Annotated in this window: 48 protein-coding genes (2 of these 48 cut by a window edge); 31 read left to right on the top strand and 17 right to left on the bottom strand. The window is 57.5% G+C overall.

What is annotated here, in order from left to right; all coding sequences use genetic code 11:
• Nucleotides 1-1047: part of an FG-GAP-like repeat-containing protein coding region (locus tag G536_RS29915; protein ID WP_157530956.1), annotated on the bottom strand (this coding region is incomplete at its 3' end). 2624 nt of the annotated region lie to the left of the window's left edge; the window shows 1047 of its 3671 annotated nt.
• A 433-nt stretch (nt 1048-1480) separates the two neighbouring features.
• On the opposite strand from G536_RS29915, the gene G536_RS0125435 reads away from it, so the two are divergent.
• Both G536_RS0125435 and G536_RS0125430 read left to right on the top strand, forming a co-directional pair.
• On the top strand, nt 1481-1669 hold the full coding sequence (locus G536_RS0125435; protein WP_022826435.1) for a hypothetical protein: 189 nt from the start codon (nt 1481-1483) through the stop codon (nt 1667-1669).
• Nucleotides 1670-2475: 806 nt separating this feature from the next.
• Entirely contained in the window at nt 2476-4785 is a 2310-nt protein-coding gene (locus G536_RS0125430) for a histidine kinase dimerization/phosphoacceptor domain -containing protein (RefSeq protein ID WP_022826434.1), read from the top strand.
• A 19-nt stretch (nt 4786-4804) separates the two neighbouring features.
• Here G536_RS0125430 and G536_RS0125425 read toward each other — a convergent pair whose 3' ends face one another.
• Nucleotides 4805-7312 carry a sigma 54-interacting transcriptional regulator gene (locus G536_RS0125425; protein WP_022826433.1) on the bottom strand — a complete coding sequence of 836 codons (2508 nt, stop codon included), beginning with the start codon at nt 7310-7312 and terminating at the stop codon, nt 4805-4807.
• Between the two features lie 330 nt (nt 7313-7642).
• Here G536_RS0125425 and G536_RS0125420 point away from each other — a divergent pair, with 330 nt between their 5' ends.
• The 6 genes from G536_RS0125420 (at nt 7643) to G536_RS0125395 (ending at nt 11906) form a co-directional block, all read left to right on the top strand.
• The gene (locus G536_RS0125420) at nt 7643-8242 is read left to right on the top strand and encodes a Crp/Fnr family transcriptional regulator (RefSeq protein WP_022826432.1); all 600 of its coding nucleotides are present in this window, start codon (nt 7643-7645) and stop codon (nt 8240-8242) included.
• Nucleotides 8243-8285: 43 nt separating this feature from the next.
• Nucleotides 8286-8894 (top strand): Crp/Fnr family transcriptional regulator, encoded by a 609-nt coding sequence (locus G536_RS29910; RefSeq protein WP_022826431.1) that lies wholly within the window; start codon nt 8286-8288, stop codon nt 8892-8894.
• 90 nt (nt 8895-8984) lie between these two features.
• A complete protein-coding gene (locus G536_RS29905) occupies nt 8985-9902 on the top strand; it encodes a pirin family protein (RefSeq protein WP_022826430.1) in 918 nt (305 codons plus the stop codon).
• Nucleotides 9899-10216 (top strand): GNAT family N-acetyltransferase, encoded by a 318-nt coding sequence (locus G536_RS0125405; protein ID WP_022826429.1) that lies wholly within the window; start codon nt 9899-9901, stop codon nt 10214-10216. The genes G536_RS29905 and G536_RS0125405 overlap by 4 nt, the downstream gene beginning before the upstream one ends.
• A 51-nt stretch (nt 10217-10267) precedes the next feature.
• A complete protein-coding gene (locus G536_RS0125400; protein ID WP_022826428.1) occupies nt 10268-10867 on the top strand; it encodes an NADPH-dependent F420 reductase in 600 nt (199 codons plus the stop codon).
• Between the two features lie 67 nt (nt 10868-10934).
• Nucleotides 10935-11906 (top strand): alpha/beta hydrolase, encoded by a 972-nt coding sequence (locus G536_RS0125395; protein ID WP_022826427.1) that lies wholly within the window; start codon nt 10935-10937, stop codon nt 11904-11906.
• 202 nt (nt 11907-12108) lie between these two features.
• Here the strand turns inward: G536_RS0125395 and G536_RS0125390 are convergent, their stop codons facing one another.
• Nucleotides 12109-12972, bottom strand: a complete 864-nt coding sequence (locus G536_RS0125390) for an SDR family oxidoreductase (protein ID WP_022826426.1) — start codon at nt 12970-12972, stop codon at nt 12109-12111.
• Nucleotides 12973-13172: 200 nt separating this feature from the next.
• Here G536_RS0125390 and G536_RS0125385 point away from each other — a divergent pair, with 200 nt between their 5' ends.
• The gene (locus G536_RS0125385; RefSeq protein ID WP_022826425.1) at nt 13173-13589 is read left to right on the top strand and encodes a winged helix-turn-helix transcriptional regulator; all 417 of its coding nucleotides are present in this window, start codon (nt 13173-13175) and stop codon (nt 13587-13589) included.
• A gap of 99 nt (nt 13590-13688) precedes the next feature.
• On the opposite strand, the gene G536_RS0125380 is transcribed toward G536_RS0125385, so the two are convergent.
• The 4 genes from G536_RS0125380 to G536_RS32635 form a co-directional block, all read right to left on the bottom strand.
• Entirely contained in the window at nt 13689-14429 is a 741-nt protein-coding gene (locus G536_RS0125380) for an SDR family oxidoreductase (protein ID WP_022826424.1), read from the bottom strand.
• A 71-nt stretch (nt 14430-14500) separates the two neighbouring features.
• Nucleotides 14501-15139, bottom strand: coding sequence for an NADPH-dependent F420 reductase (locus tag G536_RS0125375; protein WP_425402146.1), 639 nt, complete (start codon nt 15137-15139; stop codon nt 14501-14503).
• Between the two features lie 92 nt (nt 15140-15231).
• Nucleotides 15232-15501 (bottom strand): cyclic nucleotide-binding domain-containing protein, encoded by a 270-nt coding sequence (locus G536_RS32640; protein WP_211223363.1) that lies wholly within the window; start codon nt 15499-15501, stop codon nt 15232-15234.
• Between the two features lie 9 nt (nt 15502-15510).
• Nucleotides 15511-15822: a Crp/Fnr family transcriptional regulator gene (locus G536_RS32635; protein WP_211223362.1), complete on the bottom strand. Its 312-nt coding sequence runs from the start codon at nt 15820-15822 to the stop codon at nt 15511-15513.
• 344 nt (nt 15823-16166) lie between these two features.
• Here G536_RS32635 and G536_RS0125360 point away from each other — a divergent pair, with 344 nt between their 5' ends.
• On the top strand, nt 16167-16439 hold the full coding sequence (locus tag G536_RS0125360; protein WP_022826421.1) for a UBP-type zinc finger domain-containing protein: 273 nt from the start codon (nt 16167-16169) through the stop codon (nt 16437-16439).
• Between the two features lie 64 nt (nt 16440-16503).
• Here the strand turns inward: G536_RS0125360 and G536_RS0125355 are convergent, their stop codons facing one another.
• Together G536_RS0125355 and G536_RS0125350 are read right to left on the bottom strand one after the other, a co-directional pair.
• On the bottom strand, nt 16504-16902 hold the full coding sequence (locus tag G536_RS0125355; protein WP_157530955.1) for an SRPBCC family protein: 399 nt from the start codon (nt 16900-16902) through the stop codon (nt 16504-16506).
• A 143-nt stretch (nt 16903-17045) separates the two neighbouring features.
• Nucleotides 17046-18071: an Atu2307/SP_0267 family LLM class monooxygenase gene (locus G536_RS0125350; RefSeq protein ID WP_022826419.1), complete on the bottom strand. Its 1026-nt coding sequence runs from the start codon at nt 18069-18071 to the stop codon at nt 17046-17048.
• A gap of 399 nt (nt 18072-18470) precedes the next feature.
• Between G536_RS0125350 and G536_RS0125345 the strand changes: the two genes are divergently transcribed.
• The 15 genes from G536_RS0125345 to G536_RS0125250 all read left to right on the top strand — a co-directional run bounded on the left by G536_RS0125345 (nt 18471) and on the right by G536_RS0125250 (nt 39133).
• On the top strand, nt 18471-18713 hold the full coding sequence (locus G536_RS0125345; protein ID WP_022826418.1) for a hypothetical protein: 243 nt from the start codon (nt 18471-18473) through the stop codon (nt 18711-18713).
• 412 nt (nt 18714-19125) lie between these two features.
• Nucleotides 19126-19500, top strand: coding sequence for a hypothetical protein (locus G536_RS31260; protein ID WP_071837836.1), 375 nt, complete (start codon nt 19126-19128; stop codon nt 19498-19500).
• A 380-nt stretch (nt 19501-19880) separates the two neighbouring features.
• Nucleotides 19881-20324, top strand: coding sequence for a hypothetical protein (locus tag G536_RS0125330; protein ID WP_022826415.1), 444 nt, complete (start codon nt 19881-19883; stop codon nt 20322-20324).
• Nucleotides 20325-20327: 3 nt separating this feature from the next.
• Complete coding sequence (locus G536_RS0125325) at nt 20328-20588, top strand: thioredoxin domain-containing protein (protein ID WP_022826414.1); 261 nt, start codon at nt 20328-20330, stop codon at nt 20586-20588.
• A 132-nt stretch (nt 20589-20720) separates the two neighbouring features.
• Nucleotides 20721-21095, top strand: coding sequence for a hypothetical protein (locus G536_RS31255; RefSeq protein ID WP_157530953.1), 375 nt, complete (start codon nt 20721-20723; stop codon nt 21093-21095).
• A gap of 135 nt (nt 21096-21230) precedes the next feature.
• On the top strand, nt 21231-23597 hold the full coding sequence (locus G536_RS0125315; protein ID WP_022826412.1) for a TonB-dependent receptor: 2367 nt from the start codon (nt 21231-21233) through the stop codon (nt 23595-23597).
• A 61-nt stretch (nt 23598-23658) separates the two neighbouring features.
• Nucleotides 23659-25221 (top strand): PepSY domain-containing protein, encoded by a 1563-nt coding sequence (locus tag G536_RS0125310; protein WP_051167097.1) that lies wholly within the window; start codon nt 23659-23661, stop codon nt 25219-25221.
• 67 nt (nt 25222-25288) lie between these two features.
• On the top strand, nt 25289-25651 hold the full coding sequence (locus tag G536_RS32445) for a hypothetical protein (protein WP_022826410.1): 363 nt from the start codon (nt 25289-25291) through the stop codon (nt 25649-25651).
• A gap of 179 nt (nt 25652-25830) precedes the next feature.
• Nucleotides 25831-28770: a glycosyl hydrolase 115 family protein gene (locus tag G536_RS29885; protein ID WP_211223361.1), complete on the top strand. Its 2940-nt coding sequence runs from the start codon at nt 25831-25833 to the stop codon at nt 28768-28770.
• A 294-nt stretch (nt 28771-29064) separates the two neighbouring features.
• Nucleotides 29065-30711: an alpha-L-fucosidase gene (locus G536_RS0125295; protein ID WP_026880582.1), complete on the top strand. Its 1647-nt coding sequence runs from the start codon at nt 29065-29067 to the stop codon at nt 30709-30711.
• A gap of 103 nt (nt 30712-30814) precedes the next feature.
• Nucleotides 30815-33454 (top strand): glycoside hydrolase family 31 protein, encoded by a 2640-nt coding sequence (locus G536_RS29880; protein ID WP_022826407.1) that lies wholly within the window; start codon nt 30815-30817, stop codon nt 33452-33454.
• 1093 nt (nt 33455-34547) lie between these two features.
• Complete coding sequence (locus tag G536_RS0125275; protein ID WP_157530952.1) at nt 34548-35324, top strand: ParA family protein; 777 nt, start codon at nt 34548-34550, stop codon at nt 35322-35324.
• Complete coding sequence (locus G536_RS0125270; RefSeq protein ID WP_022826403.1) at nt 35321-35644, top strand: hypothetical protein; 324 nt, start codon at nt 35321-35323, stop codon at nt 35642-35644. Before G536_RS0125275 ends, G536_RS0125270 begins: the two co-directional genes overlap by 4 nt.
• Nucleotides 35645-36413: 769 nt before the next feature.
• Nucleotides 36414-37454 carry a replication initiation protein gene (locus G536_RS0125255; protein WP_022826400.1) on the top strand — a complete coding sequence of 347 codons (1041 nt, stop codon included), beginning with the start codon at nt 36414-36416 and terminating at the stop codon, nt 37452-37454.
• Between the two features lie 629 nt (nt 37455-38083).
• Nucleotides 38084-39133, top strand: a complete 1050-nt coding sequence (locus G536_RS0125250; RefSeq protein WP_022826399.1) for a tyrosine-type recombinase/integrase — start codon at nt 38084-38086, stop codon at nt 39131-39133.
• A 119-nt stretch (nt 39134-39252) separates the two neighbouring features.
• Here the strand turns inward: G536_RS0125250 and G536_RS32440 are convergent, their stop codons facing one another.
• Both G536_RS32440 and G536_RS0125240 read right to left on the bottom strand, forming a co-directional pair.
• Nucleotides 39253-39444, bottom strand: coding sequence for a hypothetical protein (locus tag G536_RS32440; protein WP_157530951.1), 192 nt, complete (start codon nt 39442-39444; stop codon nt 39253-39255).
• A 493-nt stretch (nt 39445-39937) separates the two neighbouring features.
• Entirely contained in the window at nt 39938-40555 is a 618-nt protein-coding gene (locus G536_RS0125240; protein WP_022826397.1) for a TetR/AcrR family transcriptional regulator, read from the bottom strand.
• 136 nt (nt 40556-40691) lie between these two features.
• On the opposite strand from G536_RS0125240, the gene G536_RS0125235 reads away from it, so the two are divergent.
• On the top strand, nt 40692-41699 hold the full coding sequence (locus tag G536_RS0125235) for a hypothetical protein (protein WP_022826396.1): 1008 nt from the start codon (nt 40692-40694) through the stop codon (nt 41697-41699).
• A 195-nt stretch (nt 41700-41894) separates the two neighbouring features.
• Here G536_RS0125235 and G536_RS0125225 read toward each other — a convergent pair whose 3' ends face one another.
• Nucleotides 41895-42563: an NAD(P)H-dependent oxidoreductase gene (locus G536_RS0125225; RefSeq protein WP_022826394.1), complete on the bottom strand. Its 669-nt coding sequence runs from the start codon at nt 42561-42563 to the stop codon at nt 41895-41897.
• A gap of 93 nt (nt 42564-42656) precedes the next feature.
• Here G536_RS0125225 and G536_RS0125220 point away from each other — a divergent pair, with 93 nt between their 5' ends.
• Entirely contained in the window at nt 42657-43028 is a 372-nt protein-coding gene (locus tag G536_RS0125220; RefSeq protein WP_022826393.1) for a winged helix-turn-helix transcriptional regulator, read from the top strand.
• A gap of 51 nt (nt 43029-43079) precedes the next feature.
• Here the strand turns inward: G536_RS0125220 and G536_RS0125215 are convergent, their stop codons facing one another.
• Nucleotides 43080-43946 (bottom strand): helix-turn-helix domain-containing protein, encoded by an 867-nt coding sequence (locus G536_RS0125215; RefSeq protein WP_022826392.1) that lies wholly within the window; start codon nt 43944-43946, stop codon nt 43080-43082.
• Nucleotides 43947-44083: 137 nt separating this feature from the next.
• On the opposite strand from G536_RS0125215, the gene G536_RS0125210 reads away from it, so the two are divergent.
• Both G536_RS0125210 and G536_RS29875 read left to right on the top strand, forming a co-directional pair.
• Nucleotides 44084-45151 (top strand): SDR family oxidoreductase, encoded by a 1068-nt coding sequence (locus tag G536_RS0125210; protein ID WP_022826391.1) that lies wholly within the window; start codon nt 44084-44086, stop codon nt 45149-45151.
• A 188-nt stretch (nt 45152-45339) separates the two neighbouring features.
• Nucleotides 45340-45690: a hypothetical protein gene (locus G536_RS29875; RefSeq protein ID WP_022826390.1), complete on the top strand. Its 351-nt coding sequence runs from the start codon at nt 45340-45342 to the stop codon at nt 45688-45690.
• A 401-nt stretch (nt 45691-46091) separates the two neighbouring features.
• Here G536_RS29875 and G536_RS0125200 read toward each other — a convergent pair whose 3' ends face one another.
• The 4 genes from G536_RS0125200 to G536_RS29870 form a co-directional block, all read right to left on the bottom strand.
• On the bottom strand, nt 46092-47402 hold the full coding sequence (locus G536_RS0125200; protein ID WP_051167096.1) for a glycoside hydrolase family 43 protein: 1311 nt from the start codon (nt 47400-47402) through the stop codon (nt 46092-46094).
• Nucleotides 47403-47661: 259 nt separating this feature from the next.
• Nucleotides 47662-50028 carry a glycoside hydrolase family 127 protein gene (locus tag G536_RS0125195; RefSeq protein WP_022826388.1) on the bottom strand — a complete coding sequence of 789 codons (2367 nt, stop codon included), beginning with the start codon at nt 50026-50028 and terminating at the stop codon, nt 47662-47664.
• A gap of 267 nt (nt 50029-50295) precedes the next feature.
• On the bottom strand, nt 50296-51924 hold the full coding sequence (locus tag G536_RS0125190; RefSeq protein ID WP_022826387.1) for a RagB/SusD family nutrient uptake outer membrane protein: 1629 nt from the start codon (nt 51922-51924) through the stop codon (nt 50296-50298).
• An 18-nt stretch (nt 51925-51942) separates the two neighbouring features.
• On the bottom strand, nt 51943-54957 hold the full coding sequence (locus tag G536_RS29870; protein ID WP_084708891.1) for a SusC/RagA family TonB-linked outer membrane protein: 3015 nt from the start codon (nt 54955-54957) through the stop codon (nt 51943-51945).
• A 534-nt stretch (nt 54958-55491) separates the two neighbouring features.
• On the opposite strand from G536_RS29870, the gene G536_RS0125180 reads away from it, so the two are divergent.
• Both G536_RS0125180 and G536_RS0125175 read left to right on the top strand, forming a co-directional pair.
• On the top strand, nt 55492-56526 hold the full coding sequence (locus G536_RS0125180) for a LacI family DNA-binding transcriptional regulator (protein WP_026880578.1): 1035 nt from the start codon (nt 55492-55494) through the stop codon (nt 56524-56526).
• A gap of 107 nt (nt 56527-56633) precedes the next feature.
• Nucleotides 56634-57671, top strand: the 5' portion of a protein-coding gene (locus G536_RS0125175) for a glycoside hydrolase family 127 protein (RefSeq protein WP_022826384.1). 1371 nt of this gene lie beyond the right edge of the window; only the first 1038 of its 2409 coding nucleotides appear in the window; it begins with the start codon at nt 56634-56636; its stop codon lies off the right edge, out of view.

Here is a 57671-nt window from a genome sequence, read left to right as displayed (position 1 = left end):
ATCTCCCATGCGGACACTGACCGTACTGATTGAGCCGAACATAACTGTACCGGTCAGTAAATCTAAATTACCATCCCCGTTCACATCAGCCACCGCAATGTGCCGTGTGCCAAGATTCAGAGCCACATTCGTTGTGCCAGAGAACCCGCCTTGCCCATTGCCGAAGCGTATGCTGACCTGACCACTACGCACGGGGTTGGCGCTGCCGTACTCCGTGGTCAGCAAGTCCAGATTACCATCGGCATTGACATCAGCCAACGCTATTTTTTGCGGGTAATTATTACTTGCCACTAGTACATCCGGCACGGCTGTAAACCCTGCTTGGCCGTTGCCGAGGCGTATGCTCACCGTCCCGGTACCCGTGGTGGAACTGAGGGTTAGAAAATCTAGGTTGCCGTCTCCGTTCACGTCGCCGGCCACTAAATCAGAAGGATCGCTTGCTAGCGGTATGATGGTGGTGCCAGAGAAGGCGCCTTGGCCATTACCCAAACGCACACTCACGTTTCCAGTATTGGTAATCGTTCGGTTGGTGGTCAGAAAGTCGAGGTTGCCGTCATTATTGACATCGACGGCAACTACGTTACTGGGCTGCCCGTCTACTGGTGCCGTAGACTTGGAGAAGGTGGCCGGTCCCACACCAGCCTGGGTGGTGAACTGATACACGTACCGCTTCGCGCGGGAGCTTGCCGGCACCCCCGGCAAGGCCGTCACGTAGACCACCTCGCCGGGCTTGAAATTTTGAGCTGGGTCGAAGGTGAGCCGGTTGCCGAAGACCGTCGTCGTACCCACCTTGTGCCCCCCTGCTTGCTGCGAGAAGACGTGCACAGCATTATTAGCAGGCGTTGAGTTGATAGCTTCGGTATAAGTCAGGGATACATCCGTGCCGAGCGGTACTGAGTTGGCGTTGCGTGCCGGAGTAGTACCACTTATAGGGGGTGGAGAGAATTGTGCTTGACTGCATAGCGGAAATAATAAGGCAGCAAGAGCGGCTAACTGTCTGTAACTGTACACAGAAAAAAAGCAGAAAGGCAATAAAGGTTTTCGCATAAGCGGGAAAGAGAATTGATAAATGTAGAAGCCTTAACCAACCGTCGTACTCAAGTTAATATTAGCACTTAGAGTAGCTTTTTTTGACCTTCTCAAAGGTATCTTATCTATTCGCTGCTATCCAACACCCTGCTTATATTTATATAATTTTATTATTTCTTATAATTTTCTATAATACAACCGTTCGTTCTCATTCAAGTAGGTGCAGTCACAAATGAGTCGATAATCAAGACGATTGCTTGGTTAAATAGTCAACCTTTCAGTGAAACAAGCCTATTTCATGTTGGTACATAATTATAAAATCATGTTACATTCAAATAGTTATAGTCTTAAACGAGCCGCGACTGGCCTGTCGCACTGCTAGGGGGCCTAGTAGCTTTGTAGCATTACAAAGCTATTCCGCTCAGCAACCTACCTTACCACACCTCCTTTTATGCTCACCTCCCCTATCTCCTTAACACCGTTACCTATCGCTTCTCACCTGTTCACGCTCAGTACGCAGGATGTCGTGCCGGGCTACGCCACCATCGACGGCGACTATATTTCGCAGGAAGAAGGAGAAGAGGCCTTACGTACCGGCATGGCCGTACTGGTGGGTGGCTTGTTTGTCGGGTTGGGATAACATCAAGTAAGGGCTACGATATATTACATAGCCAGCCCTTGTGACCATCAGGCAAAGTTCGTTTTCATGCTAGACCGGCCACAACACCCGTGCGCAAGCGTTGATATGCGCGTTCCTCCTCTGTGGACGCCGTATGGCGCTGCACCTTGTCAAGCACTCAACTGATGCTTTCAACGATTTGCCAATCGAAATGGTAGCGGACCGAACACGTGTTGTTGAAAAGCTCAGTTGCTCCCGGCGGCTACGAAACTGGCCATTGACACGGCCCGTAGTAAATGTGCTAAGCTGCCGACCATTATGCGGGCCTTCGCGCACACAAAAGGCATCCCATTAGACCGGCGTAATTACCCCGACGAGTTCATAGCCAGGCAGTTGCCAGCTTACCGGCGGGCCCAGTCGGTAGGCTTTGCCAAGTCCACTCGTTGTGATGCTGCCGACCCTAGCCGCTTCTTGCGGTAGCAGCCCGATGCGCTGCTATCGACAGCCCCTACCCTATACTATTCGGGTTGAATTGCTAGTCAACGAGTTGAGCTTCAGCCTATAATTGCATACCCCCTTTGTAGTATAGATACGCCGTATGGGCCGGAGATGTGGTAAGCTGCGCTGCTATGAATTGCCTTCTTCTTGACAAAAGTCAAGGGGGGCAGGCAGCATTGGAATGTACTTTTGGGCAATGAGGAAAGCCTGCTGAGTAAATTGGAACTAGCCAGTTGGATAGCAAACCGACTAAAAGCTACCTGTAGACTGGTACCTTAGAATGCTCGCGTTTCAGTAAGTGGCCGTTCCTATATCCTTACGTTCCTGCTGTGAAGTACTTACTGCTGCTCTTGCTGTTGCTTGCCCTCACCAGCCAGGCCGAGCCCTACTACCCCATTCTAAGCAAAATTGAAGCTGACAGCCTACGCCGCCAGCTACGGCGCAGCGCGCCCGATACCAACCGCGTGAAGCTGCTGGTGCAGTTCAGCAACAACCTAACGTCTCTGACCTATTACCTGGATAAGCCGGACTCGGTAGCAGCGTACATTCGCCAGGCCCAAGCTCTGAGCAAATCCTTACATTATGCTGCCGGACAAATAGATGCCGACTACGCACTAGGCTATTTGCTGCGCAAAGACCCAGGCGGCCGGGAGGTTGTGTTGCAGGCCTTGGCGCGCAGCCAGCAGCGGCACGACCGGCGCCGGGAAGCCATTGGCTGGTACTTGCTCAGCGAAACCTACGAAAAATCGATGGCGCTCCACCCGCAGCGGATTCGGTATTTCAAGCAGGCCATCCGGCTGTTTGGGGCCGTGCACGAGCCGGTGCAGAAGGCCCGGGTGCTACGCGAGCTAGCCGACGCCTACCTGATGCAGGGCCAGCCGGCGCGGGCGCGGGAGGAGTTGCTACGCAGCTTGGCTTTGTATCGAGCAGCCGATTATCGTAAGCAGCACTCTTCCCTCGACCTGCTCGCCGCCACCAACGATGCGCTGGGCAACTACAAAGACGCCTTACAATACGCACTGGCTGCCGTGGCTAGCGCCAAGCGCAGCCAAGACACCCTGCTGCTGTGCACTTACTACATGCGGGTAGGCGCCGTGTACCAACAGTTCGACCAACGCGAGAAGATACTTCAGTACTACCGGCTGGCGATGCGCAGCGCCGAAGCCAACCACTACCACGAAACGGCGCTTGGCTTGGCTTCAACTATTGCCCGCGTCTTGCTTGCTGAAAACCGGCCGCAAGAGGCGCTGGCGCTCATACTAAAAAAAAGTAAGGCCTACCCGCCGCAAGACGATTTTACCCGCCTGAAAGTAGCGCAAGGGCTTATCAGTTGCTACCTGCGCACCAAGCAGTATACCTTAGCTATGGCCTATTGCCGGCAAATAGAAACCTATCTGACTAGCAAGCACGTCACCTCGGATTACCGCGTGCTGCACGGGGCCTACCTGACTGTGGGGGCGTGCTGCTTGGCCACTAGGCAATACGACAAAGCGCGGGCCTACCTCCTGAAATCCTTGGCCGCGGGCCAGGTGGTGCTCACCCGCAGCAGCATGGCCCACGCGTGTTTGCTGTTGTACAAAGTTGATTCGGCCCAGGGCAAGCTGCCCTCCGCCATTGCGTACTACAAGCGCTACAAAGCCATCAACGACAGCATCTTCAATGAGAAAAACAGTAAGCAGCTGGCCGCCTTGCAGATTCAATACGACACCGAAAAGCGCGAGCAGAGTATTGCCTTGCTTACCAAACAAAGCCTGATGCAGCGAATGACCATTCGGCAGCGCGAGTTCCAGCGCAACGCCGTGCTGGGGGGCGCTGCCCTGCTAGTGTTGGTGCTGGGCCTGGGCTACAACCGCTACCGCCTTAAGCAGCGCAGCGCGCGCCTGCTGGAGCAGAAGCAACTCGCCCTGGAAATTAAGCAAGCCGAAATCAACCGCAAAAATGCAGCGTTAGAACAGGTGCTAAGCGAGAAAGACCAATTGCTAGAAGAACGGCAGGGGCTGTTGGTAGAGAAGGACTGGATGCTGAAGGAAATCCACCATCGGGTGAAGAATAATTTACAGGTAGTGAGTAGCTTGCTCTCGACTCAGTCGCGCCACTTGCAGGACCCGCAGGCCGTAGCTGCTATCCGCGAGAGCCAGAACCGGGTGCAGGTGATGGCCCTGCTGCACGAGAAGCTCTACCAAGCCGACAACATCGGCCGTGTGAACATGGCCGACTACGCCCGCGAAATCGTGACCTACCTAGTCGAGTCCTTCGACCGCCAAAGGTCGGTAAATACGCAGTTGGACTTGGCCCGAGTGGAGTTGGAAACCACGGTGGCCACGCCCCTAGGTCTGATTATCAACGAAGCGGTGACCAATGTCCTCAAGCACGCCTTCCCGCCGCCCCGGCGCGGTACGCTCACGGTGTGCTTGGCCAGCTTGGCCCCGCAGTCCTACCAACTCACTATTACCGACGACGGAGTTGGCCTGCCGCCAGGCTTCGAGTTGCAGCGCAGCCGCAGCCTGGGCATTGTCATCATCAAAGGCTTGAGCCGCCAACTCGATGGGCAGCTGGCCATGAGCACGACCGATGGGGTGCGTATCAACCTGCAATTTGACACAAGCAAAAAGCCCGTTCACGCCGAAGCCGTGGCCTAGGGACGGCCTAGGTTATTGGTTACTCCGCCCGGCTTTCTTTGCGCGAGGCGATGCCGAGCTTTTTCATGCGGGCCTCTAGCGTGGTGGCTTTTACGCCCAGCAGCACGGCGGCCCCGCGCGGGCCCCGGATGCGGTAGTTGGTTTGGGTGAGGGCGGCCAGAATGGTGTCACGCATGGTATCCTGCATGGGCTTCACCTCTGGGCGGGCGGGCACACTGGGCACCAGCGGCGCGGCGAGCTGCAAGGTCGGCGGGGTGGACAGGATGGCGGCGCGCTCCAATACGTTTTCCAGCTCTCGGATATTGCCGGGCCAAGCGTAGTGCTGAATTTGCTGTAAGGAGGCGTTGGCAATGTTAGTAAAGGGCTTGCCGAGTTTCTGGCTGAGCTTGCGTAGCAAATACGTGGCGAGCGGTAGCAGGTCGTCGGGCCGGGTGCGGAGCGGCGGCAGCTCCAGCGGAAACACGTTGAGCCGGTAATAGAGGTCGGCCCGGAAGCGGCCGGCGGCCACTTCTTCGGCTAGCTCCCGGTTGGTCGCGGCAATAATGCGCACATCGACCTTGAGCGGGCCTTTACCGCCCAGGCGCTCAATCTCTTTTTCCTGGAGCACGCGCAGCAGCTTGGCTTGCAGCTCTAGGGGTAGCTCGCCGATTTCATCCAGAAATAGGGTGCTGCCGTGGGCTAGCTCAAACTTGCCGATGCGACGCTCGGTGGCACCCGTGTAGCTGCCTTTTTCGTGGCCAAACAGCTCTGATTCCATCAATTGCGGGGGTAGGGCGGCGCAGTTTACCTTCACCATGGTGCGGGCGCTGCGCGGCGAACGGTCGTGCACGGCGCGGGCAATCAGCTCTTTGCCGGTGCCGGTTTCGCCCAGCAGCAGCACGGTGGCATCGGTGGGTGCTACCTGGCCTACCCCCCGCAGCACGGCCAGCAGCGCCGGGCTCGTGCCGATGATTTCCTCGAAGTTGTGGCTGGTTTTCAGCTCCTCGCTGAGGTAGGTATTTTCCTGCTTCAGCTCCTCACTCAGCAGGCGGATGCGCTCGTAGGCCAGCAGGTTCTCCAGGGCCACAGCCAGCTGCTCGGCTAGCTCTTGCAGCAGCCGCAAGTCCTTGGCCGTGTATGCGTAAGCTGCCTTGCTGGCGACGATGAGTACGATGGCTGGCTGGTCTTTCAGCCTGATAGGCACCGACATGGACGACTTAAGATTCAGTAAGTTGCCGTAGTAGCGCGTCACCGGGTTTAGCTCACGCGCTTGCGCGGCGGCCTCCCCGACGTTGAGCAAGGGTTCTTGCAGCCAGCCGTCCAAGCCATCCAAGATGCGCGGGGGTTCTGCGGGCGAGTCGGGCAGCGGCATGGCTTCCAGGGGCAAAAGCTGTAAACGGCCACCTAGGTTGCCGACAGTGGCGTCCATGGCGCTGGGGTTGCGCAAGACGCGCCCAACCCGGTAGAAGCTGAGTAAGTCGAGGGGTAGCAGCTCGCTAATAGCGGCCGCTACTTGGGGCGCTATGTCGGCGATGTGGCGGCCATTGCGGAAGGCGCTAGCCACGGCTAGCTCAGTGGCCTTGACCAATTGCCGACTTTCCAACTCCTCGTAAGCCAGTAGGTTATCCAGCGCCAGCGCAATCTGCGGGATGATGAGGCTGATAGCGGTGTAGTCATCATCTGAGAACCCAGCCGCCGCCGTGGTGCCTAGTTGGAGGCTGGTAAACGTGCGCTGCTGCAACACCACCGGGAAAAACGCCATGGATTGCACCCCGAAGGTTTCGCCCACTGCCCGCGCCATGCTGAACTCCTGACTCAGCTTCTCAAACGCCGGGCCACTGAAAATGCCCCGCCGCTCGCCCAGTTCGGCGGCCGTAGGGTGGGCCAGCATACTGAGCCGTTCGGTGGGCGTATCGGGACCTAGAAGCTCGGGCAGGTGCACCCGCTCAAACGTGCCCTGGGGCGTGCGGCGCAGCAGCATCCAATAAAACGTCTGCTCTTCGGGCTGGCTCAGGCACAGGTTGAGCACGGTGATGGGCACAAACTGGTTGACCTGGGTGGCAATGGCGCGGCACAGTTGCTCACGGTCGTGGAGCGTGGCAATGGCTTCGTTCACCGCTATTTGGGTTTGCTGCTGCTGGCGCAGCCGGGCCTCTTGGCTGTGGGCGTGGCGGTAGCGAGCTATTTCGAGGGCCGCCAGCACGTCCCGCTCGCGGAAGGGCTTGTTGAGGAAACCGTATGGCTCGGTGACTTTCGCCGCGGCCAGCACGTCGTCGGTGAGGTTGGCCGACAGGAACACAAAAGGAATGCGCTGCTCATTCAGCCAGTGCGCCAGTTCGATGCCCGTTTCCGCCCCTTTCAGGAAAATGTCGAGCAAGACCACGCTGGGCCGCGTTTCGGCCACCAGCGCCCGCGCCTCCGCCCCCGACTCGGCTAGCCCGAGCACTTGGTAGCCCGCACTTTCCAGAATATCTCCTAGGTCATTGGCAATGAGAAACTCATCTTCCACAATGAGCACGAGGGCGGCGGGTTCGGCAGGGTCAGGCATAAGCGGTGGGGTAGAAATTGCAACTGGCTGCCTGGGTGGTCGAGGAGTTGAAAGCAGGTGGCGGTGCGGCTGGCCTAGCCGCAAGCCGCACTGGTGAAAGATGGGCTGCAAAGCTGTCGCCTGCGGCACGTTTATCCAAAAAATTCTCCAATATATTGGATAATCCAACACAATGGAGAATTTACTAATTAACTATCTCTTGCATTTTTTGGCTATTAACCACCTGTTTTTGAGAATGGTGTGTAGTGTTAAGCCGAGTAGGTTGGGCGGTTGGCACCTATTTGGCAACCCACCAAGTGGCTACCGATTTTCTGCCTTTTCGCCCATGCTATGCAGGTTCTCCGCGACTACATCGACCAGCAAACCCGCTCCACCATTTCCGACGCCGATTTCGCTCTGGTGGCGGCCGAATTGCTGCCCTACCGACTCCAGAAAAGGCAGTTTCTCTTGCAGGCCGGCGAAGTATGTCAATACCAGGCCTTTGTGATGCAGGGCGCATTGCGCCTGTACACGATGGATGCCCGCGGCAACAAGCACATTCACGTGCTGGGGGTAGAGAATATGTGGATTGGCGACCGGGAAAGCTGGGCGCAGCTCACGCCTTCGCCCTACTACATCGACGCCGTGGAAGATTCACAGCTGCTGCTCATCAACTGCCCGCAGGCGCAGGGGCTGGTGCGCACCGTCCCGCTGGTGGCCGAGCTGGTGCGCATCCAGGACGAGCGCAATGCCATTGCCACCCAAAAGCGGCTGCACGATGCCATTTCCTGCTCGGCCGAGGAGCGGTATGTCGCCTTTATTGCTCAGCACCCTACTTATGTACAGCGGTTTTCGCAGCTCATGATTGCCTCCTACCTCGGCATTTCGCCCGAAACACTGAGCCGTATCCGCACCAAGCTGCTGCATGTTCCTGCAGCGGCTGGCATCTGAATCTAGGGTTTCGAATGCTTGGCCTACCCTTACGCACGACGCTATGCACGCTTTTCGCTCCTACATTGACGCTGGTATTTCGACGCCCGTTTCCGACGCGGACTTTGCCCGCATCTGTGCCGCATTTACGCCGAAGAAGCTGCGAAAGAAGGCTTTCCTGCTGCGGGCGGGCGAGGTGTGCAAGCACTTTGCCTTTGTGCTGGCGGGCGCTTTGCGGATGTACAGCGTAAATGAAAAAGGCGGTGAGCATGTGCTCAGCCTAGGGGTTGAAAACTGGTGGGTCGGCGACCGGGAAAGCTGCGTGTTGCTCACCCCATCGCGCTATTATGTGGAGGCGCTGGAAGATGCCAGCCTGCTGCTGATAACCCACGCGCAAATGCAGGAGCTACTCTGCACCGTGCCAGCCTGGGCCGACTTGATGCGAGGGTTGGACCATCGCCACAATATTGCCACGCAGAAACGCTTGGAAGCCGCCATTTCCAGCACGGCCGAAGAGCGCTATGTGGCTTTTCGGGCGCAGCATCCGACGTTTGAGCGGCGGTTTTCGCAGCAGCTGATTGCGTCTTACCTCGGCATTTTGCCCGAAACGCTGAGCCGCATTCGCACCCGGTTGCTGGCGGCCAAGCCCCAGCTGGCCGAGGTGCTTTCTTGATAAAAGTCAAGAAACCTCCCTTACCAAGCTGGCCACCTTTGTAGCAGCCGTAGCGCCTCGCTAAAGGCCCTGCACACTAGCACGCACGCCATGACCAAATCCATCATCGCGCAGGTTGGGGGTACCAATGCCCGGGTGGGCAAACTGCTCGTCAACCGGCTGCTGCCCAGCCGCATGGTTGCCGCCGTGGGGCCGTTCGTTTTCCTCGACCATGTGTACCCCACCCGGTTTGAGCCCCAGGTCCCGAAGGCGCCCACCGGCGAAACCGCCCACCCGCACCGGGGCATCGCCACCTTTACCTACGTGCTGAGCGGCGCCCTCGAGCACTACGACAGCGCCGGCCACCACGGCGTGGTAGCCGCCGGCGGCGCCCAGTGGATGAAGGCCGGCCGAGGTGTGCTGCACGACGAAAACTCCAGCCTCGATTTTCAGGCCAAAGGTGGCGTGCTGCACGCCTTGCAGTTCTGGTTAAACCTGCCCGCCTGCCATAAAGCCGATGCCCCCGACTACCTAGCCCTGCACGCCACGGCGGTGCCCGAAGTGCTGCTGCCCGAGGCGGCCGGCAGCCTGCGGGTGCTGCTCGGGGCGCTGGGCGATGCCGCCTCGCCGGTGCCCACCAGCAGCCCGCAGTTCTTGTACCACTTGCAGCTCAGTCCCAAGGCCACGTTTACCCTGGCCACCAAAATCGGCCTGGACTACGCCGCCTTCGTGCCGGCCGAGCCCGCGCGCATCAACGGCGAGTTACATGGCCAGAGCGAGTTAGTGCTGTTCGGCGCGGAAGTCGGGCCCATCATTTTCACCAATCCCAGCATCGAGCCGGTGAGCGTGCTGGTGTTTGGCGGCCAGCCGATACCCGAACCGCTGGTAGCTCAAGGCCCCTTCGTGATGAACAGCCACGCCGAAATAGCCACGGCTTACGAAGATTTTTTCGCCGGCGAGTACGGCCAGATTACCTACGAAGTCGTCACGTCGCCGCAAGATTTATCGCCCCGCATCACCCTGCTATGAACCCAAACTACCAAGCCCTTCCCCTCACCGATAATACCTACGACCAGCAATTCGAGTTGACCATTGCGGATGCTACTGCGCTGGTGCAGTACCAGCTGCATCACCAGTACCTCAGCCTGGTACATACCGAAGTGCCCACCGACTTGCAAGGGCAAGGCGTGGGCAGCGCCCTCGTGGAAAAAGTGCTGCACCTAGCCGATGAGCGCCACCTGACCATCATTCCGTTGTGCCCGTTTGTGGCGCGCTACCTCCACCAGCACCCCGATTGGTACCGGCTGGTGGCCTCCGGCTACCGGCCCGCCAGTGCGCACTAGCAAGCTGCTTGCTCGCAACTTCTTACTCAAATTTCACCTCAACCTAAACGCATGAAAATAGGAACTATTGGCGCGGGCAATATTGCCCAAGCGTTTGTTCGCCACGCGGCCAAAGCCGGCTTCGAGATTACCATCAGCAGCAAATCGGGGCCGGCCGCTCTCACCGCGCTGGCGGCCACCCTCGGGCCGGGCGTACGGGCGGGCACCGTGGAAGAAGCCGTGCAGGCCGACCTCGTGCTACTCTCGGTGCCCTGGGATGCCGTGGCCGAGGTACTGGCCCACGTACCCGCCTGGCGGGGCCAGGTGGTCGTGGACACCACCAACGCCATCCACTTCCCCGACTTCAAGCCGCTGGACCTGGGACCCAAAACCTCCACCGAACTCGTGGCCGAGCAAGCGCCCGGCGCCCGCGTGGTCAAGGGCTTTAATGCTACGGGAGCGGCTATTTTGGCCCTCGACCCCAACGAGGGCGGCGGCAAGCGGGTCATCTTTATTTCCGGCGACGATGCGTCGGCCAAGGCGGAAGTACTCCAATTGCTCGATGCCATGGGCTTTGCCGGCATCGACCTAGGGAGCCTGGCCATCGGGGGCCGTTTCCAGCAGTTTCCCGGTCCGCTGTCGGGCACTAATCTGGCTCAGTTTCCGGCATAGCGGCGGGCTGCGCAGTTTCTCTTTCATCCTGCACTACTACGTGTGCAACTCGCAATTTATCAAACTTATGCAAGCTCCCCCTTTTGCCACCGACCAACACCTCGACCCGCAGATTATTGAGTTTCTTAAAGCCATTAATACCGGTGGCCCTGGCCTCGAAACCCTGCCCTTACCCGACGCCCGCCAGGTATTGGTCGGCGCGCAAGCCTCGGCCACCGTGGACCTTTCGGGTGTGGAAACCACGCAGCGCACCATCGAACAAGACGGCTACACGGTGCCCCTGCACATCGTGCGACCCAACGGCACCGCGGGTACGGTGCTGCCCGTATTCATCTTCATCCACGGCGGCGGCTGGGTGCTCGGCGACTTCCCCACCCACCAGCGCATGGTGCGCGACTTGGTCGTGGAATCGGGCTTCGTGGCCGTGTTCGTGGACTACACGCCCAGCCCCGATGCGCAGTACCCGCAGGCCATCAATGAAATCTACGCCGCCACCAAGTGGGTAGCCGCGAATGGCGCCGAAATCAACGTAGACGGCCAGCGTCTGGCCATGGTGGGCAATAGTGTGGGCGGCAATATGTCGGCCGTCACCTGCCTCATGGCCAAGGAGAAAGGCGGTCCGCACATCAAGCTGCAAGTCCTGATGTGGCCCGTAACTTCCGCCGCCTTCGACACCGAATCGTTCGAGTTGTATGCCCAGGACCGGTTTCTAACGGCCCCCCTGATGAAGTGGATGTGGAGCACCTACACCACCGACCCCGCCGAGCGCGCCCAGCTATACGCATCGCCCCTCAACGCCACTTCCGAGCAGCTAGCCGGCCTACCACCGGCCCTCATTCAGGTGGCCGAAAACGACATCTTGCGCGATGAGGGCGAAGCCTACGGCCGTAAGCTCAGCGCGGCCGGCGTGCCCGCCACCACCATCCGCTACAACGGCATGATTCACGACTTTGGCCTGCTCAATGCCCTGGCTGAGGTGCCGGCGGTCAGGTCGCTATTTGTGCACGCGGCAGCCGAACTCAAGAAGCACCTCGGCTAGGTTACCGCTCGGCTTTCACTCTTCTTAGCCCCTGCTTTTTATCCGATTTGAGGTAAAATGCAGGGGTTGTTGATGAACTTGTGGCGCGGCCCGTAATTGGCTCTTTTTATCTCTAGCTAAACGCATTCCGAATGAAAATCGCCTTAATTCACTTACGTGGTCCAGTTGGCTAGTGGCTTAAGGTAGAAGAGCCTACAAGCGGTCAGGCACCAGGAAAATACGTCGTTTTCAGGTACTCCCGCAACGACATGGGCTTGCGGCCTAGCAGTTGCTCCACAGTATCATCCGTGCCGGCCAACATGCCATGCTTGGCGGCGGCACCCCACTGGGCGAAGAAGTTGGCGACGGGTTCGGGGAAACCGGCGGCTACTGTCTGCGCGATGTAGGGCGCCAGTTCGCTGCTGCGGTAGGTGATGGGCAGGCCCGCCAGCGCGGAGAGCTCCCGGGCGATGTCGTGAAACGAATAGGCCTCGCTCCCGACCAGAGTATATTCCTGGTTTTCATGGCCTTCGCTGGTGAGCAAAGTAGCTGTGGCGGCGGCTAGCTCGGTCCGCTTGATGAAGGCTATTTTGCCTTCCCCCGCGGGGAAACGTATTTCCTTCTCCGGCACCTCGCTGCCAATCAGATACCCTAGGCCTTCAAAATAGTAGCCGTTTCGGAGAATAGTGTACACCAGCCCGGACGCTTTGAGATAGGCTTCCGTGGCTAGGTCGCTTTCCGTCACCTCCGTCAGCACAAAGTCGGAGCTGCGCTGGATACTGGTGTAAAATAGGTGCTTGACCCCGGCTTCCTTGGCAGCGTCGATGACGTTGCGGTGCTGGCTCAGCCGGTCAGTAAATGCCACGGCGGAAACCAGTAGCACCTTCTCGATGTCCTGAAAGGCTTGCACCAGCGCAGGATAGTCGAAGTAGTCGGCTTGCCGCACGTCGACGCCCCGCTCGGCGAGGTCCGTGGCTTTGCTGACGTCGCGCACCAGGGCGGCGATTTCCGTGGCCGGGGCGGTTGTGAGCAGGCAGTCGATGGTTTCGTGGCCCAACCCACCGGTGGCTCCAGTTACTAAAATCATGGTTAGAGAGAAATAAGGACCACTGCTGCGTGGTCGGTAAAAAGGCTTTTGGTGGTGGTGGTTGAATTTTGAAGGTGCCCGCAAGCAATTCGGCGCCCAACAGTAGCAGAAGCAAAACCTGCGTACATTTGCTTGCGATTTGCAAGTGCAAAGATGGCTTATAATGCTTGCAAATTGCAAGTAAAAAATAAACCTTTTTTATGAAAGAGCTAAAACAGCGTTCTACTTGCTCCATCAGCACGTCGCTCGACGTGCTCGGGGACAAGTGGACGCTGCTGATTGTGCGGGACATCGTGTTTGCGGGTAAGTCGACCTATGGGCAATTCCTGCAATCGGCTGAAAAAATGGCGACCAATATTCTGGCCGACCGCCTGGCGCTTCTGGAGGCGCAGGGCATCTTAACCAAAGCCGTCGCCGCCGATAAGAAATCGAAATTCACCTACCGCCTGACGGAAAAAGGTGTGGATATCGTCCCCATTTTAGTAGAGTTCATCCTGTGGGGCGCCAAGCATGGCCCCACCATTGTGGACCCTGGCTTGCTGGCCGAGCTCCAGACTGGGAAAGAGGCGGCCGTGGCGAAGTACCAGCAACTCGCCCGTGAAAAGGCCCTGACGTAAGCAGCAAACCGTTTCTGGGCAGATAGCTGAAAAAAGCGAGAGCCAGGCAGTGTGCACCGAATGCACACTACCTGGCTCTCGCCTTTTTTACTCAACAAGTTAGATACTCATACCGCCGTCGATGGTGAGGGCGGCGCCGGTCACGAAGCGGCTTTCTTCGCTGGCAACCCAGGCCACGAAAGCGGCCACGTCGGCCCCGCGGCCGAATTCGGGGATGGCCATTTGGTTGCGCATCCAGTCGGCGTAGGGGCCATCGGCGGGGTTCATGTCAGTGTCGGTGGGGCCGGGCTGAATCAGGTTTACCGTGATGCGGCGGGGCCCTAAGTCGCGGGCCAGGCCTTTGGTCAGCCCCAGCAGGGCGGCTTTGCTGGTGGCATAAAGCGTGGTATTGGCCCCCGGCACGCGCTCGGCCAGGTTGCTGCCGATGGTGATAATGCGCCCGCCCGCTGGCATGTGGGGCAGCACGGCCTGCGCCGCCACAAACGGGGCTTCGACGTGCACCGCCATCATGTGCCGAAACTCGGTTAGCGTATGGTCTTCCATGGCTTTGCCATTGGCGATACCCGCGCTGTTGACCAGAATATCGAGCCGCCCGAAAGCCGCGGCGGCTTGCCCAATGGCCGCTGTGAGGGCCACCGCGTCGGCGCTATCGGCCCGGATGGCCAGCACTTGTCCGCCCTGCTGGGTTAGCTCGGCGGCGAGGGCGTCGGCTTTGGGGGCCGAGCTGACGTAGGTGAAGGCCACGGCGGCCCCGTCGGCCACCAAGCGCTTTACGATGGCGGCCCCGATGCCGCGGCTACCGCCCGTTACGAAGGCTACTTTGTTGCTAAGGGATGTCATATAGAAAGAGGTTTCAAAGAAGACAAGAAGTGCTGGCTACGAAATGGCTCATTGCCAGCCCAAAAGCGGGATTAAGCGACTTTGAGTAAGTTGAGGGTGGGAAGCGGGCCGCCGGGAAACTGCTGGAGCTTGCCGCCCTCGTGCAGCAGACCCAGGTCGATGCCCGCAAAGCCCATTTGCTGAAGCAATCCGGCCACCGTGGCCTTGGCGGCGCTATCGTTGCCCGAATAAAAAATGACGCGCTGGCCCCCGGCCTCGCGCGGGTTGGCGGCCAGTACGGCGGGCATCAGGGTATTGAAGGCCTTCACCACCCGCGCGCCCGGCACCAAGCCGGCCACCACTTCGCTGGATGGCCGCCCGCCCAACTCGGCCAACCGAAAACCGGGCAGGAGAATGGGATTTGTGGGGTCGATAACCAAACGGCCCTCCCACGACGAAACGCTGGCCGCAACGGGGGCCACCTGCTCCCAGGGCAAAGCCAAAAAGACGACCTCGGCCTGGGCGGCCTCGGCTACGGTGCCGGCGCGGGCGCGCCCGCCCAGTTGGGCCACCAGCGGCGCCAAGGAAGCCGGCCCGTGCCGGTTGCTCAGCACCACTTCGTAGCCAGCGCGCACGGCCTGTGTGGCGAATGCGCGGCCAATAGCTCCCGCGCCAATAATTCCGATTTTCACGTGTTTTTCGTTGATAATCAGCTCCGTTGCTGACAACACAAAAGTAGAATGGCTCCTAGGCGGCCTTTCTTGATATTTGTGGGAAAAACACCTTGACTTAAGTCAAGACTTTCAGCGGGTGCTGGTGCTACCTATTTGGTATTCAGGCCTCTTATACGGTTGAGGGTTTCGGGCGACAACCCCAGGTAGGAGGCAATCATGCGCAGGGGCAGGCGCTGGGCAAGCTGGGGGTACGTCTGCACAAACTCCCGGTACTTGGTTTCTGCATCGGCGCTGATGGCCGTCTGGATGCGGCGCTGGCTGGCGAGGTAGGTGCGGTTCAGCAGCCCATCGATAAGCTCGTGGAAGGCGGGCACCTCTCGGGCAAATTGCTCGAAATCGGCCTTGGGGAACAGGAGCACGTCGGTATCTTACAGAGCGTCAATATTCTGGCGCGAGGGCTGGCCACTCAGCAGGCTTTCCCGGTCGCCGGCCCACCAGTTTTCGATGGAGAATTTAAGCATATGCTCCCCGCCTTTGGCATCGACCTGGTACTGCCGCAAGCAACCCCGGCACACAAAGGCGTAGCACTGCCATACCTGCCCCTCGTGCAGCAGAAACTGCCGCTTGCGCAGGTGCTGGGCGCTGCTCAGCGCGGCCAGGCGCGCCCACTCGGCGGGCGTGAGTTGCACCTTGGCACGCAGGTAATTTTCAAACACGTCGCTTATGGCAGCGGTGAGCATGGCGAGCAAAATATGGGCGTCTGGGAGGCTAGCAGGGCAGCCGGCTTTTGCGAACCTAGCGGTTTTGGGCTTGGGTTTTCTTGATAAATATCAAGAGAAACCCGGTAAGCAGGTGGGCACCTTTGCCAAGTCAAGCCTGCAGGACCAACGTTCACTTTATGAAAACCATTAGTGGCATTTCCGCCGCAAACCGGGAGGTAGTCGTGCACCAGCTGGCAAGGCCTTGCTCGAACAGCACGAAAAAAACGGCCTAGATGCTGCGGCCTCACCTGAAGTAACCGTTTAGATGGCTTGGGCCACCTAAGCATCTCACCATCTTTAATTTAACCTACAACACTTTTGCTATGGCTTCTATTTGCTCCCACCTCTCGGCGCTCGACCCGGCGCATCTGAAAACGGCCCCGCAGCACGTCTGCCCCGAGTGCGTGGCCCTGGGCGACACCTGGGTGCACCTGCGCACGTGCCAGGAGTGCGGCCACGTCGGCTGCTGCGACCAGTCCAAGAACACGCACGCCACCAAGCACTTCCACGCCACGCAGCACCCGGTAGTATCGTCGGCCGAGCCCGGCGAGCGGTGGGTATTTTGCTATCCCGACCAGGAGTTTGCGGAGTACTAGACCGTCAGTTCGTCCGCTTTCGCCCAGATAACTCAGAATGCGTCGTCCCTAACGGCTGCGTTACCTAGCTTTTCTCCATCAGCTCTTTAAGCTTGCTCATTTCCTGCTCAATCAGCTCGACGGCGTGGTAAAACGGCTCATCGGGCATCACCGCGGGCTTCGTGAAGGTCATCATGAAGTGGGCGCCTTCGCTGCCGGCCACCACCCGGCACGGCACCCGCCAGTTGCCCTCCACGGGGTCGTTGAATTCCTGGTCAAGGATGCCCAGTTCCCGGTTCGACAGCATTTTCACGTGCTGGGTGCCGCGGGGGCCTTCCATGAGCCAGTAGCCCTCGGGGCCAGGCGCGGCGCTGAACACGTTGTGAATGGCCCACTGCGGCCAGTTGGCCAAGTCATTGATGAAGTCCCACACCCGCTCGGGGCTGGCCTGGATGTTGACGGTTTTGGTGATGGTACTGGCCATAAGAAGATAATATTGCAGCCAGTCGCTAAGCAGCTTGGCCGAGTGAAAATAACCGAAGGTGCAAGCCAAATAAGCGTTGGCAGCCTCATTAACTGCTGAATACCTGGCGTTTTAGACACGTTTTGCAGCGCTACCGCTCACCATTAAGGGCGGAGCAGCGGGGCGACGCGCGTGCCTAGCAGCTCAATGGCCCGCAGCAGCTTGGCGTGGGGAAGGGTGGCCACGTCCAGCTGAAAGGTGACCCGCGAGATGCCGCCCAAGGCCTCGCCGTGGCGCAAAATCTTGGCAGCCACTTCCTCTGGATTGCCTACCAGCAGCGCCCCCAACGGCCCAATTTGGGCATCGAACTGGCCTCGTGTTATGGGCGGGCCGCCCCGCTCCCGCGACCGGTTGGTGAACGTGCGGGCGTAGCCGGGGTAAAAGTCTTCCACCGCTTCCTCGGTCGTATCGGCTACGTAGCCCAGCGAGTGCAACCCCACTTGCAGCTGCTCGGGCGCGTGCCCGGCTCGCTGGCCTGCCTCGCGGTATAGGTCCACTAAGGGCCGAAAGCGGTGCGTATCGCCGCCGATAACGGCCACCATCAGGGGCAGGCCCAGCGTGCCGGCCCGCACAAACGACTGCGGCGTGCCGCCCACCCCTAGCCAAATGGGCAATACTGGCTGCATAGGCCGGGGGTAAATGCCCTGCCCGCGCAGCGCCGGCCGGAACTTGCCCTTCCAGTGCAGGTGCTCTTCGCCCCGAATGGCGAGCAGTAACTCCAGCTTTTCCTTGAAAAGGGCGTCGTAATCATCAAGGTCGAAGCCGAACAACGGAAACGCCTCAATGGACGAGCCGCGCCCTACCACCATTTCGGCCCGGCCCTGCGAAATCAAATCCAGGGTGGCAAACTCCTGAAACACGCGCACCGGGTCGGCGGCGCTGAGCACAGTCACGGCGCTGGTCAGGCGGATGCGCTGGGTGCGTGCTGCCGCAGCTGCCAGAATAACGGCGGGGGCCGAGTCCAGAAACTCCGCTTTGTGGTGTTCGCCAATGCCGAATACGTCCAGCCCTACCTGGTCGGCCAGCGCGATACGGTCGAGCAACTGCCCCATTGCTTCCGCGCCGCTGGGGGTGCGGCCCGTGCCGTTTTCGAGCAGCGCCGCCGCGAAGCTATCAATTCCGATTTGCATAAAACCTTGCCTTAGTATGAATTACTTATTATAAGCCGGTTGTCTGTTGAAGACTGCCTATTTGCTACCGTACCGGGGTTACTATGCAAAGGTGTTTCGTAGCAGTGAAGAAATACATTGATATTAATCAATAAAATATGCTAGCAAACGGCCATGGCTGTTGCAGACCCTGCTATCCTATTTGCTGCTTTATTGTTAGCGTGAGTATGCAAGGTCAGAAGCAGTTCACCGATATAGAGAGCAACCATTTGCGGCTCTCTGAATGCGCATATAACTCAAATTCGGTAAGTAAGCAGGCTGCTACTCATCATAAGAATTAATCGTGGCGCGTGCTGCAACAGGTCACCACTTGTTAAAGGGCTTCTTTTGAGTGCTTAGATAGGACCTTCGCTTCAAGTATTGTTAAAAGCTGACACCACTAAACCGGTAACAAGGCGGCTGTTTCTGGGGGCGGCCCTACAACGCCAGCTCATCGGCCAGGATGCAGCGCTGGACTTGGTGCTCCTGCCCTTGTTGGCCAACATTGACAACGAGCAGGATTTGGCAAAGGCGCTTCGGCAGCCGTTGGCCCGCACGGTGCATTCGGCAACGCTTTTAGAACAGGCGGCTCACCCGCTGCCGGGTTGGTACGGGCATTTTTAGTAGCAACACAAGCTCGTGAGTTCATCCCGCTTGCGCGGCAACCTCTCCTCATCACAAAAGTCCAATGGTATGCTACAAGTCGCCTACTGCACGCTTATTTTGCCTACTGTGTTGGTAACAACCACTCTGGTTACAAGGAGAGCCAAGGCACTTTGCCCTGCAATAGCAAGAATTGCATGGTGCTGCCACCCGGTCAACGGGCGCAGGGCCGGTGCTGTTTGCAACGCACAGTGGCCTTACCACAAGACCCAGTTTGAAGACTGGCTAGAACGTATAAACCGAGAACCTGAGTGCCACCAGCGGTGAAATTATGAAGGCGCGCTTTACAGGTGCGGGATGCACTTGGTTTGGTGCTTCCCGCATTGCGTTGTTCCTTTGCCGTCGAAGCGTTTCTATCCCGCTTCCGTTGCGCGTGCGTCAAGCTGTTGCCCTTTTGCTGTTGTTCTCGCTCTCGGTGCATTGCGCCGGGCGGCTGGGCATTGTAGCCGGTTGGTGGCTCAACCAGGACTACATTGCCCGAGTGCTATGCATCAACCGCGACAAACCCCAGCTGAAGTGCAACGGCAAGTGCCATCTAGCCAAGCAGCTCAAAGCGGTGGAGCAGGCCGAGCGCAAACAGCAGCCGGACAGCAAGCAGGCGTTTCAGGAAATTACCTTGTTCTGCGCCGCCGTGCTGCCCTTGCGCTTTACGGCCCCCGTATGGTCGGCCACGCCACTCCGGTACGCTGACCTGCGCGTCGGCTCCTACGGTTGGGACGGTACCAGCCCCGACCACCCACCGGCATAAGCCCATCTCCCTTTTCCTGGCCCTAACCGCCCGCGCGGATTGGCTTGCCATGCGCTATCTGCTGGCTTATAGGCGCTGCTAAATCAGGGACAACTGCTTGCTAAACTATTCGTTAGCACGTGCTGACTTGGCTGTATCTAGCCAGGAAAAGAGAGCCCAACTAAACGTATCTGCTTCTGTTTTTGCCCTTAGCCGTCGGCTCGGGTATTGGATACGCGTATCCACACCAGCCGTATTCCGCCGGAAGCGGCTTGGCGGCTAGTGCGGGTACTGCCATTAAGCGGCAGCATCCTGAGTTCGGTAGCACTGCCTTAGCTGCTTGCGCACCCGACCAACTGGCGGGCTGCCTGTTCTGTTTTTCTTCTTTTCGACTTCGATTTATGAAACAGCTTCTGTCTGTCTTTCGGCGGCTATTCCTGCTCGCCCTGCTGACGGCGTGCCAGCCTGATTCCACTTCCCACACAACTCCTGACGCAGCTAGCATTGGCCCCACCCGTGCCAGCGTCATGCAACACCACGATTCCCTGATGAGCCGCATGGATGCCTTGAGTACCGAGCGCCAGCGCCTGCAACAGCAGCTTGCCACGCTCGATACCACCAGCACAACCAGCCGTGGCGCAGCTCGGATGTTGCGGCGACGCGCTAATGCTTTACTCCAAGCCGATGCGGCCATGATGGACTGGATGCACCGCTACAAAGAGCCGGATACCATCCGCCTGAGCGCGCACCAGTACGCCGACTTCTGGGTTGACCAGGCTCAGCAACTCACACAGTTGGACCGCCAGATAACCACCGCGCTGGACTCCGCGCAACGACTTCGTTAAGGCATGCGCTACTTTCTTAAGCTGCCGCATTTGCGCGGCCTGCTCGTTAGGCTCGTGGCCCTCTCGTACCTTATCACGGGCTGCGCTGAGGCTCCTTCCACCAAGCGGCTGCCTCATCTGGGCGAGCCTAAAGTACTGGCCGCCGGCGACATCCTCTGGCCCACCGTGCCCACGTTCCGGGTGCTGAACCAGGACAGCGTGGTGGTGACGCCGGCCACGTTTACGGGCAAGGTGTATTTGGCCGATTTTTTCTTCACGACCTGACCACAGGACGCCAACCTTGCGGTTGCCTGGTAGCGGGCGGAGTGGTTTACCCGGAAAGCTTCCGGGGATATTCAATACCAAGTACTTACCTGATGCGTCCTTGCGGGCGCTCTACCTGTTATGCGGCGAGTGGTGGCCCTTTTGCTTCTTTGTTCGCTCTCGGTGCACTGCGCCGGGCGGCTGGGCATTGTGGCGAGCTGGTGGCTCAACCAGGACTACATTGCCCGGGTACTGTGCATCAACCGCGCCAAGCCGCAACTGCACTGCAACGGCAAATGCTACCTGGCCAAGCAGCTGCGAGCCGTTAACGCCGCCGAACAGAAGCAACAGCCGCTTGGTGGTAAGCAGATCTTTCAGGAAATCACGCTGTTTTGTACGCCGCTGCTGCCGGTTCAACTGCTGCTGCCCGCCGGGTTCCAAGCAACGCAACTTGAATACGCCACGTTGGGCGTGAGCAAGTACGCCTGGGACCGGCCGGGCCCCGACCACCCGCCCGCTGAGGGCTGATGAAAACTCGCCTTTTCTGCGTTTTGGCGCGCCCCACGGGCCGGCTGCCGCGTGCCCATTATCGGGCTGTGCGGGGCGGGCGGGTACGTGCCGCTCATCAGTCATTCTTCTTGCTCAGTGAAACACCTTTCTTTCTTGCCCTTAGCCCTATTAGTGAGCCAGGCGGCGCTGGCGCAGCATTCTTCCCTGACGGGGCGCGTGTTCGATGCCACCACCAAAGAGCCCCTGGTTGGGGCCACCGTACGTACGCCGGACGGCAAAACCGGCACCAGCACCAACAACTCGGGCTATTTTTCGTTGCCCACCGACGCCGCCCAGGTGGTTGTATCGGCTATCGGCTACCAGTCGTTTACTTTGACTCCTACGGCCGATGGCCAAGCCCTGCGGGTCGCGCTGTCGCCGACCGTGGAGGATTTGCAAACCGTGGTGGTGACGGCCAGCCGCGAAGCTCAGCTGCGCACCGACGCGCCGGTAGCCATCAGCAAACTTTCGCCGACCGTCATTCAGGATACCAAGGCCACGCTGCTGACGGAGCTGATTAATAAGGTGCCGGGTGTAGTGATGCTCAACTACGGCAACGAGCAGCACGCCATGGGCATCCGCCAGCCGTTCGGCACCAACGCCTACTTTCTGTATCTTGAAGATGGTATTCCGCTGCGGCCGATGGGCGTATTCAACCACAACGCCCTACTGGAGTCCAACCCGCTGGCCATCAACTCCATTGAGGTGGTGAAAGGCCCGGCTTCGTCACTCTATGGGCCCGAGGCCGTGGGTGGCGCCATTAACCTGCTGACCAAGCGGCCAACCAGCGTGCCTACCCTCAGCGTTGGGGTGCAGGGCGACCAGTACGGCTACCGCCGCGTGCAGTTCGGCGGCGGGGGCATGTTGAATGCCAAGCTCGGCGCGTTCGTGAGCGGCTACCTGGCCCGGCAGCGCAATGGCTGGCAGGCGCAATCCGATTACGATAAGCAGTCGGTTAATGCCCGGCTGGAGTACGCTTTGACCGACAGAACCCGCTTGACGGCGGCCACTTCCTACAACAACTACAAGTCCGAAACCAGCAGCTCGGTGGATAGTGTGGCGTACTACCGCCGCGAATACTCCTCGACGTCCGACTTCACGTACCGCGACACCTACGCCCTACGGGCCCGCCTGACGGCCGAGCACCAGTGGAACGAGCAAAACAGCACCACGCTCACCACCTATTTCCGCGACAACCGCGTGGGCCAGAACCCCAGCTACGGCATCCGCTGGACCAGCGGCGCGCCCACGGCCCGGGGCGAAGTCAACGTCAATGCCTTTAAGAGCTACGGCGTGCTGGCGCAGCACAGCGTGAAATTCAATTGGCTGGGGGCTCGGCTGCTGGGAGGGGCCAGCTTCGATTACTCGCCCACGCAGTACAACGCTCATCAATTGGACCTAGCCGCTCAGCTGCGGCCCGATAAACGGTCGGTGGAGAAATACACCATCATGGCCGACCGCCCGGATTTGCTTCTGGCTGACTACGACACCGACCTACGGAACTCGGCCGTGTACGCCCAGCTCGATTTGCACCCCATTCCTAGCCTCACGGCGCTGCAACTCACGCTAGGCGGCCGGTTCGACCGCCTGGCCTTCGACTACCACAACTACCTGGACCAGTCCGTCGGCTCGAAGCAGTACCAGCAGGCCACGCCCAAGGTGGGTGTAACCTACGACCTAGGCAAGGGCCGCGGGCTATACGCCAATTACTCGCAAGGCTTCTCGCCGCCCGGCCTGACGTCCATCTTCCGCCGCAAGACGACCACCCCGGCGGGCGCCCCAGCCGAGTTCTACTACAACCTGCAACCGGCCCGCTTCTACAACCGTGAAATCGGGGGCTGGGCTTCCTTACTCGCCAACAAGGTATACGTGGATGTAGCGCTCTATCAGCTAGATGGACGCAACGAACTGCTTAACATCCGTCAGCCCGACAACTCCACCGACTACCAGAGTGCCGGCAAAACCCTGCACCGAGGCGTGGAGTACGGCCTGACCTACAAGCCCACCTCGGAATTGTTTTTCCGCTTCGGGGGCACCAATGCCGTGCATCGTTACGAGGAGTTTGTACTCAGCACAAAAGCCACCGATGCAGTGCAAAACGTGAACGGCCAGCAGATGCCCCAAGCCCCGCGCTGGGTAGTCAATACCGAGCTGACCTACAAGCCGCAGTGGCTGCCCGGCCTGCGGTTGGCCACGGAGTATCAGCACATCAGCGCCTGGTACCAGAACCAAGTAAACACCGTGCGCTACGCCGATAAGGGCCTGTTCGGGGCCAAGGGCGTGAGCGTGCTGAATCTGCGCACCGGCTACAGCTGGCACGAAACGCTGGAGGTGTTCGTGAACGTGCTCAACCTCACCGATGAGCCCTACGCCACGGCAGCCACCCGCGGCAACGCCGCCTCCGACCGTTCCACCTACACGCCCGGCGCCCCGCGCACGGTGTCGGTGGGCATGCAATACAACTTCATTGGCAAAAAATAACCGCCGCCGGCCGTGGCTCCCTTCGTGGGGCGCGGCCGGTCTGGGCGCATCTTCTCCTCTTATGCAAACCACCTCTTCTCACCCGCCAGCAACTCCTGCCCGGCGGGGCCCAGTGCGCCGCTACGTGCAGCGCAACATCTACCGCTGGCACCGAATTATCGGCCTGATTACCATTGTTCCTACCATCTGCTGGACGCTGAGCGGGCTGCTACACCCACTGATGAGCAACTGGCTGCGGCCCACCATTGCCCGGGAGTCGCTGCCGCCCGTGCCGGCGGCCCAACCTGTGGTGCCGCTGACGCAGGTATTGGCCCGGCACGCACTGGATAGCCTGCGCAACGTGCGGCTGGTGCGCTGGCAGAACCAACCGGCGTACCAAGTGCTGCTGGGCAGTGCCACGGCTGCGCCGCGCTATTTCAGTGCCGTTACGGGGGCGGCCCTGCCCGCTGATGCCGACCAACAATTTGCTGGCCAGCTGGCCCGTTACTTCCTCCAGGATTCCACTGCACGCTTGGTTTTAGCAGAGCGACTTACCGGCTTCTCCACGGATTATCCGTTTGTGAACCGCTTGCTGCCGGTGTGGAAGCTGACCTTCGAGCGCGCCGGCGTGACGACCGTGTACGTGGAAACGATGCCGGCGCGGTTGGCCTCATTCAACAATCCTACGCGAGCCGCTTTTCTGCGCTTTTTCAGTTGGCTGCACAGCTGGAGCTGGCTGGAACAACTCAGCGGGAGCAACACGGTGCGCGTAGTGGTGGTGCTGGTGGTGCTGAGCGTCATTCTGGCTTCCACCCTCAGTGGGCTAGCCATCTATGGGTTGCTGTGGGGTCGGTTCCGGAAGCCGCGCAACTCGCAGGACCAAGTGGGCTGGTTACGTAAATATCATCGGGCCGTGGGCCTAGCTGTTGCTTTCGTCACGCTTACTTTCGCCGGCAGCGGCGCGTTCCACATTTCCCGCAAGCTGCACCCCGACGAGCGGCTACGTTTCCAGCACGCCCCGCTTCTGGCAACAACGGTCCTCACCACCGACCTGACCCAGCTGCCCCTGGACTGGCTCAGAGTACAGAATGTGGGCTTGGTGGATTTGAATGGGCAGGCCTACTATCAGGTCATGGCGCTACCTGCTCCTAAGCCCACCGTAGGAAGTGCCCCCGGCGCCAGCACCGGCCAGCCCGTTGAAGCCGTGCGTGTGCCTGAGGCAACATATTATAGTACTGCCACCGGGCAAGTATTGCCGGGCGGCACCATGCAGTACGCGCGCTTTCTGGCCAATACTTTCTTAGCGCAAGCCGATGGCCAGCCTGCCCCACCCATCAAGCAAACTGAGCTGATAGACCACTTCGAGGGAGAATATGGCTTCGTGAACAAGCGCCTGCCCGTGGTAAAAGTGGCCTACACTACTCCCGCCAAGACCACTCTATACGTCGAGCCGGCTACGGGCCGCCTCGCCGCCCGCGTGGAGAATGCCGACCGTTATGAGGGTCTTTCATTCGCCTTTTTGCACAAATATCACGCCGTCGGCAGCCTAGGCAAGAACGTGCGCGACGCCATTACAATGCTGGCTGCCGCTGGTGTGCTGGCCGTGTCGTTGCTGGGTTTGTGGCTATTTGTAAAAGTTAAGTAGCGCACGCTGTTGAGACAACAACTAAAACCCCTCATTCTGACTGTAATGCAGTCTACTAGAAGTGCCTGTGGCTGGTAGCACGGTACCCTTCCGGTGGCCGACGGGCGACTATGTATGCGGCCGCGACATCGGCTGTGCCGTCTCAACGTACCACTTCCGCAATACCATTTGGGCTAGCACCTCCACCACCGACATGCGTAACGCCAACCACAACTTTGTGCGAACCTTCACCTACAACAACCCGGCTGTGCTGTTCGGTCGTACGGTATCGGCCGATGCGCGCTGTAGGCCTACCAGTCCAAGGTTATCACGGTATTTAACCACCCCACCAACCTACTATGCCAACCCGGCTACCTTCCTGCTGAAAGAGGTGGCAGGTGGTACTTCAGCACCGGCACAACTTGTTTCCCATTCCAATTCCAGCCTCTGAAATTGAGCGCAACCGCGAAGTGGCACTGAAACAGAATCTAGTGTATTAACTGTCATGAGCTACTGTTCTGTAGTGAAAGGATAGTGGCTTCTTGGCAGCTTTTCTAATTCTTACCTGGCTTACTTTACCCAATGGGAAAGTGGAAATTCTATATAGTGCTGGCGTTGCTTCTCGGAAGTTTGCGTTGGTCTGCCGTAGCGCAATCTTTTGAGCCCGGCCCGGCAACGGTGAGGCTGGCTACCGATTACAGTCAGCAGGTCTTCCCGTTGGTGCACCAGCGTACAGCTACCGCCCTTTATGTGGACGCCCAGGATGCCGAGGTGGTGCGCGTTGCCACCGAGGCGCTGGCTAATGATATCAACAACATCACAGCGCTGAAGCCGCAGACCAACGGCGCTACGGCGCCGTTGGCTACGTATTCCGTTATCATCGGGACGCTGGGAAGCTCACAACTGATTGACCAGCTGGCTGCGCAGAAAGTGGCTGGTATTCAACAGCTCAAAGGGCAATGGGAAACGTTCAACATCAGCGTGGTAGACCAGCCATTCGGTAAGCCAGGCAAAGCGCTGGTTATTGCCGGCAGTGACCGACGCGGCACGGCGTTTGGCGTGTTTGAGGTGTCGCGCCGGTTAGGCGTCTCGCCTTGGTACTGGTGGGCCGACGTGACGCCTGGCCGCCGGGAGAACCTCTACCTAACAGCGGGTACCTACCAGAGTGCGCCGCCCACCGTCAAGTACCGCGGCCTGTTCCTCAACGATGAGGATTGGGGCCTGCAACCCTGGGCTGCGCAGAACCTGGATAAAGACATTAAGGACATCGGGCCCAACACCTACGCCCGGCTGTTTGAGTTGCTGCTGCGTCTGAAAGCCAACCTCATCTGGCCGGCCATGCACCCAAGCACCAAGGCCTTTTTCCACTACCCCGGCAACCCACAGGTGGCCGACCGCTACGCCATTCTGGTGGGAACCTCCCACGCCGAGCCCATGCTGCGCAACAACGTGGACGAATGGCAAACAGCTACGATGGGGCCCTTCGACTACTTCCGCAACAAGGCCACCGTGTTCAGCTACTGGGAACAGCGCGTGAAGCAGGCCGCCAACATGGAGGCTATCTACTCGCTGGGCATGCGCGGCGTGCACGACAGCGGTATGGAAGGCGCCAAAACCCCCAAAGAAGCCGCTCAGATGCTGGGGGGCATCCTTACCGACCAGCGGAACCTGTTGCAACGCTACGTCAACCCCAACGTGACCCAGGTGCCGCAGGTGTTTACTGCCTATAAAGAAGTGCTGGACGTGTACGACCAGGGCCTGAAACTGCCCGACGACGTGACGCTGGTTTGGCCCGACGACAACTACGGCTACATCAGCCGTTTGAGCAACACGCAGGAGCAAGCCCGCGGCGGGGGCTCCGGCGTATACTACCACGCCTCCTATTGGGGCCGCCCCCACGACTACCTTTGGCTCAGTTCCACCCACCCGGCCCTGATTCGGGAGGAGATGATGAAGGCTCACGCCTTGAAAACAGACCGGCTGTGGGTGCTTAATGTGGGCGACCTCAAACCGCTGGAATACAACACCCAGTTGTTTCTGGACATGGCCTACCAGGCCCAGCCGTTTCAGCAGAGCGCTTATGTGCCGGCTCACTTGCAGCAATGGCTACAGGAGGCGTTTGGGCCGGAACAAGCCCCGGCTTTGCGCCAGATTTTGTGGGAGTACTACGACCTGGCCTTTGAGCGCCGGCCCGAATTCATGGGCTGGAGCCAGACCGAGCCTACCACCAAAACCAACCGCACCGCCTACAACCACTTCGCCTACGGCGACGAAGCCCAGCGCCGGCTGGACCGCTATGTTGCCCTGGAAAACCAAGTCAAGCAGTTGCGGGCACAGATACCGGCGGCGCGGGCTGATGCCTTCTACCAGTTGGTGTACTACCCAGTGGTGTGTGCCTCTTTGATGAACCAGAAGTTTCTGTATCAGGACAAGAGCTACCTCTACGCCCGGCAGAACCGCGCCAGCGCCACCGACTACGCCCACTGGGCCCAGCAGGCTTACGCGCAGATTGAGGCAGAAACCGAATACTACAACCAGCAGCTAGCTAGCGGCAAATGGCGGGGCATGATGTCAATGAAGCCGCGCAACCTGCCTGTGTACCAGGCACCCACGGCGCCCGCTTTACGTCTCGACACCACCCGCGTATGGGGTGTAGCACCGGAAGGTCTGACACTCCAGGATTCCGCGGCCACCAGCCCGAGTTCGGCGTTGCAACTACCTACGTTTCGTCCCTGGGGCCCGGCCAGCTACTTTGTAGACGTGTTCCTGAGTCGGCGGCAGGCAGTGCGCTGGAAGGTAAAGGCGCCCAAGTGGCTGACGATTTCCAGCCACTTGGGCACCCTTACGACGGCCGTAGGGCAGCAACAGGAGCGGCTACTGGTGCGCGTGGATTGGCGTAAAGTATCCACAACCAACGACGCCACCAGCTTTCTGACCTTTACCGGGGCCGGTAAAACGTTTCGGGTGGCCGTACGGGCCAGCGCGGCGGCCGGCAACCTTCCGGCCAACTATGCCGGGTTTGTGGAAACTAACGGCTACGTTTCGCTGCTGGCTAGCCACTACAGTCGCAAAACCGACCACCCCGCCCGGCGTTGGGAATTGGTAGCCGGCCTGGGGCGCGCCGGCAATGCGTTGCAGGCCCAGCCGTTGCACGCCACGCCACCAGCCCCGGCCGGTGCTATGCCTGCGGCGTCTTTTGTCGAGTACGACTTCTATACGTTCACGCCGGCTGCGCCCACCGTGCACGTCTTCACGCTGCCCACCCACCCGGTGACGCAAGGCGCCAGTGTGCGCTACGGCGTGTCAGTGGATGATGGGCCGATGCAGCTACTGGACTGCAAAACGGTAGGCCGCTCCGAGGAGTGGAAGCAGAATGTACTCAGCAACAGCGCCCATCGGCAGGTCACGGCCGCGTCGCTCCGGCCTGGCCCGCACACGCTCAAGCTCTATCCGCTGGATCCTGGCGTCGTGCTCGACCGAATCACCATCGACCTGGGCGGTCTGCAACCCGCTTACGGTATCATTACCGAAACCCGCTGGCTGCGGCCTGAAAAGACTCGTGCACGTTAGCCTCTAATCATCAGACACTGAACTCTACGGCGCCGCGCAGTTGCAGGCGCATTTCAACTCAGTTGCCGAGCAGGTCGCCAGCCCTACTCAGTTTACGGGCATGTCTACAGGAGAGGAAACTTTGTGGTCGGTAAAAATGAGTTGTAGCCCATTCCGCAGTCGGAGCGCGACCTAAACAAAAATCTAACGCAAGACCCAAGCTATTAGAATGATGCCGGGCAAGAGTCAGCCAGCCTTGCCAACTGACTCTTGCCCGGATCGTTACTTGCTCTCATTCCTTTTTAGTGTTTGATGATGAATAGAAGAACCCTGCTCAAAAACCTCGCTCTAGCTGCGCCCACCGCTTGGCTGCCCGGCGTAGTAGCCGGCCTCAATTGGAGCCCATTGGCCCCTACTGCCAGCCCCTTTCAGCCTACCTGGGACTCGCTGGCTCAGTACCAAACGCCTGAGTGGTACCGCGACGCCAAGTTTGGGCTATGGGCGCATTGGGGGCCACAGTGCCAGCCCGAGCGTGGCGACTGGTACGCCCGCGGCATGTACGAGGAGGGCTCAGACCAGTACAAGTTTCACGTTGCGAAGTACGGGCACCCGTCTAAATTCGGCTTCAAAGACGTGATAAACGAGTGGAAGGCTGAGGAGTGGAATCCCGACGAGTTGCTGGCTTTGTATAAGAAAGCCGGGGCCAAGTACTTCGTGTGTTTGGCCAACCACCACGACAACTTCGACCTCTACGACAGCAAATATCAGCCTTGGAACTCGACCCGCCTAGGTCCCAAAAAAGACCTGGTGGGCGGCTGGGCCAAGGCCACCAAAAAGCAGGGCCTGCGCTTTGGCGTGAGCGTGCACGCCGCCCACACCTGGAGCTGGCTGGAAACCAGCCAGCGCGCCGACAAAAACGGCCCGCTCGCCGGCGTACCCTACGACGGCAAAATCATGAGCGCTGACGGCAAAGGCAAGTGGTGGCAGGGCTACGACCCACAGGCCCTCTACGCCCAAAGCCACCCCCTGAGCGAAAACAGCCAGGACAACGGCATGATCCACCGGCAGTGGAATTGGGGTAATGGCGTGACGCCGCCCAGCAAAGAGTATTGCGAGAAATTCTACAACCGCACTATTGAGCTGCTGGACAAATACGAGCCCGACGTCGTGTATTTCGACGATACGGCCCTGCCGCTTTGGCCCGTGAACGACGCCGGCCTGCGCATCGCGGCGCATATGTACAACACCAGCGTCCAGCGCCACGGCGGGCGCAACGAGGCCGTTATCCTGGGTAAAATCCTGACGCCGGAGCAGCGCAAGTGTTTGGTCTGGGATATCGAGCGCGGCCAAAGCAACCAGATTGAGTTTCTGCCCTGGCAAACCTGCACCTGCATCGGCCAGTGGCACTACGACCGCCGCATCTATGACAACCACGGCTACAAAAGCGCCAAAACCGTCATCCACACCCTCATCGACGTGGTGAGCAAAAACGGCAACTTGCTGCTGAGCGTGCCTGTGCGCGGCAACGGCAGCATCGACGACCAAGAGCGCGCCGTGGTGGAAGGCATCGCCGCCTGGATGCAGGTAAATGGCGAGAGCATCTACGGCACCCGGCCCTGGAAAATATTCGGCGAAGGCCCGGCCCAGGAAAACGCCGCCGCCCTCAGCGCCCAGGGCTTCAACGAGGGCAAGGGCAAGCCTTTTGGGGCCGAGGACATTCGCTACGTCACCAAGGGCAAAACCTTGTTTGCCACTGCCCTAGGGTGGCCCGCCAATGGTCAGCTGCTGCTCAAGTCGCTACCTGCGGGCAGCCCGAACTACCCCGGTAAAATCAAGCAAGTTGAGCTTTTGGGCATGCCGGATAAGCTTAAATTTGAGCATACAAAGTATGGGCTGGCTGTGATGCTACCAACTCAAAAACCCAATAGCATTGCTTACGCGCTGAAGATTATGCCGGCCTAAAAACTGCCAAACTCCATTCAACTTAGGCTATTCTGCATTACCTGCCTGGGACAAGTCATGCAGAATAGCCTAAGTTGCATGGAGCTATCTTTTAATTGACTTTATGCCCCGTTTCTTTTCCTGTCTGCTGGTTAGCATTTCGGTATTAGCCCAAGCAGCGGCCGCACAGCCGCACTCCTCAGCTCAGCGCTCCGTGCAGCGATACACCCAGGCCCCCGACCGGGTCACGATTAGCCTAACCGACGGGCAGCTAGTGTTACGGCCCTTGACCGAAAATGCCATTCGGGTGCAGTTCACCAAGGATGCCCCGCTGCCGCTGCCCGAGCTGGTGCTGACGAGCCCGGCAAAAGTACCCGCCTTCAAGGTGACGGAAACGAGTACGATAGTGCAGCTTGCCACGAAGCAAGTGAAGGTGCTGGTAGATAAGGCCACCGGCGCCGTGCGCTACGCGGATAATAAGGGCCGCGTGTTTTTGCAGGAGCAGCCCACCACCCGCTTACGGGCTGCCGCGCCCGTACTGGGCGCAGCCAACGTGGTGGCTGAGCAGCAATTCCTGACTGCGCCCGACGAACTGCTGCTGGGACTGGGACAGTTTCAGGATGGGCACTTCAACCTGCGCGGTATCACCCGGCAGCTCACGCAGGTGAACACCCAGATTGCGTTGCCTTTTATTTACTCGAGCAAGGGCTACGGCCTGCTCTGGCACCAGTACGGCCTAACTGATTTCAACCCCGCCGACGTGTCCATTGCGCTGGAAAAGCAGGTAGCCGCGGCGCCCACTGGCCAAGCCGTGGACGCCACCACCGCCACCGGCACCCAGAAAGTAGCCCAGGGTCAGGCCACCTACACTGGCACCTTTACGCTGCCCGCGGCCGGAGAATATTCGCTGATGCTCGACCTAGGTGGGATGGGTAACCGGCACTACGTGGCCATCGACGGCGTAGCGTGCCTTGACTTCAGCAATTTCTGGCTGCCGCCCACGGCCAGTGCCAAGGTGAAACTGGCGGCGGGGCCACACCGCGTCCAGGTGGTGTGCAAGGCCGATAACACGCCGCGCGTAACCTACAAGCAAGTGGATGACCGCACCACTTTCCGCTCCCCTAATGCCCAGTTACTGGACTACGTAGTGTTTTACGGCCCGCAGGCCGAGGCCGTGATTCAAACCTACCGCAACCTGTCGGGCCAGGTACCGCTGCTGCCGCAGTGGGCCTATGGCTTTTGGCAGTGCCGCGAGCGGTACACCTCCAGCACGCACCTGACCGAGACGGTGCAGGAGTTTCGGCGGCGCCAGATTCCGATGGACGTGATTGTGCAGGACTGGCAGTACTGGGGCAAATACGGCTGGGGCGTCATGCAGTTCGACGAGGCCAAATACCCTGACCCGGCCGCGCTCATGCAGAACCTGCATTCCCAGCATGCTCGCTTCAATATCTCAGTGTGGGAGAATCTGAATAAGGAGTCGGCCATCGGTAAAAGTCACGTGGCTAATGGCTTGTACATTCCAGATAGCCCCTGGCTTGACCTTACCAATCCGGCGGCCCGAACGGCGCACTGGGCGGCCATCAACCAGCACCTGTTTGGCTACGGCGTGGACTCGTGGTGGCTGGACGCCACCGAGCCCGAAAACGACGCCCTGCACGGCAAAAAGCTGTTCCTAGGTCCAGGCGACTTTTACCGGCTTACATATCCCCTCTTCGTCAACCAGGCCGTGTACGAGGGCCAGCGCGCCACTACAGCCGACAAGCGCGTGTGCATCCTCACGCGCTCGGCCTTTTTGGGGCAGCAGCGCTACGGCACCATCAACTGGTCGGGCGACATTGGCGGCACTTGGGAAAGCTTCAAGCGCCAGATTCCGGCCGGGCTGGGCTTCACCATCACGGGCCAGCCGTACTGGACCACCGATATCGGCGGCTTTTTCCGGCCCGGCGCCGGGCAATACACCGACCCGCAGTACAACGAGCTGCTGATGCGCTGGTACCAGTGGGGCGCATTCACGCCCGTTTTCCGGGTGCACGGCTACCAGACCGAAACCGAACCCTGGAAAAACGGCCCCGTAGTGGAAGCCAACATCCGACAGTTGCTGGACGTGCGCTACCGCCTGCTGCCCTACCTCTACTCCGCCGCCTGGCAGGTGCATCAAAATGGCGCGACGCTGATGCGCCCGTTGGTGATGGATTTTGCCACCGACACCACCGCCACGCACCAAGCCTACGAGTACTCCTTCGGGTCAGCTTTCCTGGTAGCGCCCGTCACCAAACCAGGCGTGACGGAGTGGCCAGTGTATTTGCCAAAGGCAGCCGCGTGGTACAACTTCTGGACCGGCCAGCGCCACGCGGGCGGGCAAACCGTGGTGGCCCCCGCACCCTTGGCCACTACCCCGGTTTTTGTAAAAGCGGGCGCCATTGTGCCTCTGGGCAAGCGTCTGCAATACACTGGGCAGAAGTCGGCTGACACACTAGAAATCCGAGTGTATCCCGGTGCCGATGGCCGGTTTGCCTTGTACGAGGACGAGGGCGACAGCTACCGCTACGAGCAGGGCCAGCACACGCTCATCGATTTCGCCTGGAACGAAAAACGCCAGACCCTAACCATTGGTCCGCGGCAAGGCACTTACCCCGGCGCATTGGCGCGGCGGGTGTTCAACCTGGTGTGGCCCAGTGAGGCCACCGGGCTGGGTGCCGCGTTTGGCACGCCCCAGAAACAAGTGGTGTACACCGGCAAACGATTGACGATTAAACGGTAGTGCTATATGGTTCACAATATCTGATATTTAGGCACCTACCCTTAATGAGCATGAGAGTTTTCAACTTCCTCTCGCCCCGCCGTTTTCCCTGTGCACACTATGCTGGCGTGGATGCTGCTTGTGGTGCTGCTACTCGCTGGCTTGTACTACGGGGTTCGTCTCAGTATGCTGGCTGGTTGCCAAATGGCTGCTGTTAGTGCTTTACCTAAATTCAGTCTATAAAGCAGTACTAGTCTCTCAAATGCTTTCCTAATGGGAATAGACTTCGCCAATCTGAGCCTATGGCTGCTACTTATACTGCTGGAGAATCTGCTCACGCTCGCTGCCTGGTGCTTCTGTTCACCTACCCCTCAATAAAAAGTATATGTAGCTGTAAACAGTCATGATTGTTATACTCACGCTATTCTATTCTTTACCAAACTTTTTGTTGCTGCCGGCGGCGTTGGGCAGTGCTGGTTACTTGTCTCTGCTATCCGGGCCAATACATGAGGCCTCTGACCGGCCACAATACGACTTGATTTTTGGCGTGCACACGTTTAACCCAATCCACAAGCGCGCGTGGATAGGACCCTATATTATCGATGGGACGCTATACATTGAAGCGGAAAAGTTGCCGGCTGAGTAAGGCCCGATCCGACAAATTCTGGCTGAACGGCGCCTGCACGTGTTGCACACGGTGGTCGAGTGTATGGGTACAGCCCAGACGGAACAACAATCTGCCAACTACTTAATGGAAGCAGTCTGTGTCCCTTATCGATTAGCAGCGCGGCTTAATGCGCGTAACGATAATATGAAGCCAAAATATGCTCTCATATTATATTAACAATAGTAACAATTCTAAAAATTGTTACTATTGTTAATATAATAGATACTGGCACTGTAGTGAACAAAGGCATTACTATGATCTTTCTTCTCATACTAGAGAATCTACTTCAGCTTATCGTACTGAGGTGACTTTCATGTTACTTTCTATTACCATTCTTAATTGTCCATATCTTAAATTTTAACAATTGTTGCCGTGATAACAATTGTTAAAATTTAAACCATTGTTAAAATATAGAAAATTATCTACATTGCTACAATTACTGTCATTGTGTATATTGCCGCCATGCAGACAATTGTTTTTTCAAACCATAAAGGTGGTACAGGTAAGACTACTTCCTGCCTAAACGTTGCTTACGCCCTCATTGAGGCTGGTAAAACGGTTCTTCTTGTCGATTGTGATAGTCAGTGCAATTTGTCCCAAAGTTTTGCTTACCGCCCAGCCGAGGGTAAAACAATCGGTGCAGTACTACTTGGCCAGGCCAGCTTGTCGGATGTAGTTGAAGAAGTAGGAGAGGGCCTATACTTGATTCCGAGCTCTTCCAACTTGTCCGAAGTAGAGGAGCGTATTAGCAAAAAGCCAGGCGCCGAGTTTGCCCTAAGCGAAGTATTGGAGGAGGTGGAAGAGATTGATTTCTGCCTCGTTGATACCCCAGGAGGGCTTGGTAAACTTACTTATGCAGCTCTAACTGCAGCTGATGCGGTGTTCATTCCGGCCCAACCTGAGTATTACGGCATTGAGGGATTAGTGGGCTTACTCGAAGTGTGTCAGCAGGTGCAGAAGCGCCTGAACAAGAAGCTGAAGATTGGAGGGTTATTCTTCACTCAATACAATCGAAATGATCGGCGGCGGGCGCAACGAGATATGGTGAACCTACTTGAGACCCACCCTCTCTTTGGCCCGTTAGTGATGCATACCACTATTCGCCCTAACGTGAGTCTAGTAGAAGCACAGATCGAAAAGGAAAACATCTACAACTGGGCTCCCCAATCGGCTGGGGCTCAAGATTATCAAGCTCTTACAACTGAAATACTTTCCCGGCTATGAGCGACGGCAAAAACAAGCCCCGGTTTGGCAACAAAGTACTTGCCTCTATTACAGAGCGAATTGAACCGCAAGCCCCCCTTACAGACATACCGGCTGTACATGAAGAAGACCAACCTATATGGGTGTCCTTTACCACAGCCGTCACTCGCGAAACATACATGAAGTTGAAACAGGCTGAGTATTGGGAACCAGCTTTCCTATTCAAGGAGGTCACTGAAGCTGCCCTTCTAAAGGAGCTAAAAAACTACCCAAACGCGGAAAAGCCTCTGCCCCCAGCTGCCTTGGAGAAGCTTTTACGCAGCAGCAAGAAGCTACGTTAAGTTCTCAGGATCAGTAAAATCTCTGATTCATCTGTGTCTAGTAGAAAATTTCGCTAGGCTTGTGCTAGGTAGCTCAAGTTCTGCTAGCATGGATATATGCTTGCTGATAATCAAATGGCTAACGGTGCCATTTTTCACGCAGATAATTTTCATCGCCTTAATGTATGAATCAGGACGATGTCAGAGTGCCATTTTTCACGCAATTGCTCAGAGAGATAAGTACCTTAAAATCATGAGGTTCGATTTGCCTGATCCAGGTCATGAAAATGTGTGTCATATTCTTTAAAAGCCCTTTCTGAGATAGGGTCTTTTAAAAGGAACATTAAGTATTCTTAATTTTCTCAAAAAAAAACTGAACCTCTTCTGTATTCTTAAGCTATTCTTTTATATATTCTATATTCAGGGAGGCATAACTTGCTATATATCAATTGATAACGACCGTTATCTACGTGAAAAACGGCACTCTGCTACGTGAAAAATGGCACTCTGCTACGTGAAGAATGGCACCATCTACGTGAAAAATGGCACTCTGCTACGTGAAGAATGGCACCACTACGTGAAAAATGGCACTCTTAGAGGGAAGCTGAACTTGTCCTGCGTGAAAAATGGCACTTCATCGCAGGAAAGTGGCCACCTGAAAACGACACTTTTAAGCTAACGCCCTTCTGCGTGAGAAATGGCACTTACTTTCCTAATTACGTGAACCCTGTTAGCTTTTCACGTATATCCGTCTATCTTCGCTTGCCACCCCCTGACTTCCTATCCATTCATGGTGCCCACGATCATTCCTCCGCTTTATCCCCGGGCTTACCAAGCTAATGCTCTTGTGCGTGCTCCTCTGAAGCTGACCCATGTAGAGGCGCGCATTTTCGCGCTGGCACTAGGTTGCATTCACCAAGACCAGACTGAACTGCCAGGTATATCTATTCCCTTGAGTCGCGTTATGACTCAGAAGAAAGGGGGTAGCGTTTATGAAACCATCCGTGACGCATGTAAAAGTTTGATGTCGAAAGTAGTTAGTATTGAGTCGCAAACTGGCAACAAAAAGCGCTTCACGGCTTACTCTATCATCAGCTATATTGACTTAAATGAGGGCACCGGCTATTTGACAGGGAATTTTGCGCCTGAAATCAAACCCTTTCTCCTGCAGTTGGCCGAGCAGTACACCCATGTGGAGATTGAGACGTTGCTGACTCTTAAATCAGCTCATGCCCATCGGCTCTATTGGCTACTTAAATCTTGGGATGATGTTGGGATTTGGGAAGTGGGCTTTGATGCCTTGCGTAAGCAGGTCCTTGGAGATGATAACGACGTAACCTACACGCTATTCTATGATTTCAAGCGGTACGTGCTCGAGCCAGCTTTGCGTGAACTTTACTCACTGGGGTGGGTAGTTACCTATGAGCCAATAAAAGATGGTAAAAAGGTGAAGTCTGTTCGGTTTACCATTCCTAAGCCGCTAGCTCAAATTAAGCCGAATGACATCTTTGAGCCTACTCATGTGAATAAGGGCAAAAAGAGTTCTAAAATAGGAGAAGAGCAAATGAGCCTGCCTTTACAGGTTGAGCTACCTACATTGCAACAACGCATCGTTACGCGCTTGCAAAAGCTGAAGATGACTGTCGCTCAAATCCAGCATGTGTTAAACTTTATGGGTGATGATGAAGCTAAAATTGCGCGGCTTATGAAAGTGAGCCATCCGTTATTGCGTGACTTTGAAGCTGGTAATAAAGTTTTTGACAATCTGGGCGGCGTAACTATTAATTTGTTGAAAACCGAATTCCCAGGGCTATACCCTATACTCAAATAGATGCCAAACGGGTAAAAGAGAATTTTAGAATTATTAGTAAAAAACAGCATTCAAATGCAGCCTTTTGATGAATTTATGCTAATATATACTCACACAACGAATGGGATGGTAAATGTAGTAGACCCAACAATGTGCAGTTGAGTTTGAAAGGTATATCCGGTGTAACTAAAAGAGCAATACGATGTTATTTTTTCATGCATAGTACAAAACACGATAACATTAATTTAAAAATTATATACTACAATCTGGCGGATGTGTTAGTAGCTTCGTTCATCAAAATAGTTGTTCACTAAAAGGATAATTTTTAGTGAAGGTGAGATGTAAAGTCTTATTGTCCTTGACATAGATTGGGTTGCAGGCTATAGACCATTATTCTTCAGTAGATTTTCCATAGCCAATGGCTTTGCCTGCCATTGACCTCAGTACGACGTATTGCTTAACATCTTACTATTATTCATTTAATCAAACTTAAACATAAGTTATGATAATCGTTAATTATCATAACTTATGTTTACCCGAACAAACACAGGACTTTTCGGCCTGGTTTGACTCCTTTATCTAAAGATGTGTACCCAAGGTGGAGGTGACGTCTCGAATCTCTGGTCCCAGTAACACCTCGAACTTCCTCTATGAACGAAGACCTGTCGCTCGTCCCGTCGACCAACACCAACCAATCGGTCAGCGCACAACTGGCGCGGGCCTCGGCCAAGGTCGCGGGCTTTCTGGAAGCCGGCCTGCAAGGAGCGGCTAACACCGAGCGAGCGTACACGTCGGACTTGAAAAGCTACGTGGCCTTCTGCGAGCAGCACAGCCTGCAAGCCGTGCCTGCTGATGTGGACACGCTCACTGAGTACGTGGCTCACCTGGCCTCCGAGAAACCTGAGCTCGCACTAGGGGGCGGTCGGGGGAAGAAGGGCCAGCAACCGCTGACCGGGCCGCACGCATTGGCCACCATCAAGCGCCACCTGGCCGCCATCCGCAAAGCCCACCAACTCGCGGGTTACAAACTGCCGGCTACCCTGGAGGCGCTCAACCTCGTCATGGAAGGTATCACCCGCACGCTGGGCAAGCGGCAAGTTCAGGCGCAGGCGTTTACGGTCGAAGAGCTGAAGCAGGCCATTCGCCGCATCGACCTGGACACGTCGGCCGGCATCCGCGACCGGGCGCTGCTGCTGCTCGGCTTCGCCGGGGCCTTTCGCCGCTCGGAGTTGGTCGACCTGAACATCGAGCAACTGGAGTTCACCGAGCGCGCTTTGCTCGTGCACCTGGCTAAAAGCAAGACCAACCAATATGGTGCCGTGGAGGATAAGGCGATTTTCTACGCGCCCACGCTGGATTTCTGCCCCGTCCGCTGTTTGCGGGCCTGGCTGAACCTACTGGGCCGGACGACGGGGCCGCTGTTCGTGAAGATTCCCCGCACCACGCCGGGGCAACTGGCCATTCCGTCGCAGAAGCGGCTTTCCGATATCTCCATTAACAAGCTGGTGCAAAAGCGCCTCGGGTCCGCTTACTCGGCCCATTCGTTACGGGTGTCCTTCGTAACGACGGCCGTGCTCAATGGGCAATCCCACAAGGCCATTAAAAACCAGACCAAGCAAAAGACCGATGCCATGATTGAGCGCTACACCCAACTCAACAACGTCGTGTCCTATAATGCGGCCCAAGCGTTGGGCCTCTAGCACCAGGAGCAAGGGTTCGTAGTGTTAGATAGGGGCCCACTTTATTCTCAGTAAGATGACTGCCTCCGCTTGAGGTAGTTATCCAGCATTTACGGAAGGTTGACAGGAACGGGGGGAGACTACTCGGTAGCCATTGTGGCAGCTACCCGACGCCGCAGGTGGCGCAGGTGGTGGCGCACGAGCAGTAATAGGCCCAGCAACCCGGGGATAAATAAGAGCAATGCCCATGTATTGGCTTCCGGGCAACTCGTACCTGTAAGGTCGGTCAGATTCACCATGAAGTCACACAGTACCGGTACGCCAGCCGGCACAAGCAGTAGAGCAGGAAGAGAAACAGGTCAGGCATGAAGTAGTAGGGCAGCTTGCAGGCGGCGAACGGTGCACGCGTCGCGCAAAACAGCGTAAGTCAGGCGCAGTAACAGCAGCGGAATGGCCACAAGAAACACCAGCAGATTAGCCAGTATATTAGGTTGTTCCACCAGCCGCCAGCGCCCGGACCGTAGATTTATAGAGCGGACACAGTGAAAAGTAGGCCGGGCTATTGGCAGCTGGCGGCGGGGCAGCAGTGTTGACGGCGAGGCCGAATAGCAGTGGCAGCAAGGGGCGCAGAGTGGGCAGCAGTAACCAAGCGAAATAAATACTAAAGAATAGGCCACCTCAGGCAGGAAGGGAATACCATTTTCCTCCATCAGGTACCCTAGTAGTAGAAGACACACCCTATAACCTGCCATTTACTAGGCTTCTAAGGGTGTTATCAGACCACTAGAGGAAAATCTCCGACTTAGCAGCTAGGTAGTATGCAGCTTACTTATTAGGCCCGTGCAACCCGCCCTGAATCAGCGCGGCGAAGGTTGCCGCCGCTTCCTGCTCGCTGCACTTCCCGGCTAGCATCAGCACTGATAACGCCTCTCCAGCGCCGACCAGCCCGACGCAGTGCCGGTGCAGCGCCGCCGGAGCGAGCAAGCTATGCGGCCCGAGCGCCGCGGCAAACAGGTGGGCATACCCCGCCAGCAGCTCTTGCTGCACGACTGCCATTTCCTCGCTGCCGGACAGGGCCGCCCCGACTGCTTGCCATTCGCCCCCCATCTCCAGAGAACAGCGGATATACGCGCTGGCCAGCACCTGAGCCGTAGCCACGAGGCTTTGTTGCACGCCGCTCAGCGCCGCTTGCAACGCCTGCGTATGCTGCGCGTCGAGGGCCTTGTAGAGTTCGGCCAACAAGCCCGCACGAGTGCCGAAGTGTTCGTAGGTGATGGGCTTGGACACGCCGGCCTGCGTCGCCAGGTGGCCGAGCGTGAGCCGGTCGGCCCCTTCTTCGCGGACGATGACTAAGGCCACCGTCAGTAATTGGCGACGACGCTCCGCCTTTGAAAGGCGGCTGGCAGCCGGCTTGTGCGCGGCTGGTTCAGAAGGGTGAGGCATGCAGAGGGGATGAATGGATCCTAGCTAAACGGGGTGTCTACGAAGTAAGCGCACTTTTAAGCTACTATTCACAACCTACCTTTGGTAACTTACAAATAGTAACTTAGCTTTGCCAAAAGTAACTCATCCCCTTCTCATGATACAAGCTCCCCTTCTGTTCATCGGCGGTACCGGCGCCATTGGTCGCCAGACCGCGCAACACTTACGCGCTATTCACCCCGAGGTACCACTCTTCATTGGCGGGCGCAACCTGGCCAAGGCCGAAGCGGCGGCCGCCGAAATCGGCCAGGCCGAGGGCGTAGTGCTGGACCTAACCGCTCTGGACCTGGGCCTAGGTCGGCGTCCCTTCAGCGCGGTTGTCATCTTCTATATGGACCACACCCTGGCCGCGTTGCGGTTTGCGCAAGGGCGCGGGGTGCCGTTCCTGAGCATCTCGACGGGCATCTTTGAAATTGCCCCTGAAATAGCGGCCTACATGCACCAGCCGCACGCCGCCGCCATCGTGCTCGGCTACGAATGGCTGGTCGGGGCTACCACCGTACCGGCCCTGGCGGCAGCCAAAGCGTTTGGCCGGGTGCAGGACATTACCATTGGCGCGCTCGTGGATGAGCAGGACGCTGGCGGGCCAGCCGTGGCTGCCGACTTTGACCACTTGGCAAAGCTGATGCCCGCGGCCTTTACCCGGCGCGACGGCGCCTATAGCTGGCGGGCGGGCGAGGACGCTAAGGCCACGTTCCGGGCCGTCGACGGCACCCTGGTCGAGGCCACTGGCTTCTCCTCCATTGATGTCGTGGGCCTAGCCACGGCCACCAACGCGCCGAACGTGCAGTTTAATCTGGCTATGGGGGTCAGCTCCACCCGCCGCCGGGGGGAGCCCAAGTCAACTGAAATCATCCTGGAGCTAACGGGGGAAGACCACGCGGGCCAGCCCCTACGCACCCGGCAGGCGGTGGTGCACCGGGGCGGAGCGGCCCCGCTGACGGGCCTCGGCGTTGCGATGCTCCTTGAGCGGCTCACCGGGCTCGATGGCCAGCCCCCGGCTCCGGCTGGCCTCTACTTTCCCTACCAGTTGCTGGAGCCGACGACCTATTTCGCGCGCCTCGAGCAGAGCGGTGGCCTAGTGCTACCGCTAGACGTGCTATAAGGGGCAGCGAGGCGGTTAGTCGCCGGTAAAGACCACAATGGGGGATTGTTAAACGACTAGGATGTCTCTGAACCAGTACAAGTCATTAACCCCGCCGCCGATATTTAGAGCATCAGCGGCGGGGTTAGTACCAATCAGGAACCCGATGTACGGATTTGGTTCAGACCTGGGAATGCTTTGCGCAATGAACAACGGTTAATAGGCCCCTACATCAAACGGCGCTTCCTCAGCCAGCGTTAGCAACCGCGCGGCCCATGCGTCCAACAGGGCTTCTCGTTCTGCTTGCGAAAGACGAACCGGCCCGTACACCACTTGCGGGGCCAAGACCGTGAAGCCGGTGAATTGCAATATTCCCCGGTGCAGGGGCCGCAAGACACCAGCCAAATCCCCTTGCAATCCGCCCGGCTGGTAGTCGGCCGCCCCGCCCCCGGTGGTGAGCGAGAGCAACGCCCGCTTGCCCTGAAACGGGCCGTTCTCGTACACTTTTCCTGCGCCATAGGCCCGCCCCATCGCAAACACGCGGTCCACCCAACCCTTGAGCACGGCCGGCACCGTAAACCACCAAAGTGGAAACTGCCAGATCATCACGTCGCACCACGCCAGCTTTTGCAGCTCGCGTTCTAGGTCGAGCGCAAAGCCGTGGTGTTCCGTCGCGTGGAGTTCCTCTAGTTGCTGCTTGTAGAACACAGCGTCGTGGACGGTGGTAAAGTTGCGGCGGTCGGAAACCGGCTCGAAGCGCAGGTGATAGAGGTCCGTGACCTGGACGGCGTGGCCGGCCGCTTCGAGGCTCGCTACCGCCGTTCGGAGCATGGCCCCGTTAAAACTGTGGGGCTCTGGATGCGCAAAAACAAGAAGGACATTCATGGAAGCAGGTGTTTCGTTTCGCCAAAACTACCTTTGCCGTGGCTCTCGAAGAGAGGCAACAGCTACTTGTGTGGTACTAACAAAAAAGGAAGTATGACGACTCGAAAACCCACTTCCACCAACCAGCGCAACCGCCAGGTCCTAGATGAGTATTGCGGTATGACTTACGCGCTGCACCTGCTCGGGGGCCGCTGGAAATTGCTCATTCTGTACAAGCTCGAACAGCAGAAACGCCGCTTCAGCGAGTTGAAACAGGTCTTGCCCCACATCACCGACCGGATGCTGACCTTGCAGCTCCGTGAGTTAGAGCACGATGGCCTGGTTGCCCGCACAGTGTTTGCCGAAGTGCCGCCCCGCGTCGAGTACGAGCTAACGGCCAGCGGACACGCGCTTTCCCCCACCTGGAAAAGCCTAGAAGCCTGGGGAAATACGCACCGGCAGGCCACTGAGACCATGCCCGGCTAAGGGTTGCTGCTGGCAGCCTTAATTGAAAGCGGGGGTGAAGGGTTGGCGCTGTTAATGCTCCACCGGGATACCAGTGCGCGCTTGTTGCACCTGCGCCCGGTACTGGGTGGGCGTCTGGTGCGTTACGGCCCGAAATGCTTTCGTCAGGTGGCTTTCATCCGTGTAGCCGTACTCCTCGGCCAGCACCGACACCGTTTTGTCGCTGAATTCGAGCTGTAGTTGCAGCGCCCTGATACGGCTTTGCTGAATGAAGCCTTTCAGACTCTGCCCCGTGTGCCGCCGAAAGTACTGGCCGATATAGCGCGGGTTCAGGGCAAAGTGCGCGGCCACGGCCGGGGCCGTGAGCCGGGCGGGTTCACGTAGGTGAGTGTGCAGGTAGTGAATGAGGGCGGGCACGATATCCTGGGCGGCGTGGGTCATCGTCGCCGGCCGGTGTTGCTGGCGTAGCCGCTCGCGGGCCAGCAACACCAGCATGCTCAGCACGCTGGCCTGGATGGTTTGCGCGTACAAAAACGGCCGCTCATGAAACTCACGGATGCAGAACTCGATCTGACTGCGCAGGTAGGCCTGAGTGGCGGCCTCAAAAACAAAGGGAGATGCGGGCTCACCCGCTTCCAACAGCGGCTGCAGCAGCGCAAACGTCTCGTTGGCCTGTAACAGAAAGCCCAGATTGAGCTTGATCAGGCAAAAACGGGTCGGTTGGGCAATGGTAAAGTGGTGCGTATCATGTGGGGTACACAGAAACACGTCGCCCCCTTGATAGGGATAGTGCTGGTCGTTGAGCTGGTGCGTGCCCTCCCCGTGCAGGATGTAGATCAACTCGTAGTGCGTATGCCGATGCAACGGGTAGTGCCAGGTGTCGGCCTCGAACACGCGCACGAAAAAAGGACAGACCTGCGAAAAAACTGCCAGCTTCATTTTCTACCGGATTATCTCTGCGTTCTACAAAGTAAGGGCTTTAGCGGGGCTAGACCTTTGAGGCTCGCGGCCTTGCTCCTGAAACCCCGGCCTGATTGCCGGCCACTACCCGAGCTAACCGGCCGCAGCTCCCTCGTATGAATGCTAGCACCACTATCCTTAACGTAGCGCTCGTCGTCGGCGCGCAGGGCGTCATTGGCCGCAATTTGGTCGAACACCTAGCCACGCTCCCGGACTGGGAAGTCATTGGCCTCTCCCGTCGCGGTGGTGAGCCGCAGGCCCGGGTCCGGCATATCGCCGTTGACTTGCTGGATGCCGCTGCCTGCACCACCCAACTGCGCGACTTGACGCACGTCACACACGTCTTCTACGCCGCTTATCAGGACCGGCCCACTTGGGCCGAACTCGTGCCCCCGAACCTAGCCATGCTGGTCAACGTGGTTGAAGCCCTCGAGCCAGTGGCTATCGGCTTGCAACACATCAGCCTCATGCAGGGCTACAAGGTGTACGGCGCTCATTTGGGGCCGTTCAAGACGCCGGCCCGCGAAACGGACGCCGACCATATGCCCCCCGAGTTCAACGTCGACCAGCAGCGCTTTCTGGAGCGCCGACAAGTAGGCAAAGCCTGGAACTGGTCTGCCATCCGCCCTTCGGTGGTGGGCGGCTTTGCTTTGGGCAATCCCATGAATCTGGCTTTAGTCATTGCCGTCTACGCCGCCATATCCAAAGAGCTCGGGCTGCCCCTGCGGTTTCCGGGCAAGCCGGGGGCGTACGACAAGCTCCTGGAGATGACCGACGCCGGGCTGCTGGCCCGGGCCACGGTGTGGGCCGCCACCGAGCCGCGCTGTGTTAACCAGGCCTTCAACATCAACAATGGGGACCTGTTCCGCTGGAACGAGTTGTGGCCTAAACTAGCGCGTTTCTTTGAACTGGAAGTGGCGCCGCCGCTCCCACTGCCTCTACAGGTAGTGATGGCCGATAAAGGGCCGCTGTGGGAAGCCATGGTGGAAAAATACGGGTTGGCACCTCATTCCTACGAGCAGGTGTCGAACTGGGGCTTCGGGGACTTTGTCTTCTCCTGGGACTATGATCTGTTTGCCGATGGCTCCAAAGCCCGCCGGTTTGGTTTCCACGAGTTTATCGAGACGGAGGCCATGTTCCTGGATATCTTCGCGGATCTACGGCGCCGAAAAGTCATCCCTTAAAGACAGAAAGCTCCCCCATCTTACTGCAGGCTACGCAGGCGTAGCGCAGGCTTCAAGGATCCAAGTGAAGCTGGTACCTAAGCACTGGACGTAACTTAGCGGCTCTTATCCTAAAAGCGACCGTAATTAGCGGTTCGTTCGCTGACTTCCTCTTACGGGATGGCTCTGCTCTTTCCAGCCGCTCGCTCATGGTAGAGATATTTCAGAATATTCGGGCACCGCACGAGTTTATGCCGCCGTGCGAAGAGCTGGCCCCATACGTGATTTTTTTTGCCCAGTCGGCCTCGGTTGCCCTAGCAAGCGTCCCGCTGACAGAGCCAACGCGCTTGCTAGCAGGGAAGATGTTTGCCAGCTGGACCCCCACTTGCTATATCAATTTAGGCCCGGGTTATTCCATTGACCTGGCTGAGCAGCGGTACCACGTGCAGGCGGGCGAGGATGTGCTACTACTGCGCAACACGACCGTGGTCCGCCATAAGTCGGCGGCGGACTGCCTTCTCACTCTCAAGTTTTACCCCGGCGGTGAGGTGGTCAGATAAATCTGGACAGAATAAGATATTATCTTTCCAATGTCATGAAAGCCAGCCCTCAGCCTGCCAAACGTCGGCATTATGAGCCCACCTTCCGTATCGAATCCCTGCGCCTATTCAGCGAGAGCCGCACCAGGCCGGCAAGCGGCTGCGCGGCAGCCGTCCCCAGTTGCTCTGCCCTTAGCAGTAGACACCGCTCGGGGCCAAAGTACTCGACTGGGGCCGCTCTGGTCAAAGCCCAGCCGAATTCGCTCGGTTACCAAGCTCCCAACTACTTCGAAACCTAATTCCAAACAACGGTCCAACGCTGTCCGGCATAGCTAGACCGCCTCACGTACTTCATGACAACGCCTAGGCAAAATCTAGTGTACTGGCTGTCCACGCACCCTAGGCTCCCTGATTCTTTCCTATTAATTAAACTGCCACCAGTCGAATCGGAGGGTATTATTGCTGGTCTCCTTGAAGACAAAGTACACATCGTGTACTCCACTTTGTCGGCGCACTTTACACGACTGGACTACCCAGTTATCGATACTCCCGGTACTCTTCACTTTCAAGGACCCCAGCAACGCCCCTGTAGGGCTATCGAGGTGTAGCTCAACCAGGGAACTGGGTGCCGTGCTCGCCACCGACGCCATAAACTCCTTGGCTCCCTTTTCAAAAGAAACGCCTTTTACCTTGATGTAGTCGCCAGCGTCTATTGCCGTGACATACATGCCGTTGGCGCCTTTACTGGTTTTCAGGCCTTGGCTCCAGGCAATGGTTTCCGCCTCGGTGCGCTTATACGGGTTTAGTACCGCAATGCCGTCTACGCCGGCTTCCGACCAAAACGGCAATTTCTGAATGGTGCCGTCACTGTTATACGTCAGCTTCGCCAGGCAAACCGAGCGCCGCTCCGTATGCGTTGGGGATAGGGCTTTGGAAAGGGCATAATTGAAGCCGAACAGATACGTGCTTCCCTTATAGTCGATAATGCCCGGATGGTTGCCGTTCGACCTTTTGTCGCTATCCATCAGCATTCCCGTATAGTTCCAGGGGCCCGTGGGGCTGCTACTCATGGAATAGCCGATGCCTTCCGGGCAGCAGGTGGAGGCGTACCCCATGTAATACTTGTCTTGCCGTTTGTAGAACCACGGCCCTTCCTGGTAATTAGCCGGTTTGGTGGGTGATTTGACAATGCCCCCCGAATAGGAAATCATATCCTCGTTCAGCTTAACATAGTACAGATTCGGATTACCCCAGTATAAATATGCCTGCCCATCGCCGTCAATGTAGACCGTGGGGTCAATATCATCGATGCTGTTCTGAATCAAGGGCTTACCTAGCGGATCGGTGAACGGGCCGTACGGGCTGTCTGACACCAGCACCCCAATTCCTTTTACGTGGATGGGGCAGTACAAATAGAACTTGCCATTGCGCGCGATGCACTGCGGGGCCCACGCTCCGTTCTGCGGCGACCAACTGAAGCTCTTGGTCGAGGCGACCGTGCCGTGGTCGGTCCAGTTGACCATATCGGTGGAAGTGTACAGCAGCCAGTTAAACATCTTAAAGCCTTTGGCATCATCCTCGTCATGGCTGGTATAGAGGAACACGGTGTCGTTATGGACGAGAGGGGCCGGATCCGCCGTGAACTTGGTCTGGATGATGGGGTTTTGTGCCTTGCCTACAAAAACTAACGATGCGAATAGCAACATCATCAAAATAGTAACCTTTGCTTTCATGCTTTTGCGATTTGATAATAAGGCACTTATGAGAATCGATCCTTTTGGTGTATCACTATACTTGGGACACCGATTACAAGAGCAGCGCTTCCTACTGCAATAGCAGCTATCAAGCGAGTTGACAGCCGCCATTGCAGTAGGAAGCGTATGCCGCTACCCTCATTGAGTCACGGTTTCGACAGCGTAGCACAACTCTTTGCCTGGAATAAGGTCACCGATTGGACCTATCCGCAAGCGTGTGCATGGCGCATCTAAGGAATTACTTTAGCAGCCGCACATCGAACACGCCCCCAGCGGTGGACCCGGGGTCGGCGGCAAACTTGACGGTAAGTACTTGGCTGGTGGGACCGGTGCGTAGCGCGGCGGGCAGGGGGTATTCTACATCGAAGAACGTGCGGCCCTTACTGGCGTCGGAGGTTACTTTTTGCAGCAACTGGTCGTTGAGAAAGATGAAAAAGGTGCGGCCTTGGTCGCCGCCGAAATATGTCACGCGCAGGGCCCGGGCTTCGGCCTTGGGGTTGCGCAGCTTATAGCTGAACCAACCGGTGGCGTGGCGGTAGTGGCGGTCCTGAAACACGCCCGCTTCGGTTCGTTCGCTGGCAAAACCGTGGTCAGACTCCGGCTGCTGCTCACCGGGCGCTACTCGGTCAACGGTGCGCGCATCCAGGGCCAACTGTTCGGCGTCTTTTTTACGTATGGCTTCTTTGCGGGCCACCAGTCCTGCGGGCGTTGTTACGGGCCAATACACCATGTAGCGCGTGTCGTGCAACTGGTAAAACGGAACTAGCTTCACGTTGCGGTACTTGTCGGCATCAATCAGGCCAGCGGCCGTAAATGTGAGCGGCTCACCGGGCACGGGCCGGATGCCCGCCGTCAAGTCGGCTGGTTGGCTGCTCACCAGTACCGGCGCCTCATCAATGGGGTAGAGCCGGCCGTTGGCCACGTGACCCATGCGGCTACCACCGGCGCGCAGACCAGGCTGGTTGGTGGTATCGGTGGCGGCGGCCAGCACGATGGGCCCATGCACGAACGACACCCACGGCGAATGATCGGGCAAATACTCCGCCTCCGTGTGCATCGGCAGGGCTACCGTTACCACGTCGCCCGATTTCCATTTGCGCTCTACCGTCACGTAGCCGGGGGTAGCCGGGCTGGTGGTCACCAGCTGACCATTGACCTGCACTTGCAACTGGCCAGTTGATACCCAAGCCGGCTGCCGGATACTGAGCGCGAACTTGCGGGCCTTTTTCAATTTCAGCGTTAGCTCCGTAGACTCCGCCAATGGAAAGCGCGTGTTCTGGGTAAGGGTGAGGCCAACCAGCTGCCAGTTCAAGCGTGAGGGCATGAACAAGTTGACCAATAGTTGCTCGGTGCCGCGGTGCGCGTACACCAGTTCGCCGTACTTGCCGTGGTTTTCCAGCCCTGAGCCCACGCAGCACCAGAAGCTTTCCTGCGGCTGCGAGTACACGCGGTAGTGCCGCGGCCGCATCGAAGTGAAGTACACAAACCCACCTGTGCCCGGGTGTTGCGAGGAAAGAATGTGGTTGTACGTTGCCCGTTCGTAGTAGTCCAGGTACTTGGTAGCGCCGCTGGCCAGGTACAGGTCCTTGCTGAGCTTGAGCATGTTGTAGGTGTTGCACGTCTCGGGGCCTTCCTTGCTTTCCAGCATGGAGGTGAAGTCGGTGGACGGCTGAAAATGCTCGCTCACGCTGTTGCCCCCAATCGAGACGGTACGGTGCTCCACTACCGTTTGCCAGAAAAACGTGGCGGCGTTGCGCCAGGCCGGGTCGCCGCCTACTGCGGCAATGCGCTCGTAACCAATCACCTTCGGGATCTGGGTGTTGGCGTGCATGCCGTTGAGTTTATCCTGGCCTTGCAGCAGGGGTTGCAGCAACGCCTGGTGCGAAAACCGCTGCGCCAGCTTCAGGTACCGCGCATCGCTGGTGAGTTCGGCCACGTCGGCAAACACTTCGTTCAGGCCGCCCTGCTCGGCACGCAGCATGTCCTGAATCTGGGCATCGGTGAGGTTGGCCGTGAGGTCGAGGCACCAGTCGGTGAGCTTAATCAGCATCCCTTTTGCTTTCTCATTGCCCGCTAATAGGTAAGCATCGCGCAGGCCAGCGTAGGTTTTGTGCAGATTGTACCACGGCACCCATTTCTGGTTCAGCCCAAAGCCATTGGCCTGCACGTTGCCGGCTTTCACCTGCTGCCACATGGCGGGCCCACCCGGAATGCCGCCTAAGTAGCCGTTGCCGCTTTTTTGCTGGCAGATTTCCAGCTGGTCGATCATGTAGGTGAGGCGCTGCTGCATCTGCTCGTCGCCGGTGGCCGCGTACATCAGCGCCAGCGCCGAGAGGTAGTGCCCGCCTACGTGGCCGTCGAGGCCGGTGTTTTCCCAGTTGCCGTACCGTTCGGCTTTGGGCGTGAGGCCGGCCGACAGCTGAAACGGAGCCAGCAGCCGGTCGGGGTCCAGGGCCATGATATAGGCCCGGTCGGTTTGCTGAGCTTCGCGGAACGGGCTGTCGAGGAGCGCTACCGACGACAAAGGAAAACTTTCCAGCGGCGCTGACTGCCCAGCTCCTAAGGTAGGCAGCAGCAGCGCGCAGCCCAGAAGAATACGGTTCATAAGAAGAGAAGTGCGTAAAGCAGAAACTTTTGGTAATGGAATGAACCCGCTACCAAGTAGGAGCAAGGCTTCGTTGAAATGAGGCGAAACGTATCAGATAGTTCGTAGGGGTTGGGAGAGGGCAACTACATCATCAAGCTCTAAACCGTGTGCGTAAAGGACAGAAGATAGCGCAGTGTAGTTGCTGCCCGCGGCTCACTTACAGAATTGAAAAGGGAGAAGCCAGCTTCTGCACGCTTGCCTCTCCCTTCCCTACATCTGCCCTAATTAGTAGCCTGGATTCTGCCGCAGGTTGGAGTTGGTGTTCAGCTCGTTCTGCGGAATCGGCATTAGCTTCCGGTAGTCCCCGTTTGGAACGTGCGAGAGCCACGACTTGGTGGTGTACACCCCGAAGCGAATCATGTCCTGCCGGCGGTGACCCTCGGCGGCAAACTCCCAGCCCAGTTCGTCGAGGAAGCGGCCGTACTGAATGTCAGCCCCACCCTGCAAGGGGCTGATGACGTTGTTACGAGCCGGTCCATAGGGGTAGGAGCTACCCCGCAGCAAGTCGGCACCCGTGACGGTGGCTTTGGCAGGCGTGGCGGTGAAGTTGCGCTGGCGCACTTGCGTAACCAGCGCCGCCGCCTGGCTGGTTTGGCCTAACCGGAGCAGCGCCTCGGCTTTCATCATCAACACATCGGCATAGCGAAACAGCGGAAAATCGTTGCTCAGGTCAATCCGGACGCCTTGCTTAATCTCGAATTTGCCCACCCGAAAGCCATCCACTTCGGTGGACGCATCGATGCCGGGCAGCGTGTTGGTGAAAACCAGCGGCCGGTTGGCCGTAGCCCCAAATACGCCCTGCAGGGGCTCGCCCGACGAGGAATACTGCTGACCCTGAATCCAGTTTTCGCGCAGTCGGGTATCGTCGGGGTCGTAGGAGTTGATGAACTGCGGAATGGCGCAGATACCCCCGCCCCACATGCTGCCTTGCGCGTTGTACGTAGCTTGGTTCTGGGGCTGCAAGGTTTGCATATGAATCCGGAAACCCGTGGCGTACAATTCGTCGAAGGGAATGGCAAACAAAATTTCCTTAGACCCTTCATTCTGCGTTTTGAACGGATTTTCCTGAATGGGTTCCAGCGAATAAATATTGGCATTGATGATGGCGTCGCACGAAGCCATGCACCGGGCCCAATCGGCTTGGCCGGTGTATACCTGCGCGTTCAAGTACATTTTGGCTAGCAAACCGTGGGCAGCCCACTTGTTGCTAAACCGTCCATAGGTGCTCACATCGGCTACGTCACTCAGAAGTGGCAATGATTCCGTTACTTCCTTGACAATGAAATCATACACCTGCGTGCGAGTGCTTTGCGTCGGGAGGAAGCCGGCTGGCACATCAAACCGGTCCACGATGGGCACACTACCAAACAAGTCGCACAGAATATAGTAGTACGAAGCTCGTAGCACCCGCATTTCCGCTATCAGCTGCTCTTTGCCAGCCGTGACCGGAATCTGACCCGATTCCACCTGAAAGATTACGCGGTTGCAATTGGTGATACCCGCGTACGATTCGCGCCAGGCGTCGCGGGGGGTGGCATCCAGCGCCGTCCAACGGTGCTCGTGCAGCCGGCGGTACGAGCCGTCGTCCACCCAGCCATTGGGCCGGGCTGGCGTTACAGTTTCGTCGGTGGAGGTTTCGTTGATGCGGTACACGCCGTTGAACTCCAGGAAGAGCGGCCGCCAATTGCCATAAGCCGGCCCGATAAGCGAAAGCACATCCTGCGAGGTAGGTGTGAATTTGCTGGTCACAATCTGGTTGTAGCTCTCGTCGTCCAGGTCGGTGCAGGAGTTGAACAGCCCAAGGCTCAGCGCGGCTAACAAGCCCGTCCGCACTAGTTTCGTGGTATTTTTCATAGTATGGAACGTAGCAGATTAGAAGGTTAGGTTGACGCCAAGAGTGAAAGTGCGAACCGTCGGGTACTTGTCCCGCTCGTCGTTACCGGGCGCTAGGCCAACGCGGTTCACTTCAGGGTCCAAGCCCTTATAGCCCGTGATGGTGAAAGTATTAAGCGTAGAAGCGTATACGCGGGCATTCTTCACGTACTTCACCAACCCTGGCTTGAAATTGTAGCCCAGCGTGATGTTGTCAACCTTCCAGAACGCGCCATCTTCCACGTAGTAGCTGTTGTATTCCAGCGGCATCGTGGTGTTGAGCACAGCCTTGTCAAACACGTTGTCGTAGGCCGATTGCAAGCGGTTGTACTGAATTACACCGGTGTTCTCGTAGTACATGCGCTGGAAGTTCAGGATCTGGTAGCCGAACGCGCCGCGCATGGTGATGCCCAAATCCACCCGCTTGTACTGGAAGTTGTTGTTCCAGCCGGCGTAGTACTTCGGCAGGCCATTGCCGAGGACTTGCTTGTCGTCTTCGCTGTGCGTAAACTGGTCGTAGGGCACCTGTTCACCTGCTTTGTTCTCGTAAATCCACTTGCCGTCTTCGGTTACGTCCACCACTTTGTAGCCGTAGAAGTCGCCGAGCTTCTTGCCTACCTCCACGCGGTGGGTATAGGTCTGAATAGGCTCACCGGTGTAGCCAGTCGTGAAGAAGTTGTTGGTGAGTTTGTACAAGTCGTTGTCCAAAGACAACAGCTTATTTTGGTTGTTGGAGAAGTTGAAACTGGAGTTCCATACGAAGTCCTTGGTTTGCACCGGCACCAAGTTGAGCAGCACTTCCAAGCCTTTGTTTTCCAGGGAGCCCACGTTGGCCGTGGTGGTCGGGAACAGGTTGGGCGGCGAAGGCACCTGGTAGTTGTAGAGCAGGCCGTTGGTGCGCCGGATGTAGTAGTCAACCGTACCATTCACCCGGCCTTTGAGAAACGAGTAATCGACACCCACATTCGTTTCGCGCTTTTCTTCCCAGCGCAGTGAGGGGTTCGGGTTGCTGATCGGGCTCAGGGTTTGCACCCAGCTGCCATTGGCCAGGAAATAGCCGGTGTAGCCCAACCGCGCCACGCCCAGGAACGACACGTCGGGGGCGGTACCCGTTACGCCGTAGCCGGCCCGCAGCTTCAAGTCGTCCAAGAACGTGAGGCCCTGCATGAAGTTTTCCTGATTGATGCGCCAGCCCACCGATACGGCCGGGAAGGTGCCCCAAGGCTGTTCAGCGCCCAAAAAGCGCGAGGAGGCTTCCCGGCGGACGCTGGCCAGCAGCAGGTATTTCTCTTTGTAGTTATAAGTAGCTCGGCCAAAAAAGCCTACCAGATTCCACTGGTTCTTTTCGCTGAAGATGGGGGCCCTACCTAGCCGCAAGGCGTTGCCGATGCCGATGTTGTTGTAGGTGAACAGGTCGGTGGGGAAGTCCGAGTTTTGCATGAAGAAGTTCTCCGACGTGTTCTGCTGGTAGCTGTAACCTCCCAGCGCCGACAGACGGTGCTCCCCAAAGCTGCGGCTATAAGTAGCCGTCAACTCAGCCAGCTTATCCACTATTTGCGTGGTGCCACGGGAGGCAAAGCCGTTCAGACCGTCGCGCAGAGTGGAGGGGTGCTGCTTGTCTTCCGAGTACCCCCGAATTTGGTTGTAGCGGGTATTGGCGGCCAGGGCTTTTAACTGCAAATTGTCAACTGGCTCCCAGCTGATGCTGCCGCTCAGCCGCGTATTCTGGTACGTATTCATGCCATCCGAATTGTAGAGGCGTGAAAGGGGGTTCTCGTAATTGAACAGCGAGAGTTGCTGGGCGTAGGTACCGTCGGGGTTGTAGACCGGCGCCGTGGGGTTGCGAATGACCGCCTGCCGATACGTGTATCCATTGAAGGCCCCGCCATCGGCAGTGGATGTATACCGGTTGTTGGTGTTGAGAATACCCAGGTTGATTTTCACCCGGCCATCAAACATGTTGTGGTTGATATCGGCCCGGCCGGTGAAAGTCCGGTTGTCGGATTTCTGGAAGATGCCCTCAAAGTAGCGGTAGTTGCCATTCACCAAGTAGCTGGTTTGGCCATTGCCACCCTTGAACGTCATATTATGCACGTGAATCAGCGGATTCTGACTGATTTCCTTGATCCAGTCGGTATCGCTGCCCTGGTCAGTGAAGCCCACCCCTTCGGCTAGCTTTTGGCGGTACTCGCTGGCGCTTAGCATATCGGGGCGGCGCGCAATGCGCTGGGTGCTCACGTAGCCACTGTATTCAATGGTGGGCGCAATGTTGCCCTGGGGGCGCTTGGTGGTAATCAGGATTACGCCATTGGTACCCCGCGTACCATAAATAGCCGCTGCCGAGCCGTCTTTCAGCACGTCTATCGACTCGATATCTTCGGGCGCTACCGTGTTGAGCGTACCCGGAATACCATCGATAAGTACCAGCGGCTGGGTACTGGAGTTCAGCGTAGCCGTACCGCGCAGCAGGATCTGGCTGTTCGCAGTAGGGTCGCCGCTGGGCGTACTCACGGTAAGTCCGGCCACCTTGCCTTGCAGCAGCTGGCCGGCATCCTTGGTGGCTCCCTTCACAAAGCTTTCCTCTTTCACGCTTGCCACCGAACTAGTTAGGTCGGCGCGGCGCTGCGTTCCGTAGCCCACCACCACCACATCGCCCAGCGCCTTGGTATCCGACTGGAGCGTGACATTGATAGTCGAGCGGCCTCCTACGGCCACTTCCTGGGCCGTAGAACCCACAAAGCTGAAAACCAGCACGGCATCGGCCGGAGCAGTTATTGAGAACCTGCCTTCCGTGTCTGTTTGGGCACCGTTGGTGGTGCCTTTCACAATTACATTGACGCCTGGCAGCGCAGCCCCGGTGTTATCCACCACCCGGCCCGTAATGGGCAGATCAGCCTGCCGAACGCCTTTGACAAATTTTATAGACGCCCAACTTGTATGGGGTGTTACTAGCGTCAACCCGCACAAGGAAGCTGCTAGAACAAGATGGTTGGGATGGGGTAGAGGAATTTTCATATTGGTGTTTATGAGGTGATAAACGAACTATGGTAATTGAGAATACGCTTTGATTGAAGCACAATCGATTGTGTATTTCAATCAAAAAAAAGCAGAGCTAAATAGCCCAGCAGAGGCATTCGGTAGACTTTACAAAGCATTGGAAAAGGAAAACCAAACTCGTTGGTTTATTTCCCTACAAGAGCGCTGATTGACAAAGAGGATTATGCAAACATAAAATTTATTTCTACCCTGCGCAAACGTTTGAGCAAAATTTTGAAAACGATTGCGTAATCTCTGTATAATGACCACTTTTGAACCTGTATCAGCCAAAAGGTCTACTCTTTACAACCTTATTATGCCGCCTGTATGGAGCCTGGTGCCTTGGATTGCTATAAACTCTTACTTATAGCTGCTCGACTTAAGGAACAGTAGGGCATAATCATCTTGCCGGAGGTGTAGCTGGTAGCCGCCTCTAGCTAGATGGTAAAAATGCTTGTTGGGTCACTGCCCATACAATGTAACCTATACTTCAACCTCCTTCATCTAAGATCTTTGGCTAGGTCCAACAAGCAACCATCCATTACTGACTTAGCAAAGCTGCTAGGACTTTCTGTGTCTGGTGTTTCTCGAGCATTGAACGACGATTCACGCATAAGTAAAGCGACCAAGCAACGAGTCCGGGAAATGGCTCAGTCCGTCAATTACCAGCCTAACCATTTAGCCGCAGGCTTACGCAAGGGGAAAAGCAACTTACTGGGGGTAATTGTACCGTACATTGATGGGCGCTTTTTTGCCGTTGTAATTAAAGGCATTGAGTCCGCTGCTCGTCAGGCTGGCTTGAACGTAATTATTTGCCAGTCCAACGAAGACGTGGAATATGAGCGTCAGAACATTGAAACCTTATTACGAGCCCAAGTCGAAGGAATCTTGATTTCAGTGGCTCGTACGACGCTCGATTTCACGCACTTCGAGAGAGTGCAAGAGCGTGGAATTCCGCTGGTCTTTTTCGACCGTATCTTGCAGGGAACCCAGGTAAACGCCGTACTGCTGGATGATTATGCAGGGGCCTTCCAATCTACGGCCCACCTGATTGCCCAAGGGTGCAAGCGAATTGCGCACTTTGCTGGGCCGCAGCACCTCAATATTTATAAGCATCGCCGACAGGGATACTTAGATGCGCTTGCCGCCCACGGGTTGCCACTGGCTGAAGAGCTTATCGTCTATTGTGATACCATGACGTTAGAAGTAGGTACGCTTGCTATGCAGCGGTTGCTAACCAAAGCACTGCCGCCAGATGCCGTCTTTTCCGCCAGCGATTCAGCCGTGGTAGGAGCGCTACAGGCCCTCAACAGGCTCGGGCTGCAAGTGCCGCAAGATGTGGCTCTCGCCGGATTCAGCAATGAAGCCTTTACGTCCCTGACTACACCGATGATAACGTCGGTTGATCAGAGCTGTGAGCAGATGGGACAGGCAGCTGTGCGTCTTTTTTTTGAGTTGCGAGAAAACGAAACGGAAGCTGTAGCTCGCCAAATTGTGCTTCCGCCCACTCTATGTGTTAGAGCATCATCCTGTCGGCTCTCGAAATGAACGGTGGCTGCCTTACAGTAGTGCCAAGCATAAATGCAAAAACTGCGGCTTTTAGCCCGATTACTAAAGGAACTGACGCACTTCTTTGTCTCCCTTTTCTTACTAGAATGATGCACAAAATACTGTTTTTCGTTGGCATGCTGACCCTACTAGGTGCAACGACTGCCACCCAGGCCCAGCAGACGCCGCCGCGCGACTACCCCATTCAGCCAGTGGCGTTTACGCAGGTGCATGTGCACGACAAGTTTTGGGCGCCGAAGATGCAGATCAACGCCGACGTGACCATTCCCCACACCTTGCAGCAGTGCCGGCAGGACGGCCACCTCGACAACTTCCGGCGGGCGGCAGGCGAGTTGCCAGGCGACAAACTCACTCAGTTTCCCTTCGACGACACCGATATCTACAAGGTAATTGAGGGCGCGTCGTACGCCATGCAAGTTAAGAGCAATCCAAAGCTGGGTGCCTACGTCGATTCGCTGATTACCCTCATCGGCAAGGCCCAGGAACCGGATGGTTACCTCTACACTTTCCGCACAGTGAAGGCTGCCAAGCCGCACGAGTGGATAGGCAGCAAGCGCTGGGAGAAGGAGGAAGACCTCAGCCACGAACTCTACAACGCCGGCCACCTCTACGAAGCGGCCGTGGCCCATTACCAGGCCACCGGCAAAAAGACCCTGCTCGACATTGCCACCAAAAACGCCGACCTGCTGGTACGTGACTTAGGCCCTGGCAAGGTGGAAGTGTACCCCGGCCACCAAGTGGTGGAAATCGGGCTGGCGAAGCTGTACCGCGTCACGGGCAAGCAGCAGTACCTCGACCTGGCCAAGTTCTTCCTGGACGTGCGCGGCCCCAAGGGCAACGACTACAACCAAGCTGCCAAGCGCGTCATCGACCAGGATGAGGCCGTGGGCCACGCCGTACGCGCCACTTACATGTACTCGGCCATGGCCGACGTGGCGGCCCTCACCGGCGACCAGCGCTACCTCACCGCCATCGACGCCATCTGGAACGACGTGGTGAGCAAGAAACTTTACATTACGGGCGGCATCGGGGCCACCGGCAACGGCGAGGCATTCGGCAAACCTTTCGAGCTACCGAATATGTCGGCCTACGCGGAAACGTGTGCCTCCATTGCCAACGTGTAC

The sequence above is a fragment of the Hymenobacter norwichensis DSM 15439 genome, assembly GCF_000420705.1.
In the GTDB taxonomy this organism is placed as follows: domain Bacteria; phylum Bacteroidota; class Bacteroidia; order Cytophagales; family Hymenobacteraceae; genus Hymenobacter; species Hymenobacter norwichensis.
This window is presented reverse-complemented; position numbering and strand designations above follow the sequence as displayed.

What these genes read in the sequence shown, in the direction of transcription:
- G536_RS0125435 (WP_022826435.1), top strand. Translation starts at nt 1,481, where the DNA reads ATGCTCACCTCCCCTATCTCCTTAACACCGTTACCTATCGCTTCTCAC.
- G536_RS0125425 (WP_022826433.1), bottom strand. Translation starts at nt 7,312, where the DNA reads ATGCCTGACCCTGCCGAACCCGCCGCCCTCGTGCTCATTGTGGAAGAT.
- G536_RS0125420 (WP_022826432.1), top strand. Translation starts at nt 7,643, where the DNA reads ATGCAGGTTCTCCGCGACTACATCGACCAGCAAACCCGCTCCACCATT.
- G536_RS29910 (WP_022826431.1), top strand. Translation starts at nt 8,286, where the DNA reads ATGCACGCTTTTCGCTCCTACATTGACGCTGGTATTTCGACGCCCGTT.
- G536_RS29905 (WP_022826430.1), top strand. Translation starts at nt 8,985, where the DNA reads ATGACCAAATCCATCATCGCGCAGGTTGGGGGTACCAATGCCCGGGTG.
- G536_RS0125405 (WP_022826429.1), top strand. Translation starts at nt 9,899, where the DNA reads ATGAACCCAAACTACCAAGCCCTTCCCCTCACCGATAATACCTACGAC.
- G536_RS0125400 (WP_022826428.1), top strand. Translation starts at nt 10,268, where the DNA reads ATGAAAATAGGAACTATTGGCGCGGGCAATATTGCCCAAGCGTTTGTT.
- G536_RS0125395 (WP_022826427.1), top strand. Translation starts at nt 10,935, where the DNA reads ATGCAAGCTCCCCCTTTTGCCACCGACCAACACCTCGACCCGCAGATT.
- G536_RS0125390 (WP_022826426.1), bottom strand. Translation starts at nt 12,972, where the DNA reads ATGATTTTAGTAACTGGAGCCACCGGTGGGTTGGGCCACGAAACCATC.
- G536_RS0125385 (WP_022826425.1), top strand. Translation starts at nt 13,173, where the DNA reads ATGAAAGAGCTAAAACAGCGTTCTACTTGCTCCATCAGCACGTCGCTC.
- G536_RS0125380 (WP_022826424.1), bottom strand. Translation starts at nt 14,429, where the DNA reads ATGACATCCCTTAGCAACAAAGTAGCCTTCGTAACGGGCGGTAGCCGC.
- G536_RS32635 (WP_211223362.1), bottom strand. Translation starts at nt 15,822, where the DNA reads ATGCTCACCGCTGCCATAAGCGACGTGTTTGAAAATTACCTGCGTGCC.
- G536_RS0125360 (WP_022826421.1), top strand. Translation starts at nt 16,167, where the DNA reads ATGGCTTCTATTTGCTCCCACCTCTCGGCGCTCGACCCGGCGCATCTG.
- G536_RS0125355 (WP_157530955.1), bottom strand. Translation starts at nt 16,902, where the DNA reads ATGGCCAGTACCATCACCAAAACCGTCAACATCCAGGCCAGCCCCGAG.
- G536_RS0125350 (WP_022826419.1), bottom strand. Translation starts at nt 18,071, where the DNA reads ATGCAAATCGGAATTGATAGCTTCGCGGCGGCGCTGCTCGAAAACGGC.
- G536_RS0125330 (WP_022826415.1), top strand. Translation starts at nt 19,881, where the DNA reads ATGAAACAGCTTCTGTCTGTCTTTCGGCGGCTATTCCTGCTCGCCCTG.
- G536_RS0125325 (WP_022826414.1), top strand. Translation starts at nt 20,328, where the DNA reads ATGCGCTACTTTCTTAAGCTGCCGCATTTGCGCGGCCTGCTCGTTAGG.
- G536_RS0125310 (WP_051167097.1), top strand. Translation starts at nt 23,659, where the DNA reads ATGCAAACCACCTCTTCTCACCCGCCAGCAACTCCTGCCCGGCGGGGC.
- G536_RS0125295 (WP_026880582.1), top strand. Translation starts at nt 29,065, where the DNA reads ATGAATAGAAGAACCCTGCTCAAAAACCTCGCTCTAGCTGCGCCCACC.
- G536_RS29880 (WP_022826407.1), top strand. Translation starts at nt 30,815, where the DNA reads ATGCCCCGTTTCTTTTCCTGTCTGCTGGTTAGCATTTCGGTATTAGCC.
- G536_RS0125270 (WP_022826403.1), top strand. Translation starts at nt 35,321, where the DNA reads ATGAGCGACGGCAAAAACAAGCCCCGGTTTGGCAACAAAGTACTTGCC.
- G536_RS0125255 (WP_022826400.1), top strand. Translation starts at nt 36,414, where the DNA reads ATGGTGCCCACGATCATTCCTCCGCTTTATCCCCGGGCTTACCAAGCT.
- G536_RS0125250 (WP_022826399.1), top strand. Translation starts at nt 38,084, where the DNA reads ATGAACGAAGACCTGTCGCTCGTCCCGTCGACCAACACCAACCAATCG.
- G536_RS0125240 (WP_022826397.1), bottom strand. Translation starts at nt 40,555, where the DNA reads ATGCCTCACCCTTCTGAACCAGCCGCGCACAAGCCGGCTGCCAGCCGC.
- G536_RS0125235 (WP_022826396.1), top strand. Translation starts at nt 40,692, where the DNA reads ATGATACAAGCTCCCCTTCTGTTCATCGGCGGTACCGGCGCCATTGGT.
- G536_RS0125225 (WP_022826394.1), bottom strand. Translation starts at nt 42,563, where the DNA reads ATGAATGTCCTTCTTGTTTTTGCGCATCCAGAGCCCCACAGTTTTAAC.
- G536_RS0125220 (WP_022826393.1), top strand. Translation starts at nt 42,657, where the DNA reads ATGACGACTCGAAAACCCACTTCCACCAACCAGCGCAACCGCCAGGTC.
- G536_RS0125215 (WP_022826392.1), bottom strand. Translation starts at nt 43,946, where the DNA reads ATGAAGCTGGCAGTTTTTTCGCAGGTCTGTCCTTTTTTCGTGCGCGTG.
- G536_RS0125210 (WP_022826391.1), top strand. Translation starts at nt 44,084, where the DNA reads ATGAATGCTAGCACCACTATCCTTAACGTAGCGCTCGTCGTCGGCGCG.
- G536_RS29875 (WP_022826390.1), top strand. Translation starts at nt 45,340, where the DNA reads ATGGTAGAGATATTTCAGAATATTCGGGCACCGCACGAGTTTATGCCG.
- G536_RS0125200 (WP_051167096.1), bottom strand. Translation starts at nt 47,402, where the DNA reads ATGAAAGCAAAGGTTACTATTTTGATGATGTTGCTATTCGCATCGTTA.
- G536_RS0125195 (WP_022826388.1), bottom strand. Translation starts at nt 50,028, where the DNA reads ATGAACCGTATTCTTCTGGGCTGCGCGCTGCTGCTGCCTACCTTAGGA.
- G536_RS0125190 (WP_022826387.1), bottom strand. Translation starts at nt 51,924, where the DNA reads ATGAAAAATACCACGAAACTAGTGCGGACGGGCTTGTTAGCCGCGCTG.
- G536_RS29870 (WP_084708891.1), bottom strand. Translation starts at nt 54,957, where the DNA reads ATGAAAATTCCTCTACCCCATCCCAACCATCTTGTTCTAGCAGCTTCC.